The following is a 56,044-nucleotide window of genomic DNA, read 5'->3' as shown; positions in this document are numbered from 1 at the left end:
CTCGGGGCGCTGGCCACCGCTGCGATCATCGCCGGCGGCCTGATCTGCCTGGCGCAGACCGAGCTCAAGCGGCTGATCGCGTACTCGTCGGTCGGGCACATGGGCTTCGTCCTGCTCGGCGTGGCGACGCTCACCGCCACGGGCATGCAGGCCGCGCTGATCGGCAACATCGCCCACGGGGTCGTCACCGGGCTGCTGTTCTTCGTCGCCGGCGGGATCAAGGACCGCGCGCACACCGGGGAGCTCGCCCGGCTCGGCGGGCTGCGGGAGACCGCGCCGGTGCTCAGCGGCGTGCTGGCCTACGCCGCGATCGCCTCGCTGGGCCTGCCCGGCCTGGCCGGCTTCTGGGGCGAAGCGTTCGCTGTGCTGGCCGCGTTCGAGCGGGGCGGCCCGCTGTGGACGACGCTCGGGGTGGTGGCCGCGGTCGGCGCGGCGATCGCCGCCGCCTATTTCCTCCGGCTGCTGCGCCGGATCACCCACGGGCCGGCCGCGCCCGCGCTCGCCGAGCTGGGACCGGCCGCGCGGCTGGGCCCCGGTGAGCTGGTCGCCTGGTCGCCGCTGATCGGGCTCGCGCTGGCCCTCGGCGTCGCGCCGGCCCTGGCGCTGCACTGGTCCAATTCGGCGATCTTGGCGCTCGCGGGGGTGTTCGGGCGATGAGGATCGATCAGGTGGCGCTGATCCCCGCGTACGTCGCCGCGGGCACGGCACTGCTGGCGCTGCTCGTCGACCTGATCGCGCCCGGCCGGCGAGGGCCGGTGGTGGTCGCGACCGCGCTCGGCATGGCCGGGACCGCGGCGGCCGCGATCGCGGTCGGCGTCGGCGGCGGGCACCGCACCTCCCTGTGCCTCGGGCCGGACCGGTGCTCGCTGGTGCTCAGCCCGGCGTCGGCGATCGTCGCCGGGGTGTTCGCCGGGCTGGCGCTCGGGGCGCTGGCGCTGTCGGTGCCGCTGCTGCGCACGGGCGAAGTCCCGGTCGGCGAATACTGCTTCCTGCTGGCCGCCTCGCTCACCGGGGCCGTGGTGCTGGGCGGCGCACGCGACCTCATCACGCTGATCGTGGCGCTGGAGACGCTGACGCTGCCGCTGTATCTCCTGGTCGGGCTGCGGCGCGGGGCACGCGAGGGCGCGTCGGCGGCGGTGACGTTCTTCGTCGTGAGCGTGGCGTCGACCGCGGTCGCGCTGCTCGGCGCGGCGCTGGTGTTCACCGCGACCGGGGGCCTGCACTTCGCCGACATCGCCGCCGGGCCGGTGGCGCCGAGCGCCAAGCCGCTGCTCGAGGTCGGCGTGGTGCTGTTGCTGACCGGGCTCGCGTTCAAGGTGGCGGCGGTGCCGGCGCACGCCTGGGCGCCGGCGACCTACGACGGGGCGCCACTGCCGGTCGCCGCATACCTGTCGACCACCTCGAAGCTGGGCGGCGTCGTCGCGCTGGTGCTCGTCGGGGTGTCGGCGGCGCGGCCGGTGCTGTCGACCTCAGGGCTGGCGCTCGCGGCGCTGGCGGTGCTGAGCATGACCGTCGGCAACCTGGTGGCGCTACGGCAGCGGCGGATGGTGCGGCTGCTGGCCTGGTCCTCGGTGGCGCAGGCCGGATATCTGCTGGCGCCGCTCGGCGCGCTGATCGCCGCCGACGAGGTGACGCCGCTGCTGGTCGCGGCCACGATCGGATACGCCTTCTTCTACGTGCTGCTGGAGTTCTCCGCGTTCGGCGCGCTGGTGGCGGTGCGCGGCGCGGGAGACGGCGGGGCGATCGCCGACTACCGCGGCCTCGCGCGGCGCTCCCCCTGGCCGGCCGGGGTGCTGGTGCTCGCGCTCGCCGGCCTCGCCGGGCTGCCGCCCGGGCTCGCCGGGCTGTTCGCGAAGGTGGCGGTGGTCCGGGCGTTGCTGGGCGGCGACGCCACCTGGCTGGCCGTGATCGTGGCGATCAACGCGGTGATCGGGCTCGCCTATTATGTGCGCGTCGGCGCGATCCTCTTCGCGCCCGCCCAGATCTCCGCCGTGACCCCCGGCGAGGCCTATGACCAGGCCTACGAGGGTGAGAAGGCCGGGGAATTCGCCGCGCCGGGCGGCGGACGGGCGCCATGGCCGGTCGTCACCGCCGTGGCGGTCGCGGCGGTTATCGCGGTGATTGTCGGGTTTGGGCCTGAATTGGTCATGCGGGCAGCGGCGACGTTCGGCTGAGCTTTCAGCTAGCTCACAGCTAGCATCGGGAAGGTACACCGGGAGTTGCGCTGTTATTGAAGACATGCAGCACAGGCATTTCAACGGCTTGAAGACAGCGGCCCTTCTCGGGCTGATGACCTCGCTGATTCTGCTTGTCGGCTACTGGCTCGGCGGTAGCACCGGTCTGGTCATCGCCGTGATCCTGTCGCTGGCGATGAACGCGTTCAGCTACTTCTACTCCGACAAGATCGCGCTGCGCGCCATGAACGCGCAGCCGGTGACCGAGGCTCAGGCGCCGGAGCTGTACGCGATGGTGCGGGAGCTCGCGACGGCGGCCGGACAGCCCATGCCGCGGCTGTACATCAGCCCGACCCAGCAGCCCAACGCCTTCGCCACCGGGCGCGACCCCAAGAACGCGGCCGTGGCGGTGACCGCGGGCATCCTCGACATCCTCACGGTCCGCGAGCTTCGGGGCGTCATCGGGCACGAGCTGTCGCACGTGTACAACCGGGACATCCTGATCTCCAGCGTTGCCGGCGCGCTCGGCGGCATGATCACCATGCTGGCCAACCTCGCGATCTTCCTGCCGATCGGAAGGTCGAGCGACGACGAGGACGGGCCGGGCATCCTCGGCCTCCTGCTGATGCTGATCCTGGGCCCCCTCGCGGCCACGGTGATCCAGCTCGCGATCAGCCGGAGCCGGGAGTACGAGGCGGACCAGTCCGGCGCGAAGCTGACCGGCGACCCGCTGGCGCTGGCGAGCGCGCTGCGCAAGATCCACCGTGGCACCCAGGCGTTGCCGCTGCCGGCCGACGGCCAGCTGGCCAGCCAGGCGCACCTGATGATCGACAACCCGTTCAAGGGCGGCGGCCTCGCGTCGCTGTTCTCCACGCACCCCCCGATGGAGCAGCGGGTCGCGCGGCTGGAGCAGATGGCCGGCGTGAGCAGCTACCGGTAACCGCCTCGGAACGAACCAGGGCCCGCCGTACAATCGGCGGGCTCTGTCGCGTGTAAGGAGTGGGGCCGCCGTGAGGCAGTACATGTCCGTCTGGCGGCTTCCCGGCGCGCCCGTCCTATTGACCGTGAGCGTGCTGGCACGCCTCGGCATCGGCATGGTGTCGCTGTCGCTGCTCCTGCTGCTCCAGCAGGCGCACGGCCGGTACACCCAGGCGGCGCTCGCCTGCTCCGTCTACGCGATCGCGAGCGCTGCGGCCAGCCCAGTGGTGGGCCGGCTGGCGGATCGGATCGGGCCGGCGCCGGTCCTGGTGATCACGGGGCTGTCGTACCCCTGCTGCCTGGTCTTACTGATCTTCGCGGGCCTGCGGGATCTGCCGCTGCCGATCGTGCTCGGCGCCGCGATCCTGGCCGGCGTGACGTTTCCACCGATGACGGCCGCGGTGCGCGGCACCTGGAACGCGCTGACCGCCGACGAGCCCGAGGTGCGGGTCACCGCCCTGGCCGCCGAGACGGCGCTGTTCGAACTCGTCTTCGTCGTGGGTCCGATGCTCGTCGCGCTCTGCGTGGCGCTGTGGCAGCCCGCGGTGGCGCTCGGCGCCGCGGCGGGCATCACGCTGATCGGCACGCTGGCGGTGGCGCGCGGCCAAGCGATGCGCTCCTGGCGGCGCCACGACGGGCACGCGCCGGCGCGGGGGCTGGGGCCGCTGCGGGTGCCCGGCTTCCCCGCCCTGCTGGTCACGGCGTTCGGCCTGGGCTTCGCGTTCGGCGCCACCGGCGTGGCCGTGCCGGCCTACGCGACCGAGTACGTCACCCGCGACCCGCAGAGCACCGGCGGCATCCTGCTCGGCGTGTGGGGCATCGGCAGCGCGGCGGCGGGCGTCTGGTTCGGCAGCCGCCCGCGCGCCCGGGCACGGTTGCGGTGGCTGCTCGCCGGGGTCGCCGCCAGCCTGGCGATCCTGACGGTGATGCCCAACGCGGTCGCGCTCGGCGTCGCCCTCGTGGTCGGCGGCGCGACCATCGCCCCGGCGCTGACGGTCCAGAACTCGATGGTCGGCGCGATCGTGCCGCGGTCGATGCTGAACGAGGCGTACACCTGGCTGGTGACCGTCTCGGTCGGGGCGAGCGCGGCCGGGGTCGCGGCGACCGGCCTGGTCGTCGACCGCCCCGGCGGCGCGCCCTGGGCGTTCATGCTGGCCGCCGCCGCGGTGGCAGCGGGCGCGCTGGTCGCGCCCGAGCCGTTCACTCACACGAGCGATCCGGACGGGGCGCCCGTGTAGCTCCGCCCCTCATTGCCAGTAACTCCGAGTCAGTCCCTCGCCTCACAAGGGTGATTGCCGGTGTGTACCGCGCCCTCGACGGACCGCCCCCAACACGCTTCTCCCGAAGAGCCACACCGTTACGGCGAATACCGGGACAACTGCCCAGGATCGCCAAGTACCCTCCGCCAGTACGTCTGGCACTCGGATCGCCGTGAAAGCGACCAGGAGCCCCAGAACCGCAGATCGCCGCCAGAGGATCCCTGACTTCGCCATCGCCAGCTACTCCGTATCGCGCCTTCAGGACACCGCTGGGCGTGCAAGCGTGTTGGTAGCCCGCTACACGTCAGCGAGACGAACGGTCGCAGACTCCCCGCGCACTGACGGACGTCGACGCTCCGACCTGGGATTATAGACGCCTCCGCAGGTCCAGCAAGTCAACTGGACCTTGTTCGCATCGAGGGAGTCGGGGATTCGCTTCTAGCGGCAGGGCCAGGCCGCGACGAGGGGCCGGTCGCACGCCGTTACTTACGCGACGCGGGTGGCACCATAGGCGGCGGCGACCAGGAGTACGACTCCACTGAGACTCACCAGCCAAAAGGCGCCCGCGCCACCGTTCGCGTCTTCCACCCGGCCGGTCGGGTCCTTCGGGTCGTACCGGATTTGCATCTGCGCGCCCACCTTGAGCTCGGTTTCATCGCCCGTGTCGGACACGTCGGCCTGGACGGTCTTTCCGTCGGCGGTGGTGAACCGAACCGCTGCGCTAGGACCGCTCTTGCCGTAAGACACCGCCACGACGTCGCCCGTTGTGACCAGTCCACGTTCCTGCAAGATCCGATGGTCGTAGTACATCTGGAGCGCGATGAATACGAACACCAGCCCGAAGACGGTGGCGCCGGCAACGCCAGCCCACTCTTTCGTGTTGGCATATGGCGCGCGATGCCGTGAGCGCCTTCGGCTGGGCCGCGCAGGACGGCGCATTGACGGTCGGGCCGACCTCTTCGCCTGATCGCCCGACCGCAATCGTCGTTGGCGTTCTCGCTTCCCTGACATGAGATCATCATGTGCGCCGTCCGCGCGTTGCAGACGTTACGCACACTCGCGAGTCGGCCACAGCACCCGGCGTGTTCCCCCAACTCGTCTCCACGTGGGAGTCGGCGTCGGCGAAGCCTGAGCCGCTCGCGCCGTCCGCCGTCCGACGCGCGGGCGGGGACCGCTTCGCCACGCGGTCCCCATTCCCGAACCATCGAGGCACTCAATGGGCCGCCGCCAGGCCGCCAGACGCCGACCGACGCTAGACCGTCTGCCCAGCTCACTGACAGTAAGCAGCCTGGCTACCTGCAGCGCGCCCGAGTGGCTATCTGTAGTTGGTGAACTGCAGAGCGATGCCGAAGTCCTCCTGCTTGAGCAGGGCGATGACCGCCTGCAGGTCGTCCTTCTTCTTGCCGGTCACCCGCAGCTGATCGCCCTGGATCTGCGCCTGGACGCCCTTCGGACCCTCATCGCGGATCTTCTTCGAGATCGCCTTGGCCTTGTCCGACTCGATGCCCTGCACGATCCGCGCATCGATCTTGTACGTCTTGCCGGACGCCCGCGGCTCGCCCGCATCGAGCGACTTCAGCGAGATGTTCCGCTTGACCAGCTTCTCCTTGAAGACCTCGAGCGCGGCGACCACCCGCTCCTCGGTCTCCGCCTGAAGGGCGACCGTCTCCTCCCCGCCCCACTTGATCTCCGCCCCGGTGCCGCGGAAGTCGAAGCGCTGCCCCAGCTCCTTCTCGGCCTGGTTGAGCGCGTTGTCGACCTCCTGCCGGTCGACCTTGCTGACGATGTCGAACGAAGGTGCCGAAGCCATGACAGACGCTCCCTGATGACTGCATGTGGACGGTTGTGGGCGTGCCGAGGGTACCCGTTTGCATTGCCCCCGGGTCGTACCGCTATTCTGGCTTCCGCCAGGCGGGTTGCCCGAGCGGCCAATGGGAGCGGACTGTAAATCCGTCGCGAAAGCTACAGAGGTTCGAATCCTCTACCCGCCACCGGCAGCAAAAAGAGGCCCGTGACCAGGTAAACCCCGGTCACGGGCCTCTTGCTTGAGTCTCACTGCGTCTCACCCGAACCAGCCGAAGCTCACCAGTCGCGGCAAATACGCGGCAAAGTTTCCGCCATGATCAGGCTGCGCCCGGCGGTTCGGCCTCCTCGGTGTCGCCCTGGTCGTCGGCCTCACCCTCCGGGGCGGGGGTGGGGTCGAGGCCCAGCGCTAGGGCGATGCGGTTGAGCGCGGTGGCCGTCTCCCCGTCGAGGCACTTGGCGTAGACCTCCAAGAGGACTTTGACGCTGTTCCCCGCCCAATCGGCTACCTGCGTCGGCGGCACGCCAGCGTTGAGCCACGTCGACAGGCAGGCATGGCGCAGGTCATATGGCCGCTTGGCGAGCAACGAACGCTGCTGGGCGGGCGTGAGGACCTTCTCCCGGGCTTTCCGCCACGCCGTCGTGTACGTGTTGTTCGGGATCGGCTGTCCGGCCGTAGGGACGTAGCGCCCCCAGGGACCGCGCCGTGTGACGAACAGCCGCCCGTTGTCCGCAGGTGTGTACTTGGCGATGTGCCGGGCGAGCATTTCGGCGAGCGGCGGCGCCACGGGGACCGGCCGGGTGGCCATCCTGGCGCGGTGCTTCAGCCCGCGATCCTCGTTGACCTCGGCCTCGTCGTTCCATCCCCGCCCGCTGGCCACCGTCGCCCCGGACAGGTGCAGCCACCCCCACGCTCCTTCCCTGGGTGGCCGTTCGAACTCGTCGTCCGTGAGGTGGAGCACCTCCTCCGGCCGGAGTCCGGCGTAGTACATGCAGCCGAAGAACGCCTCCAGCTCCGGAGCCTCGGCAGCAACGGCGGCGAGCAGCGCGGCGGCCTGCTTCGGGTTGGCGACCACTGCGCGGTCGACGCTCTCGTCCTTCTTCGGTGCCGTCCAGCTCACCAGCGAGAGCGGGTGGACGTCGAGGAGGCGCAGTTCCACGGCGTACCGCAGCGCGTTGGAGAACACCGCGCGCTTTCGCGTGACGGTCGAGGCCCCAGCTGGCGTGCCGTCCATCTTCAGCGCGAGTGTGTCGAGCACCTTCCGGACCAGGGCCGCGTCGGTGAGCGCCGACAGGTTGACGGTGTTGGCCTGCACCCACGTAACCGCGCTCGCCAGTTTGGCCGGCGGTGGTCCGGCGGTCCGCGCCATGGTGTTGAAGATGTAGCCGTACAGCGCGGCGCGCATCGTCCTGTCGTCGGGCACTCCACGGTCGCTGGCCAGCAGCGCAGGCGTGACCGTGGCCAAGGTCTCCGCGATGCCCTTGCGGTGGTTCGGCGAGGCGTGCGGCCACTTCATGTCGACGTACTCGGTGGCATGCTGGTACCACGACCGCGTGCGCAGCGCGCGAGCCATCGGTTCCGGCAAGCCGGTGGCCTCGTCGAACGCCACACCTTCGCGCTGCGCCACGATCAGCCGGGAGCGGAAGCTCTCCGCGAGTGCCCGCGTTTGGAAGGACTCGCCGAACTCCTGGCCAGCCACGAGCCACCGCAGGCGGTACGTGCTGCGGGGCTTGCCTGTCTTGCGGTCCTTGCCCTTGTGCTCGCGGATGCCCCAGATCCGAACGTCGAAGGTCGTCATGCAGCCTGCGGCTCCTCTCGGCTGGCCAGCCATGCGTCAAAGTCCGTGCGGCGGATGCGGAGTTGCCCATTCGGCAACTTGTAGGTGCGGGGTGCCTCGCCGATCGCCTTCCAGCGGAAGAACGTCGACTTCGGCACGTCCAGCTCGGCGAGAAAGTCGGCAAGGGTCAGGAACTCTCGGCGGCTCACGGATCGCGCCTCCTGGTCAATGCGTGCGGGGCGTTGAGGTCGACGCTGACCGCGCGCAGCGCGCGGGGGGCTCTCCGGCTCGTTGCGGATGGGCAAAACGTCCACGGGCGTTTGAGAGCCGGTCTGAGAAGGCCGTAGAGGCGAGATCTTACGCATGTCGATGTCTTCCTATGCGTCAGTCAGTCTGAGGGGCTCTGAGACGGTCGGCCTGTCGGTCGGTGGGGTTGCCGAGCACGGCCGAGATGCCGGTGACAGAACTGACAGAACTGACAGAACCTCGGCCGGGATGGGGTTGTGTCAGTTCTGTCAGTTCTGTCAGGGGCATCAGGCGATGCGCCGTGCGCTGTTGATCGGGTGGACGGTCGCGGCCGGGCGGTGCACGTCGGGGTGCACGAGGTAGCTCGGCGACGGCGGCCGTCCACCTTTCGCGGTGCGCGCGGGTGCCTCCAACTGGCGCAGGTAGCCGTGGGCGTCGAGCACGTCGAGCGCCGGGTCGAGGTCGGCGACGGTGGCGAGCTGGGCGCTCTTGACCGCGCGGAACAGCTCCCGCTTGGTGAACGCGGTGGTGCCGGTGCGTTCGATCCAGGCCAGGACGGTGCGGGCGTTGCGGGTGGCGGGGTCGGCGCCCATGTCGTCGAACGCGGCCAGGGCGTGCGCGGCGAAGAACTCGCCGAGCATGGCGGCCCGGTCGATGATGTCGGCGCCGATCGGCTTGCCCCACCCGTCGCGCAGGTGCTCGGCGAGGTGGATCAGCCCGGCGAGCCGAACGACGGCGCCGGTGTACTTGCTGCCCCAGTCCACGATGTGTCCCCACGCGCCGCCCGGCGCGAGGCGCGGCTCCACGCTGCGTTCGATGTCGAGCACGCGTTCGTTGGCGTCCGGGGTGAGCAGCAGCACGGCCGGGTCGGTCCACTCCGCGAGGGACAGCACCAGCGCGGTCAGGTTGTCCGCGTATCCGGTGGCCACTTCGGCGGGTACCGGGTCGGCGCCGACCTTGCGGCGGCCCACGGTGTTCTCCGGCAGGGAGAACAGGATCCGGGCGAGCAGGCCGAGGCCACGGAAGCCGGGCATGTTGGCGATGTCGCGCAGCACGTCAGGCTGCACGGCCAGGCCCAGCGTGAGCGCTGGTTTCTCGACGTGTTCGGCGTCGCGGCTCTGCCGGCCGATGCGCATCATGTCCCCGGCGTGGCCTTTGAGGAACACCTCGAGGTTCGGGGTGCCGGAGTACCGCCCGGCGATGGTGGCGAAGATGCCGCCTTCCGGGGACAGCACCGCCAGGCGGCCGCCCTGCGCGGCCAGCAGGGACGCGGCGGCTTCGCTGGTCACGTCGTCGGCGACCAACTGCGGCAGCACGGGCACGGTGACCGCCTCGGCCTGCATCGCGGCGGCGGTGGCCTCCGCGAGGAGCGTGTCACGGCCGGACGCGTCAGCGTTGGCGGCGGCGTTCGCGGCCCGTTCGGCGGCTTTCCCGGCGACCTTCGCCGCGAGTTCCGCTTCCACGATGACCGGCTTGGTCCGCTCCACCAGCGCCCGCTCAGCGCCGAGCAGCGGCCCGGTCATCGCGGAGAACACCGCCGACTTGCGCGAGCCGGGCGGCAGTACCACGACCGTGAACAGGTTGGTGGGTTCCCGCCACGAGCCGCGCACCTCCACCTCGGCGCGGCCACCGGCGGCCGTGGACAGCGCGGCGAGCGCGATGCTGCCGGGCAGGTCGAGCGGCGTTTGGGTGAACTCCGCTACGGCGTACACCATCTCGGCGACCCAGTCGGGCAGCACCTCGGCCGGGAACGCGGGCAGGTGCCGCCCGGCGCCGATCGGGATCAGCGTCGGCCACCCGCCCGCCGTGGCGGTGTCGAGCATCGCCCGCCCGGCGGCGACCACGTCGGTCACGTCGGCGCCGGAGGCGGCCAGGTTGGCGAGCTGGGCGCCGAGGTCGACCACCTGACGGCGCCGGGCGTGGTCGGCCACGATCGCGGCGTAGTGCCCGGCGTTGGCGACGCTCGGCACGGCCTGCATGAGCGTGTGCAGGTAGGCCGCGCCGCCCATCTTGGCCAGGTCGCCGACCTCGGCGAGGTGCGCGGCCACGGCCACGGCGTCGATCGGGCGTGCGGCCGCGTGCAGGTTCAGCAGCGTTTCCCACAACGCGGCATGATCCGGACGGTGGAAGTCGGTCGGCGCGAGCGCGGCGGCCAGGTCGCCGAGTGTCTCCGGGGCGAGCAGGACCGCACCGATCACGGCCTGCTCGGCGGCCAGATCGTGCGTCGTTCGGCTCATGGTCACGGGGTCACCTGCCTTCGGTGATGAGTCGGCCGATGTGCTCGGCGACGGCGGGGACGACGGCGTTGCCGAGGGCTGCAAGTCGGTCCACCCGGGCGGGAACCCCATCAGCCACTCGACCCACGCCGGGTTCGGCCGGCCACCGATCACGTCGGGCAGGTTCAGCCCGTTCCGGCGCTCCAGGCGCCGTTTGGCGATGGTCTCCGGGCGCAAGGCACCGCGGCGGGCGTCCGCGTTCTTGGGCGTGGGCCAGGACGAACAGTCGGGGCCGTGGGTGTGCGGCGCCCACCTCGCAAGCTCGGACAACGCCGGCGCGGGCGGTGTAGCCGATGCGGTGGAGGTCGGCGAGGACGGTTGCGAGGCCGCGGGTGCGGTGGCCGAGGACGTTCTCTCCGATGACGTATCGGGGGCGCAGGTCGGCGATGACGTCGGCCATGGCGGGCCAGAGCCATCGCGGGTCGTCGGCCCCTCGGCGGTGGCCGAGCAGCGATTCTCCTTGGCAGGGGTAGCCGCCGGCGACGACATCGACCCGCGGGCGGGGCTGAGAGCGCCACCAGGCGATGGCAGTGGTGACGTCGTCATGGGCGGGCACCTCCGGCCAGTGCTTGTGCAGGACAGCGCGGCAGAACGGGTTGATCTCGACGTGCCCGACGATGCGCATCCCGGCCCGTTGCAGGCCGAGTGACAGTCCGCCGATCCCGGCGAACAGCTCCAGCACGTTGAGTGCTTCGGCACCGGCCTGTTCAGCGGCCGGATCGTGCGTCGTTCGGATCATGGATCGCTCCTCAGGAGACGGTCACGGATCATGCGATCCGGCGACGGGTGGACAGGTCGATGACCGGCGCGAGGGGCAGATCAACCACGACGGCCAGGCCGTCATCGCCGTTGCTGCGGTGGTCGGTCTGTGTGTCTGCTTCGGCTTGCGCGCACACCAGATGGCAGGGCACGCCGCGCTCGTCGCACATCAGCGCGGGACGTTCGCAGATCCGGCACGGCGCGGGGGTCCAGTTCACGTGGTTGCGGCGCCAGTCCAGCCGCGCGCTCATGCGGCCCACTGCTGACCAGCGCGGGCAGCGTGGCCGAGCATGGCCTCAATGTCCCGTGCGACGCCGAGCAACTGCACCCGCGCGCACGACTCGTCCTCGGCGAGCCCCACCGTGAGCCGGACCTCGGCGTGCTCGCGGCCATCGGTGCCGCGTACGCGGGTGAGCGTTGCCCGGCCGTAGCCCGGCAGTGCGATGACGAGCGGTTCGGCGCGGTGCTCGCCGAGGTTGCAGCGGTGGCCCATGGCGCACCAGTCCGGGTGGCGCCGGGCGGCGCGTGCGGCGCGGCGGGTGGCGAGCGTGGTCATCGGGTACCGCCCTTGCGGTTGCTGGTGTCGTTGGCGTGCAGGGTGCGGAGGTAGTTGAGGGCGCGGCGGCCGGGGCGCAGTTGGCGGCCGGTGCCGTCGCAGCGGTGGCAGATGCCGAACGCCTTGCCGCCGAACAGGGCGCGGCGCTTACCGTCGCCCTTGCAGCGGCGGCAGGGCACGAACGGCCAGAGCCAGCACGCCAGGGCATAACCGAGCGTGACAGCGATGAGGATCAGCAGGAGGAGTCCGGCGGCGGCCGGTTGGCCGGTAGCGGTAGCGGCGTACGTGGGCACGGTGATGCCTCCAGGGCCGGTTTTTGGGTGCAGAGGGCTGCTGGCGCTACCTGCTACCTGCGTGGGTAGTGGCTGGCCAGGTTGGTAGCGGGGTGGGTAGCGGCGGCGCTACCGGTAGCAGCGCCGCCGCTACCGTTCAGGCGCTCTTGCGCCGCTCGATCGCGGCGTCGACATCGGCGAGCCGGGCGCCCCGGAGCACCTCGCCACGAACCTTGACGTTCACGCTCGGTACACGATCACGCAGTTGTGCCGAGATCGCGTCGGGCGTGATGTCGGCGTAGTGCTCGGGCAGTTGCTCGGCGAGCCGGGCGGCGATGACCGGCCAGTGCAGGCCCTTCTCCCCGGCCAGGAACACGGCGCGGACGTCGGCGAGGGTGTCGCGCATGTCGCGGGTGATGGTCTCGCCGATCGCCGCGCCGGACAGCGTGCCGGCCGCTTGCCGGTGCTTGCGGGCGGCGGTGAGGATGCGCTCGGCGTCGCCGTGGTCGGCGAGGTACGTGCGCACGGTCGGGGTGTCGTCGCTGGCGCCGTAGAGGTACCCGACGCCTCGGTACTGCGGGCCGTTGGGCAGTGCCGAGGCGTCGTAGCCCTCGCTGTATGCCTCACCGCCGAGGATCGCCTCCGACACGATCCGGTTGCCGCACTTGAGGGCGAGCCGCACGGCGTGGTTGTCGCGGTACCGGTTGAACAACCGGCCCACGTCCCCGGCACCGACGCCGGAAGGCTTCTGCGAGCTGGACAGCAGGATCACCCCGGCTGACGGGCCGACAGCCATGATGTAGGAGAGCAGGGCGGCGATCTCCTTGTTCTGCTCCTGGCTGTCCAGCTCGTAGTAGACCTGGAACTCTTCCATCACGAGCATCCACACGTGAAGCTGCGGATACTTCCGGGACAGCTCCCGGGTGATCTTCCCTTCCGGGCATTCCACAGTGGACAGCGACGACAGGAAGTCGTTGACCTCCAGGATGTGTGCCTTCACCTCGCGCAGCACTTCCAGGAGGTGCTCCACCGGGTTGTCGTCGCGGCTGTTCGGCACGGGACCGAACACCATGCGGTGCGCGACCAGGCGGAACTTGTCCCAGTCCGGCGACATCTTGCCGTCCACGACGATCAGCCGCACATACGGGTCAAGGGCCGCGTACAGGGCCAGGAGTCGGGTGGCGAATGTCTTGCCCTTGCGGGGCTGCGCACCGACCAGCACCGAAATCCACATCAGCAGCAGCGACACCTTCCGGCCACGCTCGTCCAGGCCGAGGGGTGCCTCTGCCCAGATGTCGCGGACCTTGCCGTCCAGCAGCGGTGTGCGCCCGGCCGGGATGGCGAGCGGGTCGCGGTCCGCGACGAACAGCAGGTGCCGCCGGTGGGAGGACGGGTCGCGGGTGAGGAACACCTGGTTGATGGACACGTCCAGGCCGGACGCGATGGCGCCCTTGGCCTTGAGCACGTCCTCCCACGTCTTGCCGTAGGGCAGGTCGATGACCACCTGCGAGCCGGAACCGGTGGTGTCGCGGGACATGGTGGACCCGAACGTGATCTGCTGGTTGGGCTTGTCCGGGTGGCCGAGTCCGGCGGCGTAGTAGGCGCGCAGGATGATGTCGGGGTTGACGCGCCGGTAGCGGCCTTCGACCACGGCCGGCCGCAGGATCGGCCGGTCCTGCGGCCGCCCGATGCGGGCCAGCCCGCACACCGCACCGGCGGCGGCCAGGCCGACGACCCACCAGGGCGCCATCGCGTAGGCGATCGGCCCGCCGATGCCGACCGCGAGGGCCTCGGCGGCGAGGACGACGCCGCGCCATGCCCGGGTGGCTTTGACCTCGCGGTGCAGCTTGTACCAGGTCTGCGGGTCGTTGGCGTCGGCGGCGGCCTGCCGGAGCCCGTACTGCTCCGACAGCCACCACCACCGCAACTGCCGGCCGACCAGCCGCACCACGCCGACGCTGGCCCAGAACCCGGCCTGCACCGTGTACCAGGGCGCCCGCACGGCGTGGAAGCCAGCACGGTGCAGCACGTCTTCGGCGAGGTCGCGCAGGGTGGCCTTGAAGTTCTGCCAGCCCAGCAGGCGGGTGGGGATGATCGGGCGGCGCCCCGACCGATCCACCGGCGGGGCGTCGACCAGCACGCCACCGGGCTCCGGCTCGTCGTCCAACGCCACGTCGAAGTGCCCCGCGGCTGCCGGTCCATCGCGCCGGGCACGGGCCGCGCCGAGGTCCACCACGTCGGCGACGTCGGCCACTTCGTCTTCGTACTTGGACCAGTCGAACCCGTTCGGGCGGTCGCGGTCCGGCTCGTTCGTCGTCATGCTGGAGGTCTCCTGACTCCTTGTGGAGGGATGGGGACCGGTGCGCGGCCAGGTTTCCTAGGCCATTGGGCCGCGCACCGGGCGGAGCTATTTGCACTCGCCGTTGACGACCTTGTCGCCGACGTCGCACGTCAGGTACTCACCCGCCGGGACGGTGTGCGCAGTGCCGTCGACCTCAACGACGTACGTCCATTGCTTGGTCGACGGGTTGAAGCTCGATCGCTTGCTGGTCACGGTTCCCGAGTCCGGCAGACACCCGGCGAGCGCGCCAGCGGCGACCAGTGCCAGGGCGACCATCGCGATCCGGCGCGCCTTCATCGCGTCACACCCTCGGCGTCGGCGTGGATGAGGTGGGCCAGGGCGGCGCCCATGCCCAGCACGGCGACGGGCAGGCAGGCAACGGCGGTGGTGATCCACCACGGGGCGGTGGTGATCCCGGCGGCGGTCATCAGGTGGTAGGCGACCTGCCCGGCCGCGCCGAAGATCAGGGAGCCGATCGCGGACCAGCGGGCGAACCGGCGCGCGTTGGCCGGGGCACGGCCGGACAGCCACACCGCCAGGGCGTACGCGGCGTAGGTCTCCACGCCGATCGGCAGCGTGATCGCGGTGTTGATGCTGAACCCGTCCGCGATCCCGGGCAGCGGGTGGACCACGCCGAACCCGGTGAGTTCGCCGAGGCCGACCCACCCGGACCAGATGGCCACGAACGCGGGCAGGGCCAGCAGCCACACCGGCCACGAGCGCGGCTTGCGAGCCGCCGGCGGCGCGGCGGGGTCCGTGGTCGGCGTGATGTTGGTGTCCGGGTGTCCGTCACCCGTGGCCTGCGGCGTCGGCTCGGGCGCCTCGGCGACCGGCGGCACCTCTGCCGGGGCGTCGGGCTCTGTGGTGTCGTCCTGCGGCTCCAGGTCCGGCACGGCGTGCAGCGAGCGCGGCGCGGGAATCTCGGCGCGCTCGTCGGCGAGCGCCTCCCGGACCGCGTTGGCCTTCGGGGCGCCGATCTTGAATTCCTTCATCAGCGCGTTGCGCGACGGAATCTCGCCCAGGCGCTCGGCGAGCGCGCGGGCCTCGGGCATAAGGGCCTCGATCGGGGCGGGGTAGGCGCTGGAGGCGAGAGCGGTGGTCACGTCAGTCTCCGTTCGGGGTAGCGGTCAGGTGTTCGCGGTGGATCAGCGCGCGGTGGACCGCGCCGGGCGCGTCGAGGGGCGGCGTGCACTCGTCCTCGACGCAGATGCGGCATAGCGTCAGGCAGATCAGCCCGACCAGGGTTTTCGCCTCGTAGACGTCGAGGTCGGTGGGGTCGTCGCAGGACTCGCACCGCTCAGCGAGCGGGCAGGGCAGGCGCGGCGTGCTCATCAGGCGGCCCGCGCGGCGGCGGGGGCGGTGCGGGTGTGCAGCTTGACGAGCTCCCGGCGCACGAGCGCCTCGGCGCGGCGCATCCGGCGCCAGTCCAGCGCGGTCGGCTCGGGCTCGGCGGTCATGACCCTGATCTCGGCGTCGAGCAGGACCATCTCCGCCTCGATCAGCGGCATCTCCGCCTCGATCGCGGCCAGGTCAGCGGCAGTCGGTTCGTCACGTTCGTGGTTCACGGTCTCTCCTGTGAGATCGAGACGACCGCCCGGCCGAGGCAGACCCTCGACCGGGCGGAAATCGTTGTATGGAACCCGTTTCAGGCCGGGCAACCTTGGGTGCACGGACCGAAATCCGTACGGTGCAACCTTTTCAATGGATGTGCAGAAGTGTTCAGTTCTCAAATGCCAAGCCAGCAACGGGATTCGTAGGCGCGCCACACCCGAAGGTGAAGCCATTCCCCGGCGATCTGCCGTGTGACGCAAGCAACCTAACAACTGATAGCTCCCCAAGTCAACTGTTAGGTTCAGATAGTGAACACGCGCGTTTGACCAGCACAAACGGATATCAACTGGTAGGTTCTGGTAGGCTGCACGGGACCTACTCCGGCGTCTGGCGCACAAGGAGTGCCTGCATGTCGACCGATGGACCAGCACTCGACCGTTCAAGCGCGCTGCACAAGCAGGTAGCGCGCCACATCCGCAACGACATCGAGGCGGGCGTACTCCGCGACGGCCAGGTATTGCCGTCAACGCGAGAGCTTGCCGCCCGCTGGGAGGTCAGCGTCTTCACGATCTCCGAAGCGATGAAGCTGCTCACCGATGAAGGGCTTGTGGAGAGCCAGTCACGCTCCAAACGGGTCGTACGCGCGCCGGACCAAGCGCGCCACGACCGGATCCGCCCGCGTACCCCCCACGTCGTCCTGATCGGCGGTTACGCGGGAAGCGGCAAGTCGGAGTTGGGCCGCATCCTGGCTCGTGAAACCAGTTGGGCCATCCTCGACAAGGACACGATGACGCGACCGGTTATCGAGGCTGCCTTGGAAGTCATCGGAGAGTCGCCGAACGATCGAGAGTCCGAGGCGTACGTCAACCTCATCCGGCCGCGTGAGTACGAGTCGCTCATGGCCGCCGCACACGAAAACGTCTCGTGCGGCACCAGCGCCATCCTGTCGGCACCGTTCATCCGCGAGTTCCAAGACGACGCCTGGGTGAGCAGAACGCTCGCGTCCTTCACCGACCTCGGCGCCAAGACAACGCTCGTGTGGGTGTACTGCGACGCCGACACCATGCACATGTACATCCGACACCGAGGCGCCGCACGGGACGCCGCGAAGCTCGCCGACTGGCCCGGCTACCTAAGCAGCATCGACATCGACTTCCGACCGCCGGAGCCCTACGTCCTGATCAACAACAGCGCCTCAGGCTTGCCACTCCAGCAGCAAGCGAAAGACCTGCTCAGCACCGTTCTCGGCGGTGAGAGCCCGTGACGCCAGCGGTTGCCCTCTATGGCCCGCCGGCCAGCGGCAAGGACACCGTGACAGCCGAGCTGCTCAGGCTCGATGAGCGCTACGTCGCCTATCAGCGGCTCAAGGTCGGCGGCGGCCGGGCGCACGGGTACCGATTCGTCACAGCCGAGCAGTTCGACCAGCTAGAGGCGGCAGGCGAGATCCTGTACAGCAACCGCCGATACGGCAACGTGTACGGCGTCGACCGCGCCTCACTGGCGAGCGTGGCCGAGGCGGGCGGTATCCCGGTGCTGCACCTCGGCCAGGTCGACGCGCTGACCGCCGTCGAGGCATTCCCGGCCTCATGGGTTCGGGTGCTGCTGTGGTGTCCCCGCACCGTCACGGCGCAGCGCTCGGCGGCGCGCGGCGACACCGACGCGGGCGCGCGGCTCGCCGCGTGGGACGAGACCCAAAGGGACCTTGGGGAGCACCAGCACGCCGGGTTTGACCTGGCTATCCGCACCGACCGCATGGCGCCTTTGGAGGCGGCCCGGTCGATTCACGCCGTGGTTTTGACCGGAAGCCGCGGGCGTACCGCGCCGAGTTCGGAGGTGATGGCGGCATGACGACCGCGCGGGTGATGGTCCCGGTGCTGACCCTGATGAACGCGAACGGCAGCGTCGATGAAGGTGCCTGCGCGGCGTACGCGGAGCGGGCCGGGGCGACGTGGCTTGACCTGTTCCTCGTCTCGGGCACGATCGGGGGCGGGGAGAGCAGCACGCCTGTCGTGCGACGCCGTGTCCTGGAGTTGTGGGCCGCGCGGGTGCCGAAGGATCGGCTCCTGGCCTGCGTCTGGACCCCGGACGACCTGACCCATGCCGCCGACAGCGGGGTGCGGCCGATCGTCGTGCTCCGGGACCTGGCCGACGCCGCCGCGATGCACAGCGTGCTCGCCGAGCTGCCCGCCGACGCGTTCGTGTACAGCCACCCCAACTACACCCCGACCACCTTCACGCCAGCCGTCGCCGAGGCAGCGAAGCGGTCGGGCGTACGGCCAGCGGGTGGCAAGATTTGCAAGGTCAGCCTTGACGCCGTGCAAAGCCTGCGCGCCGCCACAGGCGACGACTTCCAACTCTACGACGGCCGTTGCCGACACGTCGCCGGCAGCGTCCGGGCTGGCGCCACGGGTGTTGTAGCCGTACCGCTTTGTACGTTGCCGAAGGATTTGCCCGATAGGTCCGATACGGACGCGATGCAGCTCACCATCGATCGCACGCAGGCGCTCATCGACAGCACCGGCGCCGGGGCAGCCCGGATCGCCATGCTGACCGATGCGTTGATTCCGAGGCTCTCGACGTGACCGCCGCGAATGAGTTGTGGATTGTGCGGCACTGTGGAGTAAGCGGGACCTCCACCTTTCGGTGGACCGTGAATGGACACGTCTCACAGGCGTCACGCTGTCCTTCGTCTTGTTCTCCTGCCCGCCGTTTCCTGCGTGTGCCCTAGCGCCTCCATAAGGCGCCAAATTCCTGATGACGGATTATTGTCGGGCGAGGGTTCTAGTTCCTTCGCTCGAGTCACTGCATCTGAAATTCCTTGCTCGAACTGCGAAAAATTCAGGGTCGACTTGTTCCATTTTCCAACATACTTTTCCAGTCGTTGGCATGCTTTAGTGCCATTCTCGAGATGGCTTGTGCAGTTATCATGATGCAGGATTAGCCACACTTCGAACGAAGGATTGGACCACGCTAGCTTTACCTTTAGGCGCCTTGCAGTCGCTGACGGTTCACTGATTAAGTACTCATCGACGTCACATACTGCCCATGCCTCATCAAAGTCGTTTAGGTCCCGACGTCGGGCTGTATCACGAACGAGTTCCGTTGGCGCGCCATTCGTAAACACCACGGCTACGCGAGCAGCGTGAACCCACGGGAGTGCCTTAACGGCATCGAAGTACTTCCGCTCGGTTGACTTGCCATTGGTTGCTATAAGAACAGCGCGCCTCTGTGCGCGACGGCCCTGTGAGCGTTCGAGATTGGTTTCACGGCCTTGGCCTATCGCCACACCGCGTCGGGCTACGTCGTTGCCGCTTTTCCTGGCGCTCACTCGTCGTCCCGTCCCGCAAGCGCTCGTTCAAAAAGGTATGTTGATAGATCTGGAACGCCGCCGTAGTTGCCGTTGAGGTAACGACGTTGCCGATTTTCACCCTCTCTGCGCGGCTTGAATTCCGTTAAAGGGTACAGAGTTGAGGTGCCGTCTTCACCCTTCTCGGTAAACCAGATTTCATCGCGGGCTAGCACCTCCTCGGTATCGAATGTGCCGAGGAGTGCCGCGTCATGGCTGGTAAAGATGAGTTGGCTTTGGTGGGGATTGGTGCTCTTGCTTTTGAACAGCCCGATTAGTTTGGCCGTGAGCATCGGATGCAAACTCGCGTCGATCTCGTCCACGGTCATCGTGCCGCCGTCTTTCAAAATGACGGCAGCATCGATTGACAGGTCGAGTAGTTGTTGAGTGCCCGTTGATTCCTGTTCTATTGGAATCAACCCAGGGCCATTGGGGCCGCGGTGTGAGAAGAAAAGTCGCTTACGATTACGAGGGGGCACTGCAGAAAGCCGCTGAGTTCTTGTGGATGTTCGCGAAACGCCATCGTAGTCTTCTAGATCGAACAGCGTTTCTTGTTCGGTGGGCTGGTAAACAAGTACGTCTAGGATTCCGATATCGGCCGCGCGGAGCAGGTCGATGATAATCCGGCGGTTTTCCTCGGACTCCGGGAAAACTCGGCCCAGCACGTGCATAGGCCGGCCGCCTGGACGGCTCCGCGCGCGGGTACGGAAGAACCACCGATACGTATCATGTAGAGGCTGCGGTTCCGGGCCGTCGGAAATCACCCCGCGTCGGCTGAACCTTGCGACGGTTGACAGGAAGAGTGCAGTCGGCGCCGTAATGCTTGAAATGCGCTCAAGATCTGTTTGTTTCCTGGACTCGTCACCCCAGCTGTACTCGTCGCCCTCCCGTTCGAATACACGCCGTCGCTTCTTGAGTGGATAGTAATATAGCCACTCTTCCAGAATGCATTCGTCGTTGATTGTGAAGCCATACGTATGCCGCACACCGTTAATAGACAGATCCACAACGTAACGTGATGGATTGTCCTGCGCTACCGGGTCGAGGTGAAAGCATTCCCTGTCAATCAGGTTTAGTTCTGGCTCGACCGCTCGGTCTGAATCGATCGCCATTCTTCGCATAAAAGCAAGCGCATGTAGCGCGTTGGACTTGCCGGATGCGTTCGCGCCAAAGATGCCCACCACGGGGACGGCCTCGTCGGCAATCACCTGCTCATCCGACCTGGTGTACATCGGCGTGAGATTCAGGTGCTGTTCATCAAGAAATGATCTGTGGTTCGCAAAGCGGAAGCTCAGCAGCATCGAGGCGCTGACCCCCTCTCGTGGGTGGCATTAGCCCGTTCCGTGCGAGTAAACCACGCGAAGGGCCCTCTGTGTACGGGTCTCTTCAAGATCGGCACTGTACCGCTTCGGTCGATGATGAGCTACGGCTATGGCGCGGTTCCGACCGGTGGATGGCAACGACTGGGCATTTTAGGCGGTTTGTCTGAGTGTCAAGCGTCCGGGCGGCGGCTCGGCACCGCTGAGGCTTGCGACATGCCTCGCGGTCAAGGCGCGGCAACGGCTCCGGCGCACCGAGCGTTTATGCAGGTCAAGGCCGAAGTAATCTTGTGACTGTAAATCCGTCGCGAAAGCTACAGAGGTTCGAATCCTCTACCCGCCACTTGGCAGAAAAGAAGGCCCTTGACCAGGGGAAACTCTGGGCGAGGGCCTTCTTTTGTGTCCGGCCCGGTCCGGGTGAATCCAGCCGGTCACGGCTGGTTGTGGGCAGATCGTGGGCAGGTCGATCTTGTCCGCGCTGCGTGGAGCTGCGGCTTCGGTCTTGAGAAGCTTGAGCCAGGTGTCGGCCGGGAGGTGGTCCGAGATGAGCGTCACCGTGTTAGAGCACGTCGGTCCGTGGAGTGAGGCGGATTACCTCGCGCTGGGCGAGACGGTGGATCGGATCGAGCTGCTCGATGGGAGCCTGTTGGTGAGCCCCGCCCCGACCAAGCGCCACCAGCGGCTGTCCCGGCGGATCGCCAACGCCCTCGACGGGCCGGCTTCGGCGGCTGGCTTGGAGGTCTGGGAGGCGGTCAACGTCCGGCTGCACACCGGCCGGATCGTCATCCCCGATCTGGTCGTGGCGGACACCGACGATGACGGCGCGATGACCGAGGCGTCCGAGGTCGTCTCGCCGGGCAACGCCTCGGCAGACCGCCTCCTGAACATGCAGCTGTACGCGGCCGCGCAGATCGCGTGGTACCTGCTGGTCGAGCAGGATTCGGACGTAGTGCTGTTGCGGCTGTACCGCCTGGAAGGCGCGCACTACGTCGAGCACGCGACAGCTACGAGCGGTGCCGTGCTCGCCTCGGACCGGCCGTTCGCGTTCCAGCTCGACACCGAATCGCTGTTGGGCCGGTAGCGCCGGATACGGCAGACGGCTCGGGCGACGACGGACATCGCGGCAGCTCAAAGAGGCAAGACCGACCCAATCGGGACGCCGCCGACCCTGCGTCCGGCTCGGCGGCAAGCCGGCTGCGGTGACGACGGTCCAGCGGAAGCGGACCGCGCTGCTCAACACCGTCCGAAGTCTCGGCAAGCGCGCCGAGCGGGTGGTCGCCTTCTTCGGGTGCCTGTACTACGCGGGCATGCACCCTTCGGAGGCGGCGGACCTGCGGGCACTCCGGCTGCACGCTCCCGGCGACCGGGCTGGGGAAGAACGGTGCTCGCCCAGACAGTGCCACACGTCGGCTCGCACTGGACCGATGACGGCGCAGCCCACGAGCGGCGTGGTCTTCCCGCAGCCGCCACAGCTCGTCGCGATGTTGCGCCACCACGTCGAGGCGTTCGGCGTGGCCGAGGATGCTCGGCTCTTCCGGGGCATCTACGGCGGGCCGCTGCCATCGCCGGCGTGCCGCCGACCGAGGTCGCGCGGCGCCTCGGTCATGGCGTTGCAGTCCTGCTCAAGGAGCGCTGGGGTGATCGAGAGGGCGGGATACGCTTCGATCATGGCGGATTGGGTGCGCCTTCAATTGGACGTGGACGAGTTCGACGAAGGGGAGTTCGAGCCTTATCTGCGGAGGGCGCGCGAGTCGGGTATCGAGTTCACGACGTTCGCCGAGCTCGGCGACACGGCCGACCACCGCGGGGCGTTGTACGAGCTCAACAAGACGTGCTCGGCCGATATCCCGCAGCGGGGAGCATTCCACACGTACGACGAGTACGTGGCGAAGCGCATCGAGGTGCCAAGCTTCCACCCGAGCGCAGTCGTGCTCGCGGTTCGCGATGGCGAGTGGATCGGCATGTCCGCGACGTCATTGAACCCGACCGAGGGATATGCGTTCAACGAGATGACCGGCGTGCTCGCGCCCTACCGCGGCCAGGGTCTGTCGCTGGCGCTGAAGCTCCTCGGCATCCGCTTCGTACGCTCGTCGGGATACCGGCGGGTCATCACGTTGCACCACCCGCTCAACGCGTCCGCGATCGCAATGAACCGCCGCCTCGGCTTCGTCGACCATGTCAGCGAAGCGCCCGAATGATTCGTGGGCAGTCGGCGGATCGTGGGCGGCTCTGCGGCCAACGGCGGATCGCCGGAGCGAAACGGCAGGTCAGAGGCTTTGCGCAGGCCATTATCGTTGCGCGCTCTGCAAATACGTCGCGAAAGCTACAGAGAGGAAGGCAATGAGCAGGGGATTCGCACTCGTCGTCCACTTCCACCTCCACGACGAAAAGGCCGCAAAGGGGTTCGATGACCTGGTGTCGCGGACGACGCCCGAAATTGAGCGGCACGAACCGGACACGTTGGCGTACGTGGTGCACTCTGTGCCGGACGAGCCACTGACGCGCGTATTCTACGAGCTGTACGCCGACCGCGCGGCGTTCGACTTCCACGAGCAGCAGCCACACACCAAGCACTTCCTGGCCGAACGGCAGCAGTACCTGAGCGGCATTGACGTCACGTTCATGCAGGCCGAATCCGGAAAGGGGCCGATGCATCTGTGATCGCCGAGCAGCAACGCGCGTTCGGAGCGCGGGTCGCCGACCTGCGGAAGCAGCGTGGCATTGCAAAAGAGGCCCGTGACACGGTCACGGGCCTCGTGCGTAGGTCTCACTGCCTCTCAGGCGGAACGGCTGGATCTCGCCCGACGCGACGAATGCGCGACAAAAGTTTGGCGCCATGATCACTGGGATCGGGTTGCCGTCTTGGCCGGTGCTTCAGGCCACGGTGCTCGGTCACCTGGTCGTCGTTGCTCCAGCCTTGGCCGACAGCCACCGTCGCACCCGTGAGGTGCAGCTAGCCCCACTCCCCGGCTTCGGTGGCGGAGACGAGCTCTTGGTTAAGAGGCAGCGGCTGGCTGCGGTTCTGGTACCGGCCTTCTGCGGCGCCGGCGCAGGACGAACGCCCAGACGATCACGGTCAGCAGCAGTGCGGCGGCGAGCTGCCTGGGAAAGCCGAACATCAGCGTCACCCAGGTGCCCAGAGGATCCGCGCGCTGCCACCATGTCTCGGTGGTGGAGTCGTCGCCCTGCTTATCCAGACTGGACCGGCTCGCAAGTGGACTGTAGATCACACCGACCGTTTCGCCATCGAAGCGGTGACCGAGATCGGGTAGCGGGGAGGGGCTCAACCGAGTGGTCACGATGTAGATCCGACCATCTTGGCCACCGAAATCCTCGACCCACCCGGTGTCCTTCATCGTGATTAGCGCGTCGGTTACTTCGTCCAACGCCGGTGGCCGGGTACCGGCCGAATGCGGTCTGTCGAGGAAAGGAAGCTCCACTGCGGACAGTGGGATGCCGGACCGGTGCCGGGGATTGAGCCCGGCAACCGCTGTCGATAGCACCAGCAGCGGGACCAGGATCATAAGGCAGATCAGAGTGACAACGGCGTCGCGCACTCGAGTCATGAAGGATAGTTTGCGCCCGGACGGAGTGGGGCGCTATTCGTACAGGCGTGCTGCATGCTGCGCTGGCGCCGGTGGACAGGGGACGTCGCCGAGCAGGGGCTTCCGTCGAGCGAATGCCCTCGGCTCAGCCGCGGCGCAGCGGCGTCCAGGAGCCGTGCTCGGTGGCGAACAGCAGCGAAGAGAGGCCGGCCTCCTGGAAGGCCACCTCGAGGTCGTCGCGCCCCTCGGAGAAGTGGGCCCAGCCGTCGTAGTGTGCCGGGACGACAACGTCGGCGCCGAGTACGGCGGCGGCGGCCGCGGCGCGGCGGCTGTCCATGGTGAGGGGGCGTCCGCCGAACTTCGCCGGCACCCGGGCCGCCCCGGCGTGCAGCACGGCGGCGTCGATGGCCGGCGCGCGGCGGGCGATCTCGGCCACGGTGCGGATCGAGGCGTTGTCGCCGCTGATGTAGACGGTGGGCAGGTCCTGCCCCGACAGGACGAACCCGATGACCTCGCAGTTGACGTTGCCGAAGGGGTCGCGTTCGCCGTCCTCTGGGCCGTGGACGGCCGGGACCGCGAGCACCGTCAGCTCGCCACCGCCGTCCGGGCGGGGCAGCGAGCGCTCGGTCCAAGGGGCCAGCCCGACGGCCGGCGAGCCGAGCTTCTCCGCCGACCGGGGACCGGCCAGCACCAGCGGTGCGGCCAGCGCGAAGGCTCGGCCGCGATCATCGAGGTTGTCCGGGTGCTCCTGGTGGCTGACCAGGACGACGTCGACCGCGCCGACCTGCTCCTCGGTCGCGACGGGTGCGATGGTCTTGGTGAGGTACCCGTGCTGGCCGATCGGGTCGAACGTGGGGTCGCTGACGATGCGCAGGCCGCCGAGGGCGAGGACGACGGTCGGGCCGCCGAGGACGGTGGCGGCGCACGCGTCCGCCGGCAGCGCTGTGAGGATGTCCGGCACGGTTTCCCTATACCCTCGCGGCCGGTCTTCGCACCACACACTCGCGGCCGGTCCTCGCATCGCGACAGGCATGGGCACGCGCTCGCCGGGTAACCCCGCAGGGATCGGATTAGCCAAAATTCGCTGGGACAGAGGGGCGTCGACGCACTTCTCTGCGTTGTGCCGGTGCGCGAAAATCCAAGGTTGTGGACGAATCAGCTGAGAAGGACGGCACGCCGTGGCGCCGGGTGGCGTGGTTCGTCGTCTGGTACGTCGTCGTGCTGTTGCCCGCACTGGGGCTGATCGCGCTGACCGCTTGGGTGCCGGCCGTGCCCGGTGCGCTGCTGCTACTTGCCGGGCTCGTCGTCGCCGGTTACGGCACGGTACACATTGTTCGGCGCTTCAATCGTGGCCCATCTGACGCCGGGGCGACGCCGGTCGGGAATCCGCCGGACGCGGTGCACGGCGCCGATCGCCCCGACCAGCGGCATGAGCCGTCCCGGACGGTGCGGTCGTCGCTCAGGTCGCTCGGGCACGGGGTCGCGCTCCTGGCGGTACCGGCGGCGATCACGTTTGCGTTCGGGACCCTTCTGGAGCGGCAGGACGAGGTCGGCATCGGGCCGGTCGCGAACGTCGCCGTGTGGGTCCTGGCGATCGTCGACATCACGCTCATCACGGTGCTGGCCTTCACGCTGCTGTACCGGGTTCTTCGTTTCCTGGCCGTCGTCTGGTGGGCGCTGCGGGTCGCGCGCTCACGCGCATCGGGCAACCAGGGTGCCGAGTCCGACCCTCCTCCGGGCGTCAGGCCGGGGCCGAGCGGCGCGTACTGGGTCGGTGTCGTCTCGGTGGTGCTGTTCGGGTCGTTGACGGCCGGGTTGATCGCTGTCTTGATCGACTACGGCTGGGAGTCGTGGCAGTACCACCACGCGCCGCCATGCTCGGAAACGGTCACGTCGGGCTGCAGGTCGCTGGAGACGGTGCGGGTGGTCGACCTGGTCAAGGTCCGCAGAAACAGACTGGACGAGTATCAACTGACCACCAGCGACGGCGTCCGGGCCTGGGTGGCGACGCGACCGAAGCAGTGGCGGTCGCTCCCCACCGACGGGCTCATGGCCACGATGGAGCGCTACGACGGCAGGGTGTTCGCCGTCTCCGCCGCGGGCGCCACCCGACTCACCACCGACAACCCGGACGAGCAGGTGCCCCAGTTCGTACCAGCGGTGCCAGCCTCAGCAGGATTCATCTGGTATGCCGCCGCGTTCGCGGGGGCCGCCAGGGAAGCGCTGACCGGCCGGGAGGCGCCGAAGCGGTCACGCCGGGCGGAACGACTTCGGCGGATCGGATTGGCGGTCGTGATCGGAGGGCTCATCACGTTCCTCGTGCCCGCGCTCCACGCCGGGTTGTCACTGCACGTCGTGCTGACCATCGAGATAACGGCCACTGCGGTGGCGTTCCTCCTCCTGGCGTGGCACGCCCGCCGGCGCGAGTCCACCGCCCCCTCAGAATGATCAACGGGCGTGCTCAACGCCGCAGGTGTCAGCGGATGCTCGCCAGGCGGGATCGGGTGCGGGCCGGTGCGGTCGGGGGCAGCGCGGTGAGGACGTCGGCAAGGGTGACGTCGGCGAGGCTGCGGCGCCATGCCTGGTGCGCGTCGGCCATCTTCTCGGCCAGGATGCAGGTGTCGCGGCAGTCCTCGGGGGGTAGTGCTCCCCGTCCCTGCTGGCGGATCTCGCGGCACTCGTAGGGCGGGGACGCGCCGTCGACGGCCTCGACGATCTGCAGCAGGGTGATGTCGGCGGTGGGCCGAGCGAGCCGGAATCCTCCCCGGGGGCCGGTGGTGGCGGCGAGCAAACCGGCCTTGACGAGCGCCTTGAGCTGCTTGGCGAGGTAGGCCGGCGGGAGGTCGTAGTACTGCGCGAGCTGGGCCGTGGACGCGGTGGTTCCCGGTTCGAGCTGCGCCAGCGTGGTGGCGCAGTGCAGGACCCATTCGGTGCTCACAGGCAGCTTCACACCGCCGAGTCTATCGCAGATATTGTAGATCTATTTAGTCCATGATAGCGTCGCCGACGACAACGCCAAGGGGGAGATCATCATGCGGATCGCAGTTGCCGGCGCGACAGGAAACATCGGGACCCTCACCGTCACTGCCCTCGAACGGGACGGGCACGAGGTCGTGCGGATCAGCCGCTCCCACGGAGTGGACCTGTCCACCGGTGACGGCCTCGCCGACGCCCTGACCGGCGTCGCGGCCGTCGTCGACGTCACCAACAGCACGGCGGCCGACCCGGCAGAGACGGTGGCGTTCTTCGGCACCACCACGCGCAACCTCCTGGCGGCCGAACAGCGGGCCGGAGTCCGGCACCACGTGCTGCTCTCCATCGCCGGGATCCATCGCGTCGAGGGCAACGCGCACTACGCGGGCAAGCGGGAGCAGGAGCGCCTCGTGGCCGCCGGGCCGGTGCCGTGGACGATCGTCCCGGCCACCCAGTTCCACGACTTCGCCGCGATGGTGACCAGCTGGACCGAGCAAGACGGGGTCGCCACCATCGCCCCGCTGCTCGTGCAGCCGATCGCGCCCGCGGACGTGGCCGACATCCTCGCCGAGATCGCCACCGGCGAGCCCCAGGGGCGTTACGCCGACATCGCCGGTCCGGACCCGCAGGACCTGGTCGACATGGCCCGGCGCACCAACTCCGCGCGCGGCCGCGCGGTCACGCTCGTGCCGACCTGGTCGGCGCTGTTCGGTCCGGCGATGGCCGGTGACGTGCTGCTGCCGGGCGAGGGTGCCCGCATCGCGCCGACCACCTTCGACCAGTGGCTCGAGCAGCAGCGATAGCACCACGAGGCCCGCGACTTCACCAGCTCTGTCCAGGCCACAGGTGGCGGCCGGTGCCGCCTCTTCTTGGGTCGCCGGCGGCGCCAGACGTGCCTACCGCGCTCACGCCGCCGAAGTAGTGGTCCAGGTGGTCCCACTGCTGGAGTTTGTAGCCGGCCTCCGACAAGGCCTCCAGCTCGTCGTCCGGGTAGCCGGGCTCGACGTGGACTACGTCCGACACCACGTGGAATCTCGGGCGGTGGATCGCGGTCGCCGTGTCGGTGCCGTCGATCAGAGTGTTGATCAAAGTGTGGAGCAGGGCCATGCGGATTCTGGTGGCGCCGGCCGAGCCTATGGCCAGGAGCAGCCGGCCGTCCGGGGCCGTCACCACCGTGGGGCACATGCACGAGGCCATGCGGTCGCCGGGGCTCGTGCCGGGTCGGATCAGCTCGCCCTCGCCGAGCATGGAGTTCAGGTGCACGCCCAGGCCGTCCAGCCAGATCCCGGAGCCGATGCCGAGGGTCAGGGTGGTCACGCAGGCGTTGCCCTCGGGGTCCACCACCGTGATGTTCGTGGTGTCGTCCGGGCGTTGAGGGGCGTCCGAGCGCAGGGCGTTCGCCAAAGCGACCGCCCGCGCCGGTCGCGGCAGGTCCGCTACATCGGCCAGAGCATCCAAGGTCGCGATAAATCCGTTCAGGTCGCGCCGTGCCAGCACCGTCCGGCCGGCCAGGGAGGCCGCCGCCACGGGTTGGGACAGGACGCGGTACGACGCGAGATCGGTACGGGTCAGGATGCCGCCGCCGGACTGCACCGTGGCCACCGTCTGTTCGGCGATGGAGCCTCGGTAGAAGGCGCTCGGGCCCTCGTCGGACAGGATGCTCAGGGCCGTCGACAGGCCCGGGTGGTACAGCAGGTCGCCGCCGGTCAGGAGGCGGCCGGTCGGGGCGTACACCTTCGCTCCGAAGCCGGGCAGCATAGCCGCCCGCAGGGCTGCCAGGGTCGCGGCGTGCGCGTGCGGCAGCAGGGTGCCGCTGCGGGCCAGCGACCGGGCCGGGTCCACGACGCGCCGCCACGGCAGGCGGCCCCAGCGGCGGTGCAGGGCGCCGCAGCCCGCGGGGACGCCGGGGACGCCGACACTGGAGGCGCCAATCTCGAAGCGCTGCGGCACGCTCCCGAAGGTGACCGCGATCGGCTCCATGGGGGCGGCGGGGCGGGTGGCGTCCAGGCCCGGCACCGCGCAGAAGAAGTCCAGGCACGTCGTGGTGCCGGTCGCGGCCTCGTGGTACGTCGCGAACCCGCCGCCGGCGACGCCGGTCAGCACGCTCTCGGCGACGCACGCGGCCAGCATGGCGGCCACGCCCGCGTCCGCGGCGGAGCCACCGGCCTCGAGGGTGCGTAGGCCCACCTCGGCGGTGGCGGGATGGCCCGCGGCGACACCCGCCGGGATCTTCGGATCAGGGCCCTTCCATGAAGAAAACTCGCGGTAGCATCCGTGAACCATGGATCACCCGTCGGAGTCACTGCCCGGTCGCGTTCGGGCGGGATACGCGCTCGGCTCGCTGGTCACGGGAGCCTTCGGCACCGTGCCAGGTCTGCTGCTCCTGCCCTACCTCACCGACACCCTGGGCGTCACGGCCGGGATCGCCGGGCTGCTGGTGCTGGCGCCGAAGGCGTGGGATGTGCTGATCAACCCGGTTGCCGGGCGGATTTCCGATCGTACTCGCACCAGATGGGGCGCCCGGCGGCCTTTCCTGCTCGGCGGGGGTCTCGCGGTCGCCGTGCTGTTCGCCGCGATCTTCGCCGCGCCGGTGCGCAGCGGCGTCTACGTGGCCGTGGTCTTCCTCGCCACCGCCACCGCATACGCGTTCTACCAGGTCCCCTACGTGGCGATGCCGGCCGAGATGACCGACGACTACGCCGAGCGGACCCGGCTCATGACCTGGCGGGTCGCGCTGCTCGCGGTCGCGATCCTGGTCTCCGGCGCCGTGGCCCCGATGGTGACCAAGCAGTTCGGCGGTGGCATCCCGGGCCACCGGGCGATGGGCGTCTTCGTCGCGATCCTGATCGTCCTCGGTACCGTCGGATCCTTCCTCGGCACCCGCGGCGCCCCGACGGGCCGGATCCTGGAGAGCGAGTCCAGCCTCGGGCGGCAGCTGCGCACGGCACGGAACAACGGCGCCTTCACCCGGCTGCTGATCTGCTTCATCGTCCAGGCGGCCGGCATCGCCACGATGCTGGCCGGGGTGAGCTACTTCGCCACCCAGATCCTGCGGGACCCGGACACCGGTGCCACCGTGCTGTTCGCGTGCTTCGTCGGCCCGGCGCTGCTGGTGATGCCGCTGTGGTCGCGGGTCGGCGCCCGGATCGGCAAGCTGCGTGCGTACGTGCTGGCCTCGCTGCTCTTCGCCGCGGCCGCCGCGCTCATCGCGCTGGCGCCGGTCCTGCCCGCGGCCGCGACGTACGTGATCACCGGCCTGGTCGGGTGCGGCTACGCCGGTCAGCAGGTCTTCGGCCTGGCCATGCTGCCCGACTGCATCGCCTACGACGCCGCGCGCACGGGGCGACGCCAGGCGGGCGTGTTCACCGGGCTGTGGACGGCCGGCGAGACGTTCGGGCTCGCGCTCGGCCCGGGCATCTTCGCGCTGATCCTGGCCGCGTTCGGATACGTCTCCAGCGACTCGGGCACCGCCGCCGCGCAGACCGACACGGCACGGGTCGGCGTGTTGCTCGGCTTCACCGTCGTGCCCGCCGTCGTCATGGCATTGGCGCTGTTCACACTGCGAGGCTATGACCTGGACGAGGCGCGACTGCGCCGCGACGAAGAGCGACTGCCGACGGAGGTCTGAACCACGATGGGTGCGCTACCGGAGCACGGTCTGCCGGCCGAGGAGGTCCTGGCGGAGCTGCGGGCCATGCGCGGCGGCGACCTGCCGACGCACGGCGGCCGGCTGTTCGCCTACGTCTACGACCCGGGCCTGGCCGGCCTCGACGAGCTCGCCGCCGCGGCGCACGCCATGTCGGCGCACGTCAACGGGCTCGACCCGACCGCGTTCCCGTCGCTGCTGGCGATGGAGAACGATCTCGTCGGCGCGGCCGCGCAGGTCCTCGGCGGGGACGAGCGCACGGTCGGCAGCGTGACGAGCGGCGGCACCGAGTCGCTCATCCTCGCGGTGAAGGCGGCCCGCGACGGCCGCCCGGATGTCGCCGCCCCGCGCCTGGTCATGCCGGTCACCGCGCACGCCGCGCTGGCCAAGGCCGCCGCGTACCTACGGGTGGCGCTCGACACCGTCCCGGTCGACCCGGTAACGCTGCGCGTCGACCCTGCGGCGGTGGCCGCGGCGATCACCCCGGAGACGGTTCTCGTCGCCTGCTCCGCGCCGTCGTACGCCCACGGGCTGATCGACCCGGTCGAGCCGATCGCCGCGGCGGCCGCGGCCGCGGGCGTGCGCTGTCACGTCGACGCGTGCTTCGGCGGCTGGACGCTGCCCTACCTGCGCCGCCTCGGCGAGCCCGTCCCGCCGTTCGACCTGTCCGTCCCCGGGGTCACGAGCATCTCGGTCGACCTGCACAAGTACGCGTACACGCCCAAGGGCGTCTCGATCCTGCTGCACCGGGACGAGCGGCTGCGCGCGTCGCAGTACTTCGGCTACGCCGACTGGCCCGGGTACACCATGGTCAACCCGGTCATCTCCTCGACCCGCTCGGGCGGCCCGATCGCGGCGGCGTGGGCGACGCTGCGCCACATCGGCGACGACGGCTACCTGGCGCTGGCGGCGAGGACGCGCGACGCCACCGCGGCGATCGCCGGCGCCGTTTCCAAGATCCAAGACCTTCATGTCGTACCGCGGGAGTCGACGGTCGTCGCCTTCATGTCCTCGGCGGTCAACCTCTTCGTGCTCGCCGACGAGCTGGCCGCCCGCGGCTGGCACACCCAGCCCCAGTTCCGGCACGGCGACATCCCGGCCTCGGTGCACCTGACCGTCACCGCCGCCGTGGCACCCCGCGTCGCGGAGTTCGAGGCTGACCTGTCCGCGTCGGTGGCCGCGGCGCGCGAGCACGGCCCGGTCGAGCTGCCGCCGGGCATCCTCGACCTGCTGGCGACGGCCCCGGTCGAGCAGCTGGCCGGTGCGCTGGGGTTCGGCTCGGGCGGGGCGCTGCCGGAGCGCATGGCCGTCGTGAACTCGCTGCTGGACGCGGCGGATCCCGCGGTACGAGAGCAGCTGCTTGTGGCTTTTCTCAGTCTCCTGCAGCGACCTTCACGGCGGCCGTGAGCACGAGCTGGCCCAGCGCGGCGGGGACCAGGACCAGCCAGCACAGCCGCTGCAGCTGGTCCTCGCGCAGCCGCGGGTAGGAGACCCGCACCCAGATCACCACGAACGACACGGCGAAGACCTTGATCAGGGTCCAGGCCCAGCCGAGCTGCTCGTCGAGGCCGAACGGCCCCTTCCAGCCGCCGAGGAACAGCACGGTGGTCAGCGCCGCGATGACGACGATGCCGACGTACTCGGCGAGCAGGAAGAACGCGAAGCGCAGGCCGGTGTACTCGGTCATGTAGCCGAACACGAGCTCGGAGTCGGCGATCGGCATGTCGAACGGCGGCCGGCGGATCTCGGCCAGCCCGGCGATGAAGAACACGAGCATCGCCGGCAGCTGCCAGATCAGCCACCAGGGCCGCCACGCCTCGACGATCCCGGACAGCGACAGCGTGCCCGCGGCCATCGCGACCGAGAGCGCGGCGAGGATGAACGGCAGCTCGTAGCCGAGCAGCTGTGCCGCCGCGCGCAGGCCGCCGAGCAGCGCGTACTTGTTCGCGCTGGCCCACGCGGCCATGAGCACCGCGACCACGCCGACGCCCACCACGGCGAGCACGAAGAACAGCCCGATGTCCAGCGACTGGGCCACCAGTCCGTTCGGGCCGAGCGGGATGACCAGCAGGACGACCAGGTACGGCAGGAGGGCGATCACCGGGGCGAGCCGGAACACCGGCCGGTCGGCCGCCCGCGGGGTGATGTCCTCCTTCTGCACGAACTTCACGCCGTCGGCGACGAGCTGCGCCCAGCCGTGGAACGCGCCGGCGTACATCGGCCCGAGGCGCCCCTGCATGTGCGCCATCACCTTGTGCTCGGCCTGGCCGACGATGAGCGGCAAGGTGAGGAACGCGACGACGACCGCCAGGACGCGGATCACCAGCTCAAGCCAGACCGGCATCAGCCGCGCCCTCCCGGCCACGCGCCGGGCTCCGGAACGCCGGGCGGGCGCATGGGCGCGCGCTTGCTCGCCGCGTGCTCGCTCTCGCCCGGCTCCTTGGCGCCCGGCCAGGGCTTGGCCACGCGCGAGGCGAGCACGAACTCCTTGCGCAGCGGGTGCCCCTCGAACTCCGGCGGCAGCAGCAGCGCCGCGAGGCCGGGATGGCCTTCGAACGCGATGCCGAACATCTCGTGGGTCTCCCGCTCGTGCCAGGCCGCGCCCGGGAACAACGCGACGACGGACGCGAGCGCGGGCTCCTCCCGCGGCAGCGCCGTGCGCACGAGCACGCCGTGCCGCTGCCCGGTCGACCACAGGTGCGCCACGATCGTGAACCCGCCGGGCAGCTCGTCGACGGCGGACAGCCAGTCGAAGAAGTCGCAGCCCAGCTCGTCCCGGGCGGTGCGGATCGCCTCGACCCAGCGCTCCGCCGGCACGTCGACGGTCGCCCGGGCGAACTGCCCGCCGCCGCTCTGCGACGCCTCGCCGGCCCCGAGCGCGCCGACCAGCCGCTCGCCGACCTCGGCCGGGTTCACGGCTTCACCAGCGGGGCGGTCAGCGCCCGCACGTCGGGCCTGGGCGTGCCGCCGAGCCCGGCCTGCTCCCCGGCGATCTTCTCCTGCAGCCGCATGATCCCGTGCAGCAGTGCCTCCGGCCGCGGCGGGCAACCCGGGACGTACACGTCCACGGGGATGATCTGGTCGACGCCCTTCGTCACCGAATACGAGTCCCAGTAGGGCCCGCCGCAGTTGCTGCAGGCCCCGAAGCTGATGACGTACTTCGGCTCGGGCATCTGGTCGTAGAGCCGCTTGATCGCGGGCGCCATCTTGTCGGTGACCGTTCCGGACACGACCATGAGGTCGGCCTGCCGCGGCCCGTGGGCGAACGGGATGACGCCGAGGCGCATGAAGTCATGGCGCCCCATGGAGGTGGCGATGAACTCGATCGCGCAGCAGGCGAGCCCGAAGTTGAACACCCACAGCGAGTAGCGCCGCCCCCAGTTGAGCACGAACTTGATCGGCTCACCCAGCACTCCCGACATGGCGATAGCCTACTCGCCGGAGCTTGTATCCGTACCGGGCGACGACGGCCGTGCGGGCGGGTTCTACAGCAGGACGAGGTCGTCGCGGTGTACGACCTCGCGCTCGTATGCCGGGCCGAGCTCGGCGGCGAGGTCGCCCGTCGAGCGGCCCAGCAGCGGCGGGAGCTCGGCGGCGTCGTAGTTGACCAGGCCCCGGGCGATCGGCACGCCGGCCACGTCGACGAGGTCGACCGGGTCGCCGGCGGCGAACCGGCCGTCGACCGACGTGATCCCGGCGGGCAGCAGCGACGCGTGTCCGGCGACGACCGCGCGGACCGCGCCCGCGTCCAGGTGGAGCCGGCCGCGGGGGGTGGTCGCGTGCGCGAGCCAGAACAGCCGGGCCTGGGGCCGCTCGCGCTGGCGGTGGAACAGCGTGCCGACCGGCTGGCCGCCAAGGACCTCCGCGGCGTGCGGGGCCGAGGCCAGCACGACCGGGATGCCGCTGGTGGTGGCGATCCGCGCGGCCTCGACCTTGGTGACCATGCCGCCGGTGCCGACGCCGGCCTTGCCGGGGCGCCGGACGTCGACGCCCTCGAGATCGCCGAACGTGCGCACGTCGCCGATCGCACGCGAGGTCGGCAGGGACGGGTCGCCGGTGTACAGGCCGGCGACGTCCGACAGCAGGACGAGCAGGTCGGCGTGCACGAGCGCGGCCACCAGCGCGGCGAGCCGGTCGTTGTCGCCGAAGCGGATCTCCTCGGTCGCGACCGTGTCGTTCTCGTTCACGATCGGGATCGCCTTGAGGTCCAGCAGGCGGCGCAGCGTGCGGTACGCGTTGCGGTAGTGCGCCCGGCGGGTCACGTCGTCAACGGTCAGCAGCACCTGCCCGACCACGCGGCCGTGCCGGGCGAAGGCGTCGTTGTACGCGCGCATCAGCAGCCCCTGGCCGACGCTCGCGGCGGCCTGCTGGGTGGCCAGGTCGCGCGGCCGGCGCGGCAGCCCGAGCGGGGCGAGCCCGGCGGCGATCGCGCCCGACGAGACCAGCACCACCTCGGCGGGCGTGCTGACCAGCGCCTCGACCAGCGCCTTGACTCTGCCCTCGTCGAGACCCCCGGTCGCGGTGGTCAGCGACGACGACCCGACCTTGACGACGATGCGTCGAGCCTCGGTGACCTGTTCGCGCACGCCGCCTATCTTGCCGCGTGCCCTGTGGCACGGCGCGGTAGGTTCCCATATCGTGGCCGACGACGAGTACGCGGAGATGGTCCTCGACCTCGTGGAGCGCATCCCGCCGGGCCGGGTGATGTCGTACGGCGCGATCGCCGAGTATCTGGGCCGTGGCGGACCGCGGCAGGTGGGGGCTGTGATGTCGCACTACGGCGGGGGCGTGCCCTGGCACCGCGTGGTGGCCTCCAGCGGGCGGCTGGTTCCCGGTCACGAGACGGAGGCGCTGCGGCGGCACCGCAGCGAGGGGACGCCGCTGCGCGGGGAGAAGGTCGACATGCGCAGCGCAGCGTGGTGGCCGGACGAGTCGTGACTTCCCGCCTTGTCGCCTCGCCGGGTCCGGGAGGTCCGCACGGCGACGACGGGTGGCTCAGCGCAGGGCGCGGATCGCGGTCAGCGTCGTGTGGACGTTGAACCGGTCGCCGTCGTCGCTGGTCCAGCCGCCGTCGCTGCGCTGTGTCTCGGACAGGCGGCGGCGTGCGGCGCTCAGCAACCAGTCGTCCGTCGACATGCCGACGCGGCGCAGGGAGGCGAACAGCAGGGCCGTGTCCGCGGCGGACATGTCGGGGACGCGGTCGGCCAGCGCCACCTGGATCTGTGCCGACTCGTAGAACCAGCCCAGGTGGTAGAGCACGGCGCAGCCCAGCCAGCCGGTGACGAGGAAGGACGGCCAGGTGCCGTCGGGGCGCAGCGAGGCGCGGAACGCCTCGGCGGCGCGGGCGATGCGGGCCGCGTGCTCCTCTTCGTCGCCGGGGGCGGAGCCGCCGACGATCAGCCAGAAGGCCGCGTTCGTGGTCAGGTAGAGGCGGGCCTCGTCGTCGCCGGGCTGGGCCCACGGCGGGGCGATGCCGGCCAGCGACTCGTCCTCTTCCCACATCCCGTCGGGGCGCTGGCTGCGGCCCAGCCAGTCGAGGGCCTGGCGGGCCGCGGGGCGGTCGATCGCGCCGAGGTCGTCGAGCTCGGTGAGGCGGAAGCACGTGGCGTCGACCGAGGCCACGTGCGCGCCCCAGAAGGCGGGCCAGCCGCCGCTGGACGCCTGGCCCGTCTCGGCCTTCTCCAGCACGTCGGCCGGGGGTGCCTGGCCGGTGCGCAGCCAGGCGAGGCGGGCGCGGTCCACGGCGTCGCCGTGTGCGACGACGTAGCCGATCGCGGCATCAAGGTCCACCATGGGCCGTACGCTACCGCGCGCCCGCCTCCCCCTCGTGATCCGTTAGTACACCGGCAACGACGGATCGACGGTCTTCACCCAGGAGACCACGCCACCCTGCACATGGACGGCATCCTTGAAGCCGGCCGCCTTGACGGCGGCGAGGGCCTCCGCGGAGCGGACGCCGCTCTTGCAGTACAGGACGATCTGCTTGTCCTGAGGCAGCTCGGCCAGCGCGTTGCCGTTGAGGATCTCGCCCTTCGGCACGAGCCGCGCGCCGGGCACCCGGACGATCTCCCACTCGGCCGGCTCGCGCACGTCGATGAGCTCGACCGACTTGCCGGAGTCCTGCCACTCCTTGAGCTCGGCCGCGGTGATCGTCGAGCCGATGGTCGCGGCCTGGGCCTCGTCCGACACGGCGCCGCAGAAGTCGTCGTAGTCGATGAGGCCGGTGACGGTCGGGTTCTCACCGCAGATCGCGCAGTTCGGGTCCTTGCGCAGCTTGATCTTGCGGTAGCTCATCTCCAGCGCGTCATACACCATGAGCCTGCCCAGCAGCGTGTCGCCCACGCCGGTGAGGAGCTTGATCGCCTCGGTCACCTGGATCGCGCCGATCGACGCGCACAGCACGCCGAGGACGCCGCCCTCGGCGCACGACGGGACCATGCCGGGCGGGGGCGGCTCCGGGTAGAGGCAGCGGTAGCAGGGGCCGTGCTCGGCCCAGAAGACCGAGGCCTGGCCGTCGAAGCGGTAGATCGAACCCCAGACATACGGCTTGCCGAGCAGCACCGCGGCGTCGTTGACCATGTACCGCGTCGCGAAGTTGTCGGTGCCGTCGATGATGAGGTCATACTGCGCGAAGATCTCCAGCACGTTGTCGTTGCTGAGCGCCTCGTTGTGCAGCACGACGTTGACATACGGGTTGATCTCGAGCACCGAGTCACGCGCCGACTCCGCCTTGGGGCGGCCGATGTCCGACTGGCCGTGGATGATCTGGCGCTGCAGGTTGGACTCGTCCACGGTGTCGAACTCGATGATGCCGAGCGTGCCGACACCGGCGGCCGCGAGATACATGAGGGCGGGAGACCCGAGGCCGCCCGCGCCCACGCAGAGCACCTTGGCGTTCTTGAGTCGCTTCTGCCCGGCCACCCCGACGTCGGGAATGATCAGATGGCGCGAATAGCGGCGGACCTCGTCCACCGACAGGTCGGAGGCGGGCTCGACCAGAGGAGGCAACGACATGGTTCTCATTCTGCCGCGCCCGGGTGCCAAACCCACGTGAGCTACGGCACTTTGGGTCCCGTGTACCGCCGACCGTCCAGGTAGGGCCAGGAGTTGGCCACGCAGCCCTTCAGGCCATACGTCTGCTGCATCATGACCGGCGCCGTGCGCCCGGCCCCCGGGCACGCCTCATGGCCGTGGCCGAGCTCGTGGCCGGTCTCGTGGTTGATGACGTACATCTGGTAATCGGCCACCGGCTTGCCGTAGTCCGGGATCGCGGTGAGCCAGCGGGCCAGGTTGATGATGACCTTGCCGGTGATCCGGCAGGAGGTGTACCCCTCCGTGTGCAGCCCGGCCGTCGCGCACATGGCCTCCGAGGTGGCCGGCGTGGCGAGGAAGACCGTGAAGTCGGCGGCGCCCTCCCCGGCGGCCCGCTGCAGGCGCAAGTCGCCGGCGGCAGTCCAGCCGCGCGGGTCGCCGTAGGCCTGCTCCACGGCCGTGGCGAACGCGTCGGCCTGCTGGTCGGAGCCGTTCTCGACCGCGACCCGGTACTTCTTCAGCGTCCCCGCGGCCCCCGCGACCGGCCCGGCGGAGCTCGCATACGCGAAGGTGCCATCTCCCTTGGCCGGCCCGGCCTCCGGCGGCGGGCTGGCCGGCTGGGAGGGCGGGGAGGACGGGGCGAGCGTCGGCGTCTCCGGCCGCACCGACGCGCTGGGTGCGCCGGTGTCACCGGCGTCGCCGGTGAAGATCAACTGTCGGCCGAGGCCGAGCGCGGCGATGAGGCCGGCCGATGCCATCACCCCGGCGACCAGGTAGCGCCGCCTGCGGGCGTCCCGGCGGCGGCGCTGGCGGGCGGCGCGCACGATCTCGCGAGCGGCCAAGGGGTCGCTCGGCAGGGCAGCCGGCTCCCGCCGGCGGTCGCTGATCAGCCGGCTCGCCATCGATGCTCAGCTTGCCATGCGCACCCGGGCGACGCGCCGCCGGACCTCTCCCTGCACCTCGACCGCAACCGGCTGACCGGAGATCTCGTTCAGGAGCCCGAGGACCGCCCGGGCGACCGAGCGCGGCACCTCCATCTGCGCCACGTGGCCGACGCCCTCCAGCATCATCAGCCGGCTGTCCGGGATGAGCTGGGCGACCTGCGGTGCGGTGCGGATGTCCACGAGCCTGTCCTGCCGCCCGGCGATGACCAGCGTCGGCGCGGTGATCCTGGCGGCGGCCCGCCATATGGAGCCCTCCCCCGGCAGGTACGCGCGCAGGAAGCTGCCGACCAGGCCGCGCAGGCTGCCGACGTACGCCTCGGCATACCACGGCACCTGGTTGCGCAGCCGGGCCTCCTCGATCGCCTCCAGCCGGCGCTGCTCCGGGTAGCGGGTGGGGTCGGCGTAGCAGGAGTCGATGACCATGTCGGCGAGCGTCTCGGGGTCCATCGCGGCCATCCGGCGCCCGGCCAGGCGCGCCGCGTTGGGCAGGAGCAGCAGCGGCACGAGCCGGCCCTGCAGGGAGCGGCGCGGGTCGAGGAACGGCATGGCCGGGGAGATCAGGGTCAGCGAGCGGACGAGGTCGGGGCGCCTCGCGGCGGCCTTGACGATCGCGGCGCCGCCCATCGAGTTGCCAAACAGGTGGACCGGGCCGCGGTCGCTGTGCTCGATCCAGCGGATGACGTGGTGCGCCATCGAGTCGAGGGTGTAGCTGCGGGCCCGGCCGCTGTAGCCGAAGCCGGGCAGGTCGATCGCCTGGCCGTCCAGCGCGATGCCGTCCCGCCGGGCCGCGAGGATGCCGGCCAGGTCGGTCCAGTTCGTGGACGAGCCGCCCAACCCGTGCACATAGACGGCCGGCTCGGCGCCGGGCGTCGTGGCCGGGGTGTCGCGAACGTACGCCACCGCCCCGTCGAGCTCCACCTCTCGTCCCGGCCATCGCTCCGGCAGCCGCTCGGATGACGGGACGATGAAGTCCGGGACAAGAGACGCACGCTTCATAAGCCAAGTGTGCCCCGGACGCGCCGGGCGTCCTACGGGGAAGCAGAGCCAGAAGCAGGGCCTACGGAAGCAGGGCCTCCAGGCGGCGGTTGACGGCGGCCAGCGTGGCGCGGACCACGGCCTGACGGGAGTCGCCGTCCCCGGACACGACCGCGGAGCCGGTGAGCTGTTCCACGAAGCCGTCGTACATCAGCAGCAGCACCACGACCGCCACCTCGCACCCGCCCAGGGCCACGACGGCCGCATGCTCGATGTAGCACTGCGCGCGGACGGTGTCGGCGTCGATGAGCAGCTGGTCGACGGCGGATGCGGCGGCCAGTGCGGAAAGCTTCAGCACGTAACCGTCGAAGTTCGGGCCCCTCGCCACGCCCACGGCGGGCTGGTTGTCGGCGGTCAGGTGCACCTCGACGGTGGCGTCGATGCCCTGCGTGTTGACGTCGACGGACTCGATGACGACCCGCGGCGAGGCGATCGCGCCCGGATTGGGCACGAGCGCGGGGGCCTTCTGCTCCGCGGCCCGGCGCCCTCCGCTGACGGGTCGCCGGCGGCGGGCCTCCCGGCCGTATCCCGGCACGGCGCTGTGCGGCACATTGCGCGCGGGCGGCCGGGCCGTCGGCACCGCCGACGACGGGGCGGCCGCGGCGGAGGCCGGTGCCGGGGGCGCGTCGTCCTCCGGCAACAGCGGGTTGCGCTCGGCGGACAGCCCCATCGTGTCGTTGAGCATGCGCGCGACGATCCGGCTGACCTGCCCGGCGTCGGCCTCGTCGGCCAGCTCCAGGCGCAGCGTGTGCAGGCCGTCGGCGTTCTTGCGCAGGGTGGCCCGGTGCACGCCGCTGACGGTCTGCACCGCGTGGAGCACGCTCTGCACGTCGAAGCCGTCGGGGCGGTCGTCCGGGCTGTCCAGCGCGCCGTCCTCGTCCTCGCGCAGCTTGTTGGTGATCCGAGCGAGCTCGGGCGCCCCGACCGCGACCGGCTGCGCCTCGACGGCGGGCACTGGCGGCACATCGGGCTCGGCGGGAACGCGTTGGGGCAGCTCCGGCGAATCGTACGCCGGCTGGGGCATCTGGTCGGCGAACGTCGGCATGACCGGCTCGGCGGCCGTCATCGCGGTGGCGGAGCCGAGCAGGACGGGCGGCAAGGGCCCGACGAGCGGGTCGTTCTCCGGCACGCGCTGCGCAGGCAACTGCTGGGCCTGCGGCTGCTGCGGTGCCGCAGGCGGCGGCGCGGGCTCCTGCTGGACCGGCGCCGCCCAGTCGAACTCCGGCGTGTCCGGCTCGGGCGCCCAATGCCGCTGCTCCTGCTGATACTGCTCCCGCGGATACCGCTCGGGCTGGTACTGCTCGGTCTGCTGGTACTGCTCGGGCTGCTGATACTGCTCGGGCTGCTGGTGCTGCTGCTCCGGCCGGTACTGCTCGGGCTGCTGGTGCTGGTACTGCTCGGGCTGGTGCTGGTAGGGCGCCGGTGGATACGGCCCCGGGGGGTATGGCCCTGGCGGATATGGCCCCGGCGGATACTGCCCCTGGTAGCCCCACTGGTCGGACTGGTGCGCCTGCTGCTCGGCGACCCGGTCGAGGGCCGACTGCTGCGGCTGGTCGTAGTCGTAGGGCTGGTCGTAGTCATACGGCTGCTGCTGCGGCTGTTGGGGCTGGTGGGGCACCTGCTCGAAGGCGGGCTGCCCGGAGACCGGCCGGCGGACCTCACCAGCGTGGTCGACCGGCGGCGCGCCGTAGACGGCGCTGGGGGCGGGCGCGGCCGGGGTGCTCTTGATCTCGCCGGTGGTGCTGGAGTTCGGCCAGCCCTGGCCGTCGGGCCCGTAATGGCCATAGTGCAGCGTGGAGGTCGGCGACTGGGCCGGTGGCGGTGCCGAGACCGGCGGACTCATCGGGGCCAGCGTGTCCGAATACGGACTGCGGACCTCGGCGCGCCCGCGCGGGCCGCCGGCGCCATTGACGCCATTGACGCCGCTGAAGCCGTTGACCCCATTAGCGCCGTTGAGGCCATTGACGGTCGCACGGCCCGCTATCGCGCCGGTGGCCGGCTCGCGCCAGGCCGAGACGATCGCCTCGAGCGCGTCGTCCGACGTCGGCGAAGCCCCGTTGACGTGCCCTTCCGGGTATCCGTTCCGGCCCCGGTTCAGGCCCGGGTTCGCGCCAGGGTAGGCACCAGCCGCGTCCGGGCTTCCGGCTTGCCCCGTTTCGTCCACCGCACGCTCCTCCGTCGCCCCTAGGTGAGGCTACCGTGTGGGTGGAAAGGGGGTAAGTTGCAATCTCGACCCAAATCCGGATGGTGAAAATGACCTCGGCGATGAGCGGGACGCAGGCGGCCGGACGGCCAGTGCGGCTACCCCGGTCAGCGCGCCGCAAGCAGTTGCTCGCCGCAGCGCAGCAGGTCTTCGTGGCGCAGGGCTACCACGCCGCGGCGATGGACGACATCGCGGAGCGCGCGGGTGTTTCCAAGCCGGTGCTCTACCAGCACTTCCCGGGCAAGCTCGAGCTCTACCTGGCCCTGCTCGACACGCACTGCGACGCGATGGTCTCCAGAGTGCGCTCGGCGATGGAGGCGACCACCGACAACAAGGACCGGGTGCGCGGGGCGATCCAGGCGTATTTCGACTTCATCGACCACGAGAGTGAAGCCTTCCGGCTCGTCTTCGAGTCCGACCTGCGCAACGACCCGGCCGTGCGCGAGCGCGTCGACCGCGTCGAAAGCGGCTGCATCGCGGCCATCACCGACACGATCATGGCCGACACCGGCGTCAGCCGCGCCCGCGCCGAGCTCCTGGCCTCCGGCCTGGTCGGCGCCGCCGAGATCGCGGCCCGGTTCTGGCTCGCCGGCGGCCGCCAGGTCGACAAGGCCGAGGCGGAGAGCCTGCTGACCGCGCTGTCGTGGCGCGGCATCGCGAGCTTCCCCCTGCAAGGCGAACACGCCTGATCGCGTTAATCTTCAACCACACTGGGTGTGCGGGCCTACCCACGGCCGCGCCCGATCAAGGAGGAAGACGTGGAGGTCAAGATCGGCGTGCAGTACGCGCCTCGGGAGCTGGTGCTCGAGAGCACCCAGTCGCCCAGCGAGGTCGAGTCTGCGGTCACCGACGCGATCAACGGTGGCGATAAAGGTGTTCTGTCCCTGGTCGACGAGAAGGGCCGCCGGGTGATCGTGCCGGTCGGCAAGCTGGCCTACGTGGAGATCGCCGAGTCCTCCCCGCGGCCGGTCGGTTTCTCCAGCGCACGCTGAGGGACGGCTGCCAGGCCTAAAAGGGCCCCCCGCCAGGGGGCCCTTTTTCATGAGCGAGGCGGCCGCTCAGTTGTTGAGGCCGACCGCGCTCATGCGGGCCGTGTGCGCCGAGGTGAGGCGCCTGAGCAGGGCCTGGAAGTCGGTGCCGTTGATCGCCAGCAGGGCCGCCAGCGAGGGGCGCTCGCCGGCCACGCGCATGGCCTGGGAGAGCCCCTCGCCGACCAGGCGGCGCGCCCACATCGACAGGCGGTTGGCGACCTTGGGATCGATCGCGATCGCGGCCCGCAGCTCGTCGGCGGCGAAGCCGGCGTGCACGGAGTCGTGCAGCACGTCCAGGATCAGGTCGCGGTCGGGGGCGGCCAGCACGGCGGCGACCTCGCGCGTGAAGTCGTCGGCGATGCCGTCGCCGACGTAAGCCTTGGTCAGGCCCTCCAGCCAGTCCTTGGGCTCGGTCTGCTCGTGGTAGTCGGACACGGCGCGCAGGTAGGGGCGCATCGCCGCCTCGGGGTCGGTGCCGAGCTCGGCCAGCCGGTCGGCGAGGCGCCGGAAGTTGGTGATCTCGCGCGCCGCCATCTCGCTGAGCACGGCGCGGCGGCGCAGGTCGGGGGCCAGCCGGGCGTCGGCGGCCATGCGGTCGAAGGCGACCAGCTCGCCGTATGCGAGCATGCCCAGCAGGTCGACGAACGCATCCTGGGGTGACTCGACGCTGGACCGGGCGGCCGGGGTGATATCGGACACACTGGCACAGTACCCCGCCGTATCACCCTATGCGCCTACACAGTGTCGTGCACGAATCCGTCGTCTGGCCGTTACAATGGCCGCAATAGCCACGGGCGGACCCTAGCCCGGCAACCGGCGCTTGTAGCCCGCGACCACAGTCCACCGGTCGCGTGTGGCCCGCGCCGCACACAGATCGAGCGCACCCGGCACATCAGGGGCGCTCCCGCGAGAGAGACACCCCGAGCACAACATGACGATCGACAACACCGAGGCCGCCGAGACGGTGGCCCCCCGCGCTCCTGTGCGCGCAGACAGTCCCACCTTCGCCGACCTGGGCGCCCGGCCGGAGACCGTGGCCGCGCTCGAGGCGGTCGGCATCACCCGCGCCTTCGCGATCCAGGAATACGCCGTGCCGATCGCGCTGCGCGGCACCGACCTGATCGGACAGGCGCCGACCGGCACCGGCAAGACCCTCGGCTTCGGCGTTCCGCTGCTGGACCGCGTCACCGCACCCGATGAGGGCGCCGACGGACTGCCGCAGGCGCTCGTCGTCGTGCCGACCCGCGAGCTGGGCCTGCAGGTCGCCCGCGACATCGCCGCTGCCGGCAAGACCCGCGGCGTGCGGGTGCTTCCGCTGTATGGCGGCGTGGCGTACGAGCCGCAGGTCGAGGCGCTGCGCAACGGCGTCGAGATCGTGGTCGGCACGCCCGGCCGGCTGCTCGACCTGGCCAAGGGCAAGCACCTGCGCCTGCACTCGGTGCGCGCGCTGGTGCTCGACGAGGCCGACCGGATGCTCGACCTCGGGTTCCTCGACGACGTGGAGCGCATCCTCACGCTGCTGCCCGAGGAACGGCAGACGATGCTGTTCTCGGCGACGATGCCCGACCCGATCGTGACGCTGGCGCGGCGGTTCCTGCGCCAGCCGATGACGATCCACGCACATCACGACGCCAGCACGGGTCCGTCGCCGCTCACCAAGCAGTTCGTGTATCGCACGCATCCGCTCAACAAGATCGAGATCGTGGCCCGGGTGCTCCAGGCGACCGATCGCGGGCTGACGATGATCTTCTGCCGCACCAAGCGGGCGGCCGACCGCGTCGCCGAGGACCTCGACTTCCGCGGGTTCGCCGCGGCGGCGGTCCACGGCGACCTCGGCCAGGGCGCCCGCGAGCGGGCCCTGCGCGCCTTCCGGGCCGGCAAGATCGACGTGCTCGTCGCCACCGACGTGGCCGCCCGCGGCCTCGACGTCTCCGGCGTCACGCACGTCATCAACTACGACTGCCCGGAGGACCCGGACACCTACACCCACCGCATCGGCCGCACGGGCCGCGCCGGCGCGACCGGCGTCGCGGTGACGTTCGTGGACTGGGAGGACATGCCCCGCTGGCGGATCATCGACAAGAGCCTGGGGATGGACCTGCCGGAGCCGCCGGAGACGTATCACACGTCGGCGCACCTGCTCACCGACATCAGCATCCCGGAGGGCACGACGGGCTCGCTGCCGACGGCCGACCGCAAGCGGGCCGGGCTGTCGGCGGAGAAGCTCGAGGATGTCGAGGGCAAGCCGCGCGGGCGGGGACGCACGCGGGGCCGGGGCCGCTCGTCGTCGACGCCGGCGGTCGCGACCGACACCGCCGAGGCGACGGAGCCGCGCCGCCAGCGCCAGCGCCGCCGCCGGGGCGAGGTCGACGCCGCCGAGCACGCCGAGGCGTCGGCGGCGCTCGCGGAGTCCGGGTCGGCCGGGTCGGCCGTGGCGTCGAGGGCCGACGGGGATGCCGCCGGGGCGCACGTCGCGGTCGCCGACGACGAGGGCGGGGCCGCGCGCACGCGGCGCCGTCGCCGCCGGGGCGGCCGCGGGCGCGGCGGTTCGGCCGAGGATTCCTCGGTCGACGCCACCCCGGAGTCGTAAGACGCGGCCGCCGATCGCCTGACTTCACCATCTGAAAATTTCTGTGCCGCTTGGGGCGGGCCCGGTTCGGGTCTGCCCCAAGCGTTGGCTTTGCTCTTGGCACCGCGGGCCTGGCAGCGAGGGCCGCCAGGCCCGAGCGTTGTCTCGCGGGAGGAGCGGTCCGCAAGTGACGCGGACCCGAGTCCCGAAAGATCTTCACGGGACGTCGACCGTGAACTCCGCGCGGTGGACGGCGTCCGACTTCTGGAACTCGAAATACAGGCGGTAGCGGCCGGGGCTGGGCGCGGACAGCCAGAACTTCACGGCGCCGCCCACGAGCTGGTCCTCGGGGTGCACGTGCAGGTAGCCGAGGTCGCCGTCACGGATCACGACAAGGTGACCGTAAGCGCCCAGGTAGCGCTCCAGGTCGGTGACCGGCGCACCGGAGGCGAAGACGCGTAGCGAGAGCGGCTGGGTGGCGTTGACCTGCGGCGTGCCTTCGAGGGTGACCGTGAACGTGTCCGCATCCACGGTACGCGACGGCGGCGGCACCGCGAGCGGGGTGTAACTGCCCGCGACCGTGGCCTCCACGGCGAGTGTCAGAGGCAGCCGCTGGCCGGCCGGGTCGAAGGTGACGAAGTCGGCGTAGAGGCGCCAGATGCCGGGCGTGGGCAGGCTGAGGCGGATGGTCCACGTGCCATCGGCGGCCATCGTGGGGTGCAGGTGCTGGAAGCCGGACAGATCATGCTTTATCGCGATGAAGTGCATGGGCTTGTCGTGATTGAGGACGTACCTCGTGACCGGCCCGCCGTCCGGTCCGAGGATCTTGAAGGCGAACTGCTGCCGAGCGCCGGCCGGGACGGTGAGCGGCTGGGCGGGCACCAGGGTGAAGCCGGCGGCGCTGAGCGAGAAGCCGCCCAGGTCGCCGATGACCGCGCCGCCGTGGGAGTGAGACGGGATCGCGGTCGACGCCGGGGCGGTGGCGGGCGGGCCGGCCACGGAGTCCGTCGCACGGGCGATGCCGAAGCCCAGCAGGAGCGCCGCGACCAGCCCGGCCGCCACCAGCGGACCCTTCAACACCATTCGACCCAGCCTATCGAGAGAACTTACGTAACTTTTGTCCAAATTGCGCGGTTAGTGACGCGTGGGGTTTTGCCGCAAGAACTTGCGCAGCGCCGCATCGCTCGTCGTCGCCGGGCTCATTGTCCTGGCGGCGCCGGGGACCGCATACGCGGATCCCGCCGCGGACCGGCAACGGCTGCTCGCCAACACCTGGCAGGAGCTCGAGGGCGTCATCGAACGGTACAACGCCGTCCGGGACGACCTGCGGGCCACCGACGCGCGCCTCGACCAGGTGAACTCGCGCGTGGATCCGCTGCAGGCGCAGGTCGACGCCGCCCAGCGGGAGACCGACGAGACCGCGGCGGCGCTGTACCGCAGCGGCGCGGTCCAGTCGACCGCCGTGCTGATCTCGGCCGGCTCGCCGGAGTCGTGGATGGACCAGCTCTCCATGCTGGACCAGATCTCGCGAAGGCGGGTCGGTGCGCTGCGCGCGTTCAAGACCGCGCAGAACGCGCTGAAGAAGGAGCGCTCGGAGCTCTCGGGGCTGCAGCAACAGCAGCGGGCGCAGCGGGCAGAGCTCGGGCAGCGCAAGACGGCGATCGAGGCGCAGCTGCGGCGGCTCGGCGACGGGCGCACGGCGCGGACGCCGGCGGGGGCGCTGCACGACGGGTTCGTGCCGGTCTTCACCGACGACGCGGCCGGGCGGGCGGTCCGGTTCGCGTACTCCCAGCTGGGCAAGGTCTACCAGTGGGGCGCCGACGGGCCGAACAGCTTCGACTGCTCCGGGCTCACGATGGCCGCCTGGAAGGCCGCTGGAGTCGTACTACCGCACAACGCCGCCAGGCAGAAGCAGACGGTCCGACCGATCACGCGGAGCGAACTGCGCCCCGGCGACCTGGTCTTCTACTACAGGAACGTGAGCCACGTCGGCATCTATATCGGCGAGGGGCGCGTGATCGAGGCCCCCCGGGCGGGCGAACGTATCTCCATGCGACTGCTCGACTACGCTCCGATCGTCGGATACGGGCGGCCGGAGCACTCGTAGCCGTTTTCGTCAGACCCCGTTGCTAGCGTCGACCCCGTGCGACACGAAGCCTCGGAAGTTCTCAAGAAGCTCGCCGGCCCCGCCGCCGAGCTGCGCGAAGATCAGTGGACGGCGATCGAAGCGTTGGTGGCCCGGCACCGTCGGGTGCTCTGCGTGCAGCGCACCGGATGGGGCAAGTCGGCGGTGTATTTCGTGGCGACCGCCCTGCTACGAGCGCGCGGCGCCGGGCCGACGGTGATCGTGTCGCCGCTGCTCGCCCTGATGCGCAACCAGGTCGACGCGGCGGCCCGGGCCGGGATCACGGCGCGGACGATCAACTCCGCCAACCTGGAGGAGTGGGACGCGATCACCGCGGAGATCGCGGCCGGCTCGGTCGACGTGCTGCTGGTGAGCCCCGAGCGGCTCAACAACCCCGCGTTCCGCGACGACGTACTGCCCAAGCTCGCGGCCACGACGGGGCTGCTGGTCGTCGACGAGGCACACTGCGTCTCCGACTGGGGGCACGACTTCCGCCCCGACTATCGGCGGCTGCGGACGCTGCTGCTCGACCTGGCGCCGGGCACGCCGGTGCTGGCGACCACCGCCACGGCCAACTCGCGGGTCACCGCCGACGTCGCCGAGCAGCTCGGCGACGCGCTGGTGCTGCGCGGCTCGCTCGACCGCGAGTCGCTGCGGATGGGCTCGCTGACCCTGCCGTCGCCGTCGCACCGGCTCGCCTGGCTCGGCGAGCACCTCGGCGAGCTGCCCGGCTCCGGGATCATCTACACGCTGACCGTGGCCGGGGCACACGAGACCGCGGCCTATCTGCGCGGCCAGGGGTATGAGGTGGCGTCATACACCGGCAAGGACGAGACCGCCGACCGCCTCGGCGCCGAGGCCGACCTCCTGAACAACCGGATCAAGGCCCTCGTCGCGACCTCGGCGCTCGGCATGGGGTTCGACAAGCCCGACCTCGGGTTCGTCGTCCACCTGGGCGCGCCCTCGTCGCCGATCGCGTACTACCAGCAGGTCGGGCGGGCCGGGCGGGCCGTCGAGAAGGCCGACGTGCTGCTGCTGCCGGGCAAGGAGGACGCCGACATCTGGCGGTATTTCGCCTCGCTGGCCTTCCCGCCCGAGCACCAGGTCCGCGCCGTCCTCGACGTGCTGGCCGAGTCGGGCCGGGCGCTGTCGACCATGGCGCTCGAGCCGCGGGTCGAGCTGCGCCACAGCCGGCTCGATCTGATGCTCAAGGTGCTCGACGTGGACGGCGCGGTCCGGCGCGTCAAGGGCGGCTGGGAGTTCACGGGTATGCCGTGGCAGCACGACACCGAGCGCTACGCGCGCGTCGCCGCGGCCCGCGAGGCAGAGCAGGAGGCGATGCGCCGATATTCGGCGCTGACCACGTGCCGGATGGAGTTCCTGCGCGGCCAGCTCGACGACCCGGAGACGGCGCCGTGCGGGCGGTGCGACAACTGCGCCGGGGCCTGGTATTCGACGGGGGTGTCCCCCGAGGCGCTCGCCGCCGCCCGGGCCCACCTCGGCCGCGCCGGCATCGAGATCGCGCCGCGCAAGAAGTGGCCGACGGGGATGGCCGCGGTCGGGGTGGCGCTGACGGGCAACATCCCGTCCGGCGAGCAGGCGCTGCCGGGGCGCGCGATCGGCCGGCTCAGCGACCTCGGCTGGGGCGACCGGCTGCGCAACCTGCTGGCCGGCCCGGACCGCCCCGTCACCGACGAGGTCTTCAAGGGGGTCGTGGCCACCCTCGCCGAGTGGGCGAAGGGCGATGCCCGGTGGGAGCAGCGCCCGGCGGGCGTGGTGGTCATCGGGTCGCGGCACGCGCCGGAGCTGGTCGGGTCGCTGGGCGCACGGATCGCGGAGGTGGGGCGGCTGCCGCTGCTGGGGACGGTGCCGTCCGGCGCAGCCACGGAGCTTGCGTCCCGGACAAACAGCGCGCAGCGCGTGCGGGCCCTGCACGGCGGGTTCTCGATCCCGCCGTCGCTGGCCGAAGCGGTGCGCGACCTCGACGGGCCGGTGCTGCTGGTCGACGATCAGGTGGACAGTGGGTGGACGATGGCGCTGGTGGCGCGGGGGCTGCTGCTGGCGGGGGCCAAGGGGGTGCTGCCGTTTGCCCTGGCCGTGACGGCTTGACGGCGGCGTCGCGTTGAGGCCGGAGCGAGGGCATGGCAGGGCCGCCGTGCGCTCTGGCAAGACGGCCGACGGACCGACGGAGTTGAGGATCCGGATCCGAACCGGCCGCGGGGCAAGGGCAGAGCGGTCAGTCGACCAGGCGCAGCGCCACTGTCGGGGCGTCCAGCAGGACCGAGGCGGGCTCGGAGCCGACGACCGTCTGCAGGCGGTGGTCGCCGATGACCAGTTCCACGCCGGTGTAGAGCTCGATCGAGTCCCAGCCGGCCAGCTGGTACGACTTGCGGTAGAGGCGCTCGGTCTCCTCCTTGATGTCGGGGGTCGAGCGCTTCCAGATCACGGTGCCGTTGTCGCTGGTGTCGGTCACCACCAGGCGGCCCTGCGTGACCGAGAGCTTGACGTGCTCCTTCGCGATCCAGGCGGCGGCGGCCTCGTGCAGCCATGCGGCGACCGAGATGTCGTCCGGGTCGGACGGTTCACGGCCTACCACCACCGGGCGGTCGGCGTTGACGACGAAGCGGCGGCGGGCCAGGTCCTCGACGACGATCGCGACGGCGAACGCGGCCGGGCGCGGGCCGATGTCCTTGACGGCCTCGCCGTGGCGCGGACAGGCGGGCACTCCGGCGCGCATGCGGGGCACGGGCTGGCCGATGCGCCGGAACTGGCCGAACGCCGGGCAGTCGGGCTCCTTGCACCGCCACTGCCTCGCCATCAGGGACGCGCCGACGCCGCTGGGGTCGGCGCGGGTGAAGCGGCGGCGCACCACGCGGGTGCGCCCGAACCGCTGCGCGCCGCGGGCCGTGAACGACTGCAGTCCGTCGGGCCGGCGGCCGCCCTCGGCGGCCTCCGCGGAAGCCTTGGGAGCCCGGTCGCCCTTCGGCTTCCCGGATGCCTCGTCGCCGGGCTTGGGCTTCTTGGCGCCGGCGTCCTGCGCGGGCTTGGCATCGGGGGCCGGGTCGGCGGCGTCGGCCGATCCCGCGGTGTCGGCCGGGTCTGTCGCGCCGGCCGGGTCCTTGGTCACGGCAGAGTCCGTCGTGCCGGTAGCGTCCGTGGTGCCCGCTGGGTCCGTCGTGCCGGTCGGGTCCGTCGTGCCCGCAGGGTGCGTGGCGTCAGCCGGATCCGTGGTGTCGGCGGGCGCGGGCTCGGCCATCGGCTTCTCCGTCGCCGGGTCGTCCGGGTCGGGCGGGACGATCGGCAGGGTCGCCTTGCCGACGATGACCAGGCGCTCCTTGCCGTCCTTGGGCGGGGCCGACTCGCCGCTCGGGGTCAGCACGGCGCCGCCGGCGCGCGGGGTCAGCCGGAGCACCCGCTCGGGGCTGTCGGTGAGCCAGGGGAAGCGGGCCGCGTATTGCGGCATGTCGCGCACCACGATCAGCGGCAGGCCGGTGAAGTCGGCGATCTCGACTGGGCGGTCGGCGACGACCGGCGTGACCTCGATCAGCCCGTCGTCGGCCCAGCGGCCCAGAACCATGCGCTCCTTCGAGGTCAGCGCCGCCTCGGAGAGCACCTCGCGGCCCGTGACCGGGTAGAGCATCGCGCCCGCGTCGATGAGGTAGCGGCTCAGCGCATCGACCACCATGCCGAGGCGCAGCAGGTTGATGGGGCGGCCGCCGTCGAGCGCCATGAAACGGGCGACCTCGGCCAGATCCACCACGGCCTGCGCCAGTGTGACGTCCGTGGTCAGCCGCTGCTCGATCGTGTCCATGACCCGGCTGATCTCGAACCGCACGGCGCCTCCTACCTTCGACCCCAACACCCTAAAGCGAGCGGCCCGCAAATCGATGGGACGCCACCAGGATCAGACTTGTGTACCAGTCAGGAAGGTTGCACGCCATAACCTACAAAACGACGATCGCCTTACGAAAGGGTCAGTCCGCCCGGCGCCGGGGGTTCGACCAGCTGATGTTCGATCAGCCGGTGCCGGTCCACGCCATGGTTTTGCCCAGCTTCACGTCGGCCAGCCCACCTGCTCCGGTCCGGCGCGCGCCGAGGGCCTCGAGCAGGGCCAGGACGGGCTCGATCTTCTCGTAGAGCAGCAGCACGACATCGCCGGGGCGGGCCAGGTCCAGCGCCGCGGGGATCGCCTCGTCGACGGTGCGCACCTCGGTGCACGCGGCGCCCGGGGCGACCCGCCGCAGCTCGTCGCGCAGGATGCCGGGCACCTCGCCGACGGCCCGGCCGCGACGGTCGGCGTCCTCGTAGAGCACCACCCGGCCGAACCGGGCCCCGACCACGGCCGCGGATTCGCGCAGCAGGTCGTCGCGGCGGTCGCCGGGCAGCGTGATCGCGGCGACCGCCCGCTCGCAGCCCCAGACCCGGTCGACGAGGTCGCTGACGGCGGCGAGCGCGGCCGGGTTGTGCGCGTAGTCGATGAGCACGTGCACGTCGCCGCGTCGCAGCAGGGTGCCCCGGCCCGGGTTGTCGGCGGGATCGTCGCCGAACGTGCGGAGCCGCTCGGCGACCCCGGCGGTGGTCACGCCGAGCACGCGGGCCGCGGCGGTCGCGGCGAGCGCGTTGGCGACCAGGTGCCGGGCCGCGCCGCCGAAGCCGCCGCCGAGTTCGTGTGCGGCCAGCAGCGGCACCCACCGCCGCCCGGCGAGCTCGACCAGCCAGCCGTCGGCGAGCAGGTACGCGCGGCCGCCCGAGTCCCAGTGCCGCCGGACGAGCGGGTTGCGCGGGTCGAGCGCGAACCAGATGATCTCGCGCCCGGCGAACTCGAGCTCGCGGCTGCGCGGGTCGTCGGCATTGAGCACGACCGCGCCGCCCTCCCGGACCCGCTCGGCGACGACGGACTTGAGGTCGACGAGGTCCTCCATGGTCTCGATGCCGTCCTGGCCGAGATGGTCGCTGGCGAGGTTGGTGATGACGCCGACGTCGCTCCAGTCGTACCCCAGCCCCTGGCGCACCAGGCCGCCGCGCGCGGTCTCCAGCACGGCCGCGTCGACGGTCGGGTCGCCGAGCACGACCCGGGCCGAGCGCGGGCCGGTGGCGTCCGCGCGCTGGACGGTCCGGCCGCCGACCACCACGCCGTCGGTCGTGGTCACGCCGACCCGCAGGCCGGCGCCGGCGAGCAGGTGCGCGGTCAGCCGGGCCACGGTCGTCTTGCCGTTGGTGCCGGTGATCGCGACGATCGGGATGCGCGACGGGGTGCCCGCCGGAAAGAGCGCGTCGACGATCTCGGCGCCGACGTCGTGCTGCTCCAGGTGCATACGCAGGCCGGGGGCGGCGTTGACCTCGATCACGGCGCCGCGGTCCAGCGACAGCTCCGCGCCGATGTCGGACAGGCGCAGGTCGATGCCGGCGATGTCCAGGCCGACCAGACCGGAGACCCGGCGGCACAGGTCCGCCACCGACGGGTGGACCCGGCGGGTGACGTCCACGCTGGTGCCGCCGGTGGAGAGGTTGGCGTTGTCGCGCAGCCACACCGTGCGGCCGTGCTCGGGCACGTCGTGCACGCTCAGGCCCTGCCGGCTCAGCAGCGTCCGAGCGACCTCGTCGACCGCCAGCCGGGTCAGCGCCCGGGCGTGGCCGACGCCGCGGCGTGGGTCCTCGTTGGCCCGCTCGACCAGGCCGGCGATGTCGGTGCCGCCGTCGCCGACCACGTGCGCGGCGACCCGCTCGGCCGCGGCGACGATCTCGCCGCCGACGGTGAGCACCCGGTAGTCCCGGCCGCCGATCTGGCGCTCGACGACCGCTTCGGCGCCGTCCGCGGTAACGGCCAGGTAGGCGGCGCGCACCGCGTCGGGGGTGTCGAGGCCGAGGTACACGTGCCGCCCCTGCCGCCCGCCGCGGGGCTTGACCACGACCGGCGGGCCGAGCTCGGCGAAGAGCTGCAGCGCGGCCTCGATCGTCGGGGCGGCGCCGCCGTGCGCCACGGGGATGCCGGACTCGTCGAGCAGGCGGCGGGTGAGTTCCTTGTCCCCGGCGATGTCGACGCCGATCGCCGAGGTCTGGTCGGTCAGCGCCGCCCAGACGAGCCTTCGGTGCCGGCCGTACCCGAGCCGGAGCAGGCTGAGGTCACCGACCCGCTCGACCGGGATGCCCCGCTCGCGGGCCGCCCGCGCGATCGCCTCGGTGCTCGGGCCCGGCTTCTCCCGCTCGTACCGGCGCTGGAGCTCCTCCAGGTCGAGCGCCGGCGACGGTTCGGCACGCGTCAGGGGTACAACAATGTTTATCGCTGTTTCTAGTAATTTTTCGGACATTTCGGATTCATGGGCCTCGTCCGCCGGGCACTCCATGATGACGTCGAATGCCGACGGGTCCTGCGTGCCGACCGTCCGGCCGAAGCTCACCTCGCGGCCGATGCGGTTGGACAACTCGATCGCCACGTGCTCGGCGGTGTGGCCGAAGTACGTGCCGCCGTTGAGCCGCTTGACGAACCCGCCCGGCGCGCCCGCCGCGCAGTGATGGTCGGCCAGGCCGGGCAGCAGGTCCAGGAGCCGCTCCGGGAAGCCCGGAAAATCGCAGGTCTCGCGGCCGGTGAACCCGTCGAGCAGGACCCTGGTGACCTGGACGGGGCGCGCGAGGTACCGGTTGGGCCCCCGCAACCGCCGACTGCTCTCAATGCGCATGATCCTCTTCCGCTCTCCTCATCGGCGCCCGCTCGGTCAGGTTGAACCGGTGTCCGGCCGGCAGGACGTGCAGTTGGGCGCCCCACAGGGCGATCGGCCCGCCGGCCTCGGCCGGCGGGCAGCTGATGTCGCGCGCCTGGCCGGCGTCGATCACGGTGACGGTGCCGCGCCCGAGGACCTCGAACACGTCGCCGTCGACGAGGATGGCGGTGTTCTCGTCGATGCCGAGCCCGAGCTCGTGCGGGAACATCGCGATCGCGCTGAGCAGCCGGTTGAGCCGCCCGCGCTGGGCGAAGTGCATGTCGATGAGCACACCGGGCAGGAACTCCATGCCGGGCCCGGTGCGCACGCTGGACGTGCTCACCGAGGCGACGCTCCCGCCGAGGATCATGGTGCTCGACATCATCGTGGCGCCCGCGCTGGTCCCGGCCAGGGTCATCCCCTCGGCCAGCCGCGCGTGCAGCGCGGAGTCCACCTTCGAGCCGCCGACGACGGTCGTGATGCGCAGCTGGTCGCCCCCGGTGAAGAACACGCCGGTGGCCCGCTCGACGGCGGCCACGGCGAGATCGCCGTTGGCGTCCTCCCGCGACTCCAGGCGCAGCGGCGTCACCCGCTCGGCGCCGAGCCGATGGAAGACCTCGGCGTACTCCTTCTCGCGCTCGGCCGGGCTCTCGCTCGCCGTGGCGATCACCACGAGGTGCGCGGCGCACCCACCCGCGAGCAGCACGAAGCGCTCGAGGATCTCATCGTCGCCCGCGTCATGACTCTCGGCGCCGCCGATGACGAGCAGCTTTCCGGGCATCCCACCTCCACAACCCCCTTCATCTTGCAAACCGAGGGGCCCCGCCGCCCCACGTTTGCCGGTATTGCCCCAATCACCGTGCGTGACCCCGCCATCACCAGCAAGATCGCAGGAGGCATCACTACGCTGGGTCGGTGATCAGCCGCTGGGCCGCCGCCGGGTCCGCGATCGCCGGGACGCTCGGCGCCGCGGGCCTGGCCGTCGCCGTGGCGGGATCGGCGCCGTGGCGCTACGTGTCGGAGTCGGGCGCGCCCGGCGCGCCGCACGCCCCGCTGTACCAGGCCAGCATGCTCCTGCTGGCGGCCTCGCTCGCGCTGCTGGCGGTGCCCGCGCGGCGCACCTGCGCGCTGATCGGCGGCTCGCTCGGGCTCGCCGCCCCGCTGGCCGTCGTGGCCGGCGTCGTGCACTGCAGCCCGGGGTGCCCGCTGCCGCCGTACGAGACGCCGGCCGTGCGCGACCTCATCCACGCGGCCGGCGCGATCGGCGCGCTGCTGCTCTGCGCGCTGGCGATCCTGCTGTACTCGGTGCTACCGACCGCCCACCGCTTGCGCCGGGCCGGGCGGGTCGGGATGCTCGTCGCATACCCGCCGCTGATCCTGTCCGCGGCCGGCATCCTCTTCGCCGGCCGCTCCCTGTTCACCGGGGTGACGGAGCGCATCGCCCTGATCGCCGTTTCCGCATGGGTGGTGCTGACCGCCGCCCTGCACCTCCGGATCAGGGTCAGCTCCAAGTCATGCCGCAACCGGAGCGAAGCGGAGGTGACGGCATGACCGGCCGCAGCCGGAGCGCAGCGGAGGGTTCGGC

Annotated in this window: 55 protein-coding genes and 1 tRNA gene (1 of these 56 cut by a window edge); 22 read left to right on the top strand and 34 right to left on the bottom strand. The window is 70.8% G+C overall.

The annotated features are described in order from the left end of the window. The 4 genes from ABT297_RS01475 to ABT297_RS01460 all read left to right on the top strand — a co-directional run. A protein-coding gene (locus ABT297_RS01475; RefSeq protein WP_350543333.1) for a complex I subunit 4 family protein crosses the window boundary here: on the top strand, window positions 1-657 show its final stretch. It extends 858 nt beyond the left edge of the window; 657 of the gene's 1,515 nt are visible here — the last part of the coding sequence; its start codon lies off the left edge, out of view; the stop codon is at window positions 655-657. Further along, window positions 654-2,174: an NADH-quinone oxidoreductase subunit N gene (locus ABT297_RS01470; RefSeq protein ID WP_350543331.1), complete on the top strand. Its 1,521-nt coding sequence runs from the start codon at window positions 654-656 to the stop codon at window positions 2,172-2,174. Before ABT297_RS01475 ends, ABT297_RS01470 begins: the two co-directional genes overlap by 4 nt. 64 nt (window positions 2,175-2,238) lie before the next feature. Beyond that, window positions 2,239-3,114 carry a zinc metalloprotease HtpX gene (gene htpX, locus ABT297_RS01465; protein WP_350543329.1) on the top strand — a complete coding sequence of 292 codons (876 nt, stop codon included), beginning with the start codon at window positions 2,239-2,241 and terminating at the stop codon, window positions 3,112-3,114. A 70-nt stretch (window positions 3,115-3,184) separates the two neighbouring features. Further along, window positions 3,185-4,390 carry an MFS transporter gene (locus tag ABT297_RS01460; protein WP_350543327.1) on the top strand — a complete coding sequence of 402 codons (1,206 nt, stop codon included), beginning with the start codon at window positions 3,185-3,187 and terminating at the stop codon, window positions 4,388-4,390. 507 nt (window positions 4,391-4,897) lie between these two features. Here the strand turns inward: ABT297_RS01460 and ABT297_RS01455 are convergent. Beyond that, window positions 4,898-5,245 carry a DUF3592 domain-containing protein gene (locus ABT297_RS01455; RefSeq protein WP_502885466.1) on the bottom strand — a complete coding sequence of 116 codons (348 nt, stop codon included), beginning with the start codon at window positions 5,243-5,245 and terminating at the stop codon, window positions 4,898-4,900. A 481-nt stretch (window positions 5,246-5,726) separates the two neighbouring features. Further along, entirely contained in the window at window positions 5,727-6,221 is a 495-nt protein-coding gene (locus tag ABT297_RS01450; protein WP_350543323.1) for a YajQ family cyclic di-GMP-binding protein, read from the bottom strand. Between the two features lie 100 nt (window positions 6,222-6,321). On the opposite strand from ABT297_RS01450, the gene ABT297_RS01445 reads away from it, so the two are divergent. Next, a tRNA-Tyr gene (locus tag ABT297_RS01445) sits at window positions 6,322-6,402 on the top strand. Between the two features lie 132 nt (window positions 6,403-6,534). On the opposite strand, the gene ABT297_RS01440 is transcribed toward ABT297_RS01445, so the two are convergent. From ABT297_RS01440 to ABT297_RS01385, 12 genes are all read right to left on the bottom strand, one after another. Next, complete coding sequence (locus tag ABT297_RS01440) at window positions 6,535-8,013, bottom strand: tyrosine-type recombinase/integrase (RefSeq protein ID WP_350543321.1); 1,479 nt, start codon at window positions 8,011-8,013, stop codon at window positions 6,535-6,537. Beyond that, complete coding sequence (locus ABT297_RS01435) at window positions 8,010-8,201, bottom strand: helix-turn-helix transcriptional regulator (RefSeq protein ID WP_350543319.1); 192 nt, start codon at window positions 8,199-8,201, stop codon at window positions 8,010-8,012. The genes ABT297_RS01440 and ABT297_RS01435 overlap by 4 nt, the downstream gene beginning before the upstream one ends. 324 nt (window positions 8,202-8,525) lie before the next feature. After that, window positions 8,526-10,475, bottom strand: a complete 1,950-nt coding sequence (locus tag ABT297_RS01430; protein ID WP_350543317.1) for a DUF3987 domain-containing protein — start codon at window positions 10,473-10,475, stop codon at window positions 8,526-8,528. A gap of 10 nt (window positions 10,476-10,485) precedes the next feature. Next, window positions 10,486-11,139, bottom strand: coding sequence for a DNA cytosine methyltransferase (locus tag ABT297_RS01425; RefSeq protein WP_350543572.1), 654 nt, complete (start codon window positions 11,137-11,139; stop codon window positions 10,486-10,488). A 142-nt stretch (window positions 11,140-11,281) separates the two neighbouring features. Continuing rightward, on the bottom strand, window positions 11,282-11,524 hold the full coding sequence (locus tag ABT297_RS01420; RefSeq protein WP_350543316.1) for a hypothetical protein: 243 nt from the start codon (window positions 11,522-11,524) through the stop codon (window positions 11,282-11,284). Then, a complete protein-coding gene (locus ABT297_RS01415; RefSeq protein ID WP_350543314.1) occupies window positions 11,521-11,829 on the bottom strand; it encodes a hypothetical protein in 309 nt (102 codons plus the stop codon). Before ABT297_RS01415 ends, ABT297_RS01420 begins: the two co-directional genes overlap by 4 nt. Then, entirely contained in the window at window positions 11,826-12,122 is a 297-nt protein-coding gene (locus ABT297_RS01410; RefSeq protein WP_350543312.1) for a hypothetical protein, read from the bottom strand. Before ABT297_RS01410 ends, ABT297_RS01415 begins: the two co-directional genes overlap by 4 nt. 136 nt (window positions 12,123-12,258) lie before the next feature. Then, complete coding sequence (locus ABT297_RS01405; protein ID WP_350543310.1) at window positions 12,259-14,421, bottom strand: cell division protein FtsK; 2,163 nt, start codon at window positions 14,419-14,421, stop codon at window positions 12,259-12,261. Between the two features lie 87 nt (window positions 14,422-14,508). Next, entirely contained in the window at window positions 14,509-14,739 is a 231-nt protein-coding gene (locus tag ABT297_RS01400) for a hypothetical protein (RefSeq protein WP_350543308.1), read from the bottom strand. Further along, a complete protein-coding gene (locus tag ABT297_RS01395) occupies window positions 14,736-15,494 on the bottom strand; it encodes an ABC transporter permease (RefSeq protein ID WP_350543570.1) in 759 nt (252 codons plus the stop codon). The genes ABT297_RS01400 and ABT297_RS01395 overlap by 4 nt, the downstream gene beginning before the upstream one ends. A 52-nt stretch (window positions 15,495-15,546) precedes the next feature. Further along, the gene (locus ABT297_RS01390) at window positions 15,547-15,774 is read right to left on the bottom strand and encodes a hypothetical protein (protein ID WP_350543306.1); all 228 of its coding nucleotides are present in this window, start codon (window positions 15,772-15,774) and stop codon (window positions 15,547-15,549) included. Beyond that, window positions 15,774-16,007: a DUF6284 family protein gene (locus ABT297_RS01385; RefSeq protein ID WP_350543304.1), complete on the bottom strand. Its 234-nt coding sequence runs from the start codon at window positions 16,005-16,007 to the stop codon at window positions 15,774-15,776. The genes ABT297_RS01390 and ABT297_RS01385 overlap by 1 nt, the downstream gene beginning before the upstream one ends. Before the next feature lie 395 nt (window positions 16,008-16,402). Between ABT297_RS01385 and ABT297_RS01380 the strand changes: the two genes are divergently transcribed. The 3 genes from ABT297_RS01380 to ABT297_RS01370 are packed head-to-tail and all read left to right on the top strand — an operon-like array spanning window position 16,403 to window position 18,575. Further along, complete coding sequence (locus ABT297_RS01380) at window positions 16,403-17,257, top strand: GntR family transcriptional regulator (RefSeq protein WP_350543302.1); 855 nt, start codon at window positions 16,403-16,405, stop codon at window positions 17,255-17,257. A 47-nt stretch (window positions 17,258-17,304) separates the two neighbouring features. Beyond that, complete coding sequence (locus ABT297_RS01375; protein WP_350543300.1) at window positions 17,305-17,841, top strand: phosphotransferase-like protein; 537 nt, start codon at window positions 17,305-17,307, stop codon at window positions 17,839-17,841. After that, window positions 17,838-18,575, top strand: coding sequence for a dihydrodipicolinate synthase family protein (locus tag ABT297_RS01370; RefSeq protein WP_350543298.1), 738 nt, complete (start codon window positions 17,838-17,840; stop codon window positions 18,573-18,575). The genes ABT297_RS01375 and ABT297_RS01370 overlap by 4 nt, the downstream gene beginning before the upstream one ends. A 92-nt stretch (window positions 18,576-18,667) precedes the next feature. On the opposite strand, the gene ABT297_RS01365 is transcribed toward ABT297_RS01370, so the two are convergent. Continuing rightward, window positions 18,668-19,279 carry an RloB family protein gene (locus ABT297_RS01365; protein WP_350543568.1) on the bottom strand — a complete coding sequence of 204 codons (612 nt, stop codon included), beginning with the start codon at window positions 19,277-19,279 and terminating at the stop codon, window positions 18,668-18,670. 38 nt (window positions 19,280-19,317) lie between these two features. Next, complete coding sequence (locus ABT297_RS01360) at window positions 19,318-20,640, bottom strand: AAA family ATPase (protein WP_350543296.1); 1,323 nt, start codon at window positions 20,638-20,640, stop codon at window positions 19,318-19,320. Window positions 20,641-21,202: 562 nt separating this feature from the next. Between ABT297_RS01360 and ABT297_RS01355 the strand changes: the two genes are divergently transcribed. The 3 genes from ABT297_RS01355 (at window position 21,203) to ABT297_RS01345 (ending at window position 23,319) form a co-directional block, all read left to right on the top strand. Next, entirely contained in the window at window positions 21,203-21,739 is a 537-nt protein-coding gene (locus tag ABT297_RS01355; RefSeq protein ID WP_350543294.1) for a Uma2 family endonuclease, read from the top strand. Between the two features lie 586 nt (window positions 21,740-22,325). Continuing rightward, complete coding sequence (locus ABT297_RS01350) at window positions 22,326-22,856, top strand: GNAT family N-acetyltransferase (RefSeq protein WP_350543292.1); 531 nt, start codon at window positions 22,326-22,328, stop codon at window positions 22,854-22,856. A 142-nt stretch (window positions 22,857-22,998) separates the two neighbouring features. Next, window positions 22,999-23,319: a putative quinol monooxygenase gene (locus ABT297_RS01345; RefSeq protein ID WP_350543290.1), complete on the top strand. Its 321-nt coding sequence runs from the start codon at window positions 22,999-23,001 to the stop codon at window positions 23,317-23,319. Window positions 23,320-23,654: 335 nt separating this feature from the next. On the opposite strand, the gene ABT297_RS01340 is transcribed toward ABT297_RS01345, so the two are convergent. Further along, window positions 23,655-24,182 carry a hypothetical protein gene (locus tag ABT297_RS01340; RefSeq protein WP_350543288.1) on the bottom strand — a complete coding sequence of 176 codons (528 nt, stop codon included), beginning with the start codon at window positions 24,180-24,182 and terminating at the stop codon, window positions 23,655-23,657. A 166-nt stretch (window positions 24,183-24,348) separates the two neighbouring features. After that, window positions 24,349-25,164, bottom strand: coding sequence for an MBL fold metallo-hydrolase (locus tag ABT297_RS01335; RefSeq protein ID WP_350543286.1), 816 nt, complete (start codon window positions 25,162-25,164; stop codon window positions 24,349-24,351). A 185-nt stretch (window positions 25,165-25,349) separates the two neighbouring features. Here ABT297_RS01335 and ABT297_RS01330 point away from each other — a divergent pair, with 185 nt between their 5' ends. Beyond that, window positions 25,350-26,651: a hypothetical protein gene (locus tag ABT297_RS01330; protein ID WP_350543284.1), complete on the top strand. Its 1,302-nt coding sequence runs from the start codon at window positions 25,350-25,352 to the stop codon at window positions 26,649-26,651. 28 nt (window positions 26,652-26,679) lie between these two features. On the opposite strand, the gene ABT297_RS01325 is transcribed toward ABT297_RS01330, so the two are convergent. Continuing rightward, window positions 26,680-27,153, bottom strand: a complete 474-nt coding sequence (locus ABT297_RS01325; RefSeq protein ID WP_350543282.1) for an RrF2 family transcriptional regulator — start codon at window positions 27,151-27,153, stop codon at window positions 26,680-26,682. An 82-nt stretch (window positions 27,154-27,235) separates the two neighbouring features. Between ABT297_RS01325 and ABT297_RS01320 the strand changes: the two genes are divergently transcribed. Then, the gene (locus ABT297_RS01320; protein WP_350543280.1) at window positions 27,236-27,979 is read left to right on the top strand and encodes an SDR family oxidoreductase; all 744 of its coding nucleotides are present in this window, start codon (window positions 27,236-27,238) and stop codon (window positions 27,977-27,979) included. Window positions 27,980-27,998: 19 nt separating this feature from the next. On the opposite strand, the gene ABT297_RS01315 is transcribed toward ABT297_RS01320, so the two are convergent. Next, on the bottom strand, window positions 27,999-29,459 hold the full coding sequence (locus ABT297_RS01315) for a gamma-glutamyltransferase (RefSeq protein WP_350543279.1): 1,461 nt from the start codon (window positions 29,457-29,459) through the stop codon (window positions 27,999-28,001). Here ABT297_RS01315 and ABT297_RS01310 point away from each other — a divergent pair. After that, window positions 29,458-30,804, top strand: coding sequence for an MFS transporter (locus ABT297_RS01310; protein ID WP_350543278.1), 1,347 nt, complete (start codon window positions 29,458-29,460; stop codon window positions 30,802-30,804). The genes ABT297_RS01315 and ABT297_RS01310 overlap by 2 nt on opposite strands. Window positions 30,805-30,810: 6 nt before the next feature. Further along, on the top strand, window positions 30,811-32,229 hold the full coding sequence (locus ABT297_RS01305) for a pyridoxal phosphate-dependent decarboxylase family protein (protein ID WP_350543276.1): 1,419 nt from the start codon (window positions 30,811-30,813) through the stop codon (window positions 32,227-32,229). Here the strand turns inward: ABT297_RS01305 and nuoH are convergent. From nuoH to proB, 4 genes are all read right to left on the bottom strand, one after another. Beyond that, window positions 32,195-33,166: an NADH-quinone oxidoreductase subunit NuoH gene (gene nuoH / locus ABT297_RS01300; RefSeq protein ID WP_350543274.1), complete on the bottom strand. Its 972-nt coding sequence runs from the start codon at window positions 33,164-33,166 to the stop codon at window positions 32,195-32,197. The genes ABT297_RS01305 and nuoH overlap by 35 nt on opposite strands. Continuing rightward, window positions 33,166-33,738: an NADH-quinone oxidoreductase subunit C gene (locus tag ABT297_RS01295; protein ID WP_350543272.1), complete on the bottom strand. Its 573-nt coding sequence runs from the start codon at window positions 33,736-33,738 to the stop codon at window positions 33,166-33,168. Before ABT297_RS01295 ends, nuoH begins: the two co-directional genes overlap by 1 nt. Beyond that, entirely contained in the window at window positions 33,735-34,244 is a 510-nt protein-coding gene (locus ABT297_RS01290; protein ID WP_366224302.1) for an NADH-quinone oxidoreductase subunit B, read from the bottom strand. Before ABT297_RS01290 ends, ABT297_RS01295 begins: the two co-directional genes overlap by 4 nt. A 63-nt stretch (window positions 34,245-34,307) precedes the next feature. Next, window positions 34,308-35,408, bottom strand: coding sequence for a glutamate 5-kinase (proB, locus tag ABT297_RS01285; RefSeq protein WP_350543270.1), 1,101 nt, complete (start codon window positions 35,406-35,408; stop codon window positions 34,308-34,310). 52 nt (window positions 35,409-35,460) lie between these two features. Between proB and ABT297_RS01280 the strand changes: the two genes are divergently transcribed. After that, complete coding sequence (locus ABT297_RS01280; protein WP_350543268.1) at window positions 35,461-35,760, top strand: MGMT family protein; 300 nt, start codon at window positions 35,461-35,463, stop codon at window positions 35,758-35,760. A 57-nt stretch (window positions 35,761-35,817) separates the two neighbouring features. Here ABT297_RS01280 and ABT297_RS01275 read toward each other — a convergent pair whose 3' ends face one another. The 5 genes from ABT297_RS01275 to ABT297_RS01255 form a co-directional block, all read right to left on the bottom strand. Further along, complete coding sequence (locus ABT297_RS01275; RefSeq protein WP_350543266.1) at window positions 35,818-36,615, bottom strand: prenyltransferase/squalene oxidase repeat-containing protein; 798 nt, start codon at window positions 36,613-36,615, stop codon at window positions 35,818-35,820. Between the two features lie 42 nt (window positions 36,616-36,657). Further along, complete coding sequence (gene moeZ / locus ABT297_RS01270; protein ID WP_350543264.1) at window positions 36,658-37,836, bottom strand: adenylyltransferase/sulfurtransferase MoeZ; 1,179 nt, start codon at window positions 37,834-37,836, stop codon at window positions 36,658-36,660. Window positions 37,837-37,877: 41 nt separating this feature from the next. Beyond that, a complete protein-coding gene (locus ABT297_RS01265) occupies window positions 37,878-38,756 on the bottom strand; it encodes a DUF3152 domain-containing protein (RefSeq protein ID WP_350543262.1) in 879 nt (292 codons plus the stop codon). A 6-nt stretch (window positions 38,757-38,762) separates the two neighbouring features. Beyond that, window positions 38,763-39,794 carry an alpha/beta fold hydrolase gene (locus tag ABT297_RS01260; protein WP_350543260.1) on the bottom strand — a complete coding sequence of 344 codons (1,032 nt, stop codon included), beginning with the start codon at window positions 39,792-39,794 and terminating at the stop codon, window positions 38,763-38,765. A gap of 61 nt (window positions 39,795-39,855) precedes the next feature. Further along, window positions 39,856-41,997, bottom strand: a complete 2,142-nt coding sequence (locus tag ABT297_RS01255) for a hypothetical protein (protein ID WP_350543258.1) — start codon at window positions 41,995-41,997, stop codon at window positions 39,856-39,858. A gap of 89 nt (window positions 41,998-42,086) precedes the next feature. On the opposite strand from ABT297_RS01255, the gene ABT297_RS01250 reads away from it, so the two are divergent. Together ABT297_RS01250 and ABT297_RS01245 are read left to right on the top strand one after the other, a co-directional pair. Next, window positions 42,087-42,725, top strand: coding sequence for a TetR/AcrR family transcriptional regulator (locus ABT297_RS01250; protein ID WP_350543256.1), 639 nt, complete (start codon window positions 42,087-42,089; stop codon window positions 42,723-42,725). A 69-nt stretch (window positions 42,726-42,794) separates the two neighbouring features. Further along, window positions 42,795-43,028, top strand: coding sequence for a DUF3107 domain-containing protein (locus tag ABT297_RS01245; RefSeq protein WP_350543254.1), 234 nt, complete (start codon window positions 42,795-42,797; stop codon window positions 43,026-43,028). Window positions 43,029-43,094: 66 nt separating this feature from the next. Here ABT297_RS01245 and ABT297_RS01240 read toward each other — a convergent pair whose 3' ends face one another. Next, window positions 43,095-43,766: a ferritin-like fold-containing protein gene (locus tag ABT297_RS01240; protein WP_350543252.1), complete on the bottom strand. Its 672-nt coding sequence runs from the start codon at window positions 43,764-43,766 to the stop codon at window positions 43,095-43,097. 232 nt (window positions 43,767-43,998) lie between these two features. Here ABT297_RS01240 and ABT297_RS01235 point away from each other — a divergent pair, with 232 nt between their 5' ends. Continuing rightward, window positions 43,999-45,657 carry a DEAD/DEAH box helicase gene (locus ABT297_RS01235; RefSeq protein ID WP_350543250.1) on the top strand — a complete coding sequence of 553 codons (1,659 nt, stop codon included), beginning with the start codon at window positions 43,999-44,001 and terminating at the stop codon, window positions 45,655-45,657. A gap of 195 nt (window positions 45,658-45,852) precedes the next feature. On the opposite strand, the gene ABT297_RS01230 is transcribed toward ABT297_RS01235, so the two are convergent. Beyond that, on the bottom strand, window positions 45,853-46,719 hold the full coding sequence (locus ABT297_RS01230; protein WP_350543248.1) for a DUF8832 domain-containing protein: 867 nt from the start codon (window positions 46,717-46,719) through the stop codon (window positions 45,853-45,855). Window positions 46,720-46,801: 82 nt separating this feature from the next. Here ABT297_RS01230 and ABT297_RS01225 point away from each other — a divergent pair, with 82 nt between their 5' ends. Further along, window positions 46,802-47,743: a C40 family peptidase gene (locus ABT297_RS01225; RefSeq protein ID WP_350543246.1), complete on the top strand. Its 942-nt coding sequence runs from the start codon at window positions 46,802-46,804 to the stop codon at window positions 47,741-47,743. 36 nt (window positions 47,744-47,779) lie between these two features. Further along, on the top strand, window positions 47,780-49,870 hold the full coding sequence (locus tag ABT297_RS01220; protein WP_350543244.1) for a RecQ family ATP-dependent DNA helicase: 2,091 nt from the start codon (window positions 47,780-47,782) through the stop codon (window positions 49,868-49,870). Window positions 49,871-49,997: 127 nt separating this feature from the next. Here ABT297_RS01220 and ABT297_RS01215 read toward each other — a convergent pair whose 3' ends face one another. The 3 genes from ABT297_RS01215 to ABT297_RS01205 form a co-directional block, all read right to left on the bottom strand. After that, complete coding sequence (locus tag ABT297_RS01215; protein ID WP_350543242.1) at window positions 49,998-51,596, bottom strand: hypothetical protein; 1,599 nt, start codon at window positions 51,594-51,596, stop codon at window positions 49,998-50,000. Between the two features lie 181 nt (window positions 51,597-51,777). Next, a complete protein-coding gene (gene cphA / locus ABT297_RS01210) occupies window positions 51,778-54,438 on the bottom strand; it encodes a cyanophycin synthetase (RefSeq protein WP_350543240.1) in 2,661 nt (886 codons plus the stop codon). After that, on the bottom strand, window positions 54,428-55,240 hold the full coding sequence (locus ABT297_RS01205) for a cyanophycinase (RefSeq protein ID WP_350543238.1): 813 nt from the start codon (window positions 55,238-55,240) through the stop codon (window positions 54,428-54,430). The genes cphA and ABT297_RS01205 overlap by 11 nt, the downstream gene beginning before the upstream one ends. Window positions 55,241-55,374: 134 nt before the next feature. Between ABT297_RS01205 and ABT297_RS01200 the strand changes: the two genes are divergently transcribed. Continuing rightward, a complete protein-coding gene (locus ABT297_RS01200; RefSeq protein ID WP_350543236.1) occupies window positions 55,375-56,010 on the top strand; it encodes a DUF998 domain-containing protein in 636 nt (211 codons plus the stop codon). Window positions 56,011-56,044 lie beyond the last annotated feature (34 nt).

Origin of the sequence: Dactylosporangium sp. NPDC000555, from assembly GCF_040300025.1 — a bacterium.
Classification (GTDB): domain Bacteria; phylum Actinomycetota; class Actinomycetes; order Mycobacteriales; family Micromonosporaceae; genus Dactylosporangium.
The sequence above is the reverse complement of the archived record's forward strand: the minus strand, read 5'-3'. Positions and strand labels throughout refer to the sequence as shown.

Excerpts from the sequence above, each read along its gene's own strand:
- ABT297_RS01205 (WP_350543238.1), bottom strand. The coding sequence starts at position 55,240 with ATGCCCGGAAAGCTGCTCGTCATCGGCGGCGCCGAGAGTCATGACGCG.
- cphA (WP_350543240.1), bottom strand. The coding sequence starts at position 54,438 with ATGCGCATTGAGAGCAGTCGGCGGTTGCGGGGGCCCAACCGGTACCTC.
- ABT297_RS01230 (WP_350543248.1), bottom strand. The coding sequence starts at position 46,719 with ATGGTGTTGAAGGGTCCGCTGGTGGCGGCCGGGCTGGTCGCGGCGCTC.
- ABT297_RS01390 (WP_350543306.1), bottom strand. The coding sequence starts at position 15,774 with ATGAGCACGCCGCGCCTGCCCTGCCCGCTCGCTGAGCGGTGCGAGTCC.
- ABT297_RS01250 (WP_350543256.1), top strand. The coding sequence starts at position 42,087 with ATGACCTCGGCGATGAGCGGGACGCAGGCGGCCGGACGGCCAGTGCGG.
- ABT297_RS01380 (WP_350543302.1), top strand. The coding sequence starts at position 16,403 with ATGTCGACCGATGGACCAGCACTCGACCGTTCAAGCGCGCTGCACAAG.
- ABT297_RS01420 (WP_350543316.1), bottom strand. The coding sequence starts at position 11,524 with ATGAGCGCGCGGCTGGACTGGCGCCGCAACCACGTGAACTGGACCCCC.
- ABT297_RS01370 (WP_350543298.1), top strand. The coding sequence starts at position 17,838 with ATGACGACCGCGCGGGTGATGGTCCCGGTGCTGACCCTGATGAACGCG.
- ABT297_RS01265 (WP_350543262.1), bottom strand. The coding sequence starts at position 38,756 with ATGGCGAGCCGGCTGATCAGCGACCGCCGGCGGGAGCCGGCTGCCCTG.
- htpX (WP_350543329.1), top strand. The coding sequence starts at position 2,239 with ATGCAGCACAGGCATTTCAACGGCTTGAAGACAGCGGCCCTTCTCGGG.
- ABT297_RS01305 (WP_350543276.1), top strand. The coding sequence starts at position 30,811 with ATGGGTGCGCTACCGGAGCACGGTCTGCCGGCCGAGGAGGTCCTGGCG.
- ABT297_RS01260 (WP_350543260.1), bottom strand. The coding sequence starts at position 39,794 with ATGAAGCGTGCGTCTCTTGTCCCGGACTTCATCGTCCCGTCATCCGAG.
- ABT297_RS01415 (WP_350543314.1), bottom strand. The coding sequence starts at position 11,829 with ATGACCACGCTCGCCACCCGCCGCGCCGCACGCGCCGCCCGGCGCCAC.
- ABT297_RS01440 (WP_350543321.1), bottom strand. The coding sequence starts at position 8,013 with ATGACGACCTTCGACGTTCGGATCTGGGGCATCCGCGAGCACAAGGGC.
- ABT297_RS01290 (WP_366224302.1), bottom strand. The coding sequence starts at position 34,244 with ATGTCGGGAGTGCTGGGTGAGCCGATCAAGTTCGTGCTCAACTGGGGG.
- nuoH (WP_350543274.1), bottom strand. The coding sequence starts at position 33,166 with ATGCCGGTCTGGCTTGAGCTGGTGATCCGCGTCCTGGCGGTCGTCGTC.
- ABT297_RS01350 (WP_350543292.1), top strand. The coding sequence starts at position 22,326 with ATGGCGGATTGGGTGCGCCTTCAATTGGACGTGGACGAGTTCGACGAA.
- ABT297_RS01405 (WP_350543310.1), bottom strand. The coding sequence starts at position 14,421 with ATGACGACGAACGAGCCGGACCGCGACCGCCCGAACGGGTTCGACTGG.
- ABT297_RS01355 (WP_350543294.1), top strand. The coding sequence starts at position 21,203 with ATGAGCGTCACCGTGTTAGAGCACGTCGGTCCGTGGAGTGAGGCGGAT.
- ABT297_RS01315 (WP_350543279.1), bottom strand. The coding sequence starts at position 29,459 with ATGGTTCACGGATGCTACCGCGAGTTTTCTTCATGGAAGGGCCCTGAT.
- ABT297_RS01320 (WP_350543280.1), top strand. The coding sequence starts at position 27,236 with ATGCGGATCGCAGTTGCCGGCGCGACAGGAAACATCGGGACCCTCACC.
- moeZ (WP_350543264.1), bottom strand. The coding sequence starts at position 37,836 with ATGTCGTTGCCTCCTCTGGTCGAGCCCGCCTCCGACCTGTCGGTGGAC.
- ABT297_RS01470 (WP_350543331.1), top strand. The coding sequence starts at position 654 with ATGAGGATCGATCAGGTGGCGCTGATCCCCGCGTACGTCGCCGCGGGC.
- ABT297_RS01345 (WP_350543290.1), top strand. The coding sequence starts at position 22,999 with ATGAGCAGGGGATTCGCACTCGTCGTCCACTTCCACCTCCACGACGAA.
- ABT297_RS01395 (WP_350543570.1), bottom strand. The coding sequence starts at position 15,494 with ATGCCCGAGGCCCGCGCGCTCGCCGAGCGCCTGGGCGAGATTCCGTCG.
- ABT297_RS01425 (WP_350543572.1), bottom strand. The coding sequence starts at position 11,139 with ATGCGCATCGTCGGGCACGTCGAGATCAACCCGTTCTGCCGCGCTGTC.
- ABT297_RS01235 (WP_350543250.1), top strand. The coding sequence starts at position 43,999 with ATGACGATCGACAACACCGAGGCCGCCGAGACGGTGGCCCCCCGCGCT.
- ABT297_RS01360 (WP_350543296.1), bottom strand. The coding sequence starts at position 20,640 with ATGCTGCTGAGCTTCCGCTTTGCGAACCACAGATCATTTCTTGATGAA.
- ABT297_RS01340 (WP_350543288.1), bottom strand. The coding sequence starts at position 24,182 with ATGATCCTGGTCCCGCTGCTGGTGCTATCGACAGCGGTTGCCGGGCTC.
- ABT297_RS01275 (WP_350543266.1), bottom strand. The coding sequence starts at position 36,615 with ATGGTGGACCTTGATGCCGCGATCGGCTACGTCGTCGCACACGGCGAC.
- ABT297_RS01430 (WP_350543317.1), bottom strand. The coding sequence starts at position 10,475 with ATGAGCCGAACGACGCACGATCTGGCCGCCGAGCAGGCCGTGATCGGT.
- ABT297_RS01450 (WP_350543323.1), bottom strand. The coding sequence starts at position 6,221 with ATGGCTTCGGCACCTTCGTTCGACATCGTCAGCAAGGTCGACCGGCAG.
- ABT297_RS01310 (WP_350543278.1), top strand. The coding sequence starts at position 29,458 with ATGGATCACCCGTCGGAGTCACTGCCCGGTCGCGTTCGGGCGGGATAC.
- ABT297_RS01400 (WP_350543308.1), bottom strand. The coding sequence starts at position 14,739 with ATGAAGGCGCGCCGGATCGCGATGGTCGCCCTGGCACTGGTCGCCGCT.